This is a genomic window from Nocardia sp. NPDC060255, assembly GCF_042727395.1.
Classification (GTDB): domain Bacteria; phylum Actinomycetota; class Actinomycetes; order Mycobacteriales; family Mycobacteriaceae; genus Nocardia.
In genome coordinates, this window is record NZ_JBHXAU010000039.1 from 1 (window position 1) to 48,048 (window position 48,048).

The 48,048-nt window shown below is 67.4% G+C and carries 47 protein-coding genes; 23 read left to right on the plus strand and 24 right to left on the minus strand.

Going from position 1 to position 48,048, the window contains the following annotated elements; genetic code table 11:
- Positions 1 to 223: 223 nt before the first annotated feature.
- Positions 224 to 964: a VOC family protein gene (locus tag ACFWF1_RS41120; RefSeq protein WP_379283846.1), complete on the minus strand. Its 741-nt coding sequence runs from the start codon at positions 962 to 964 to the stop codon at positions 224 to 226.
- Positions 965 to 1,114: 150 nt separating this feature from the next.
- Here ACFWF1_RS41120 and ACFWF1_RS41125 point away from each other — a divergent pair, with 150 nt between their 5' ends.
- Positions 1,115 to 2,398 (plus strand): MFS transporter, encoded by a 1,284-nt coding sequence (locus tag ACFWF1_RS41125; RefSeq protein ID WP_379283847.1) that lies wholly within the window; start codon positions 1,115 to 1,117, stop codon positions 2,396 to 2,398.
- Here ACFWF1_RS41125 and ACFWF1_RS41130 read toward each other — a convergent pair whose 3' ends face one another.
- Positions 2,399 to 2,818, minus strand: a complete 420-nt coding sequence (locus ACFWF1_RS41130) for a DUF3099 domain-containing protein (RefSeq protein ID WP_379283848.1) — start codon at positions 2,816 to 2,818, stop codon at positions 2,399 to 2,401. It abuts the gene before it with no gap.
- Positions 2,819 to 2,914: 96 nt separating this feature from the next.
- Here ACFWF1_RS41130 and ACFWF1_RS41135 point away from each other — a divergent pair, with 96 nt between their 5' ends.
- Positions 2,915 to 3,160 carry a DUF3039 domain-containing protein gene (locus ACFWF1_RS41135; protein ID WP_379283925.1) on the plus strand — a complete coding sequence of 82 codons (246 nt, stop codon included), beginning with the start codon at positions 2,915 to 2,917 and terminating at the stop codon, positions 3,158 to 3,160.
- Here the strand turns inward: ACFWF1_RS41135 and ACFWF1_RS41140 are convergent.
- On the minus strand, positions 3,133 to 4,302 hold the full coding sequence (locus tag ACFWF1_RS41140; RefSeq protein WP_379283849.1) for a YhjD/YihY/BrkB family envelope integrity protein: 1,170 nt from the start codon (positions 4,300 to 4,302) through the stop codon (positions 3,133 to 3,135). The two genes, ACFWF1_RS41135 and ACFWF1_RS41140, sit on opposite strands and share 28 nt — an antisense overlap.
- 281 nt (positions 4,303 to 4,583) lie before the next feature.
- Between ACFWF1_RS41140 and ACFWF1_RS41145 the strand changes: the two genes are divergently transcribed.
- Positions 4,584 to 6,272, plus strand: coding sequence for a DEAD/DEAH box helicase (locus ACFWF1_RS41145; protein ID WP_379283927.1), 1,689 nt, complete (start codon positions 4,584 to 4,586; stop codon positions 6,270 to 6,272).
- A gap of 313 nt (positions 6,273 to 6,585) precedes the next feature.
- Here ACFWF1_RS41145 and ACFWF1_RS41150 read toward each other — a convergent pair whose 3' ends face one another.
- On the minus strand, positions 6,586 to 7,194 hold the full coding sequence (locus ACFWF1_RS41150) for a TetR/AcrR family transcriptional regulator (RefSeq protein ID WP_379283850.1): 609 nt from the start codon (positions 7,192 to 7,194) through the stop codon (positions 6,586 to 6,588).
- 105 nt (positions 7,195 to 7,299) lie between these two features.
- Here ACFWF1_RS41150 and ACFWF1_RS41155 point away from each other — a divergent pair, with 105 nt between their 5' ends.
- The gene (locus ACFWF1_RS41155; protein WP_379283851.1) at positions 7,300 to 8,040 is read left to right on the plus strand and encodes an SDR family NAD(P)-dependent oxidoreductase; all 741 of its coding nucleotides are present in this window, start codon (positions 7,300 to 7,302) and stop codon (positions 8,038 to 8,040) included.
- 414 nt (positions 8,041 to 8,454) lie between these two features.
- On the opposite strand, the gene ACFWF1_RS41160 is transcribed toward ACFWF1_RS41155, so the two are convergent.
- A complete protein-coding gene (locus ACFWF1_RS41160) occupies positions 8,455 to 9,222 on the minus strand; it encodes an AraC family transcriptional regulator (RefSeq protein ID WP_379283852.1) in 768 nt (255 codons plus the stop codon).
- Between the two features lie 55 nt (positions 9,223 to 9,277).
- Between ACFWF1_RS41160 and ACFWF1_RS41165 the strand changes: the two genes are divergently transcribed.
- Positions 9,278 to 9,847, plus strand: coding sequence for a class I SAM-dependent methyltransferase (locus tag ACFWF1_RS41165; protein WP_379283853.1), 570 nt, complete (start codon positions 9,278 to 9,280; stop codon positions 9,845 to 9,847).
- A gap of 243 nt (positions 9,848 to 10,090) precedes the next feature.
- Here the strand turns inward: ACFWF1_RS41165 and ACFWF1_RS41170 are convergent, their stop codons facing one another.
- Together ACFWF1_RS41170 and ACFWF1_RS41175 are read right to left on the minus strand one after the other, a co-directional pair.
- Entirely contained in the window at positions 10,091 to 10,648 is a 558-nt protein-coding gene (locus ACFWF1_RS41170) for a hypothetical protein (RefSeq protein ID WP_379283855.1), read from the minus strand.
- Positions 10,648 to 12,384, minus strand: a complete 1,737-nt coding sequence (locus ACFWF1_RS41175) for a DEAD/DEAH box helicase (RefSeq protein WP_379283929.1) — start codon at positions 12,382 to 12,384, stop codon at positions 10,648 to 10,650. The genes ACFWF1_RS41170 and ACFWF1_RS41175 overlap by 1 nt, the downstream gene beginning before the upstream one ends.
- A gap of 118 nt (positions 12,385 to 12,502) precedes the next feature.
- On the opposite strand from ACFWF1_RS41175, the gene ACFWF1_RS41180 reads away from it, so the two are divergent.
- On the plus strand, positions 12,503 to 13,300 hold the full coding sequence (locus ACFWF1_RS41180; protein ID WP_379283856.1) for a TetR/AcrR family transcriptional regulator C-terminal domain-containing protein: 798 nt from the start codon (positions 12,503 to 12,505) through the stop codon (positions 13,298 to 13,300).
- Between the two features lie 47 nt (positions 13,301 to 13,347).
- Here the strand turns inward: ACFWF1_RS41180 and ACFWF1_RS41185 are convergent, their stop codons facing one another.
- The gene (locus ACFWF1_RS41185) at positions 13,348 to 13,542 is read right to left on the minus strand and encodes a hypothetical protein (RefSeq protein ID WP_150405918.1); all 195 of its coding nucleotides are present in this window, start codon (positions 13,540 to 13,542) and stop codon (positions 13,348 to 13,350) included.
- A gap of 312 nt (positions 13,543 to 13,854) precedes the next feature.
- Here ACFWF1_RS41185 and ACFWF1_RS41190 point away from each other — a divergent pair, with 312 nt between their 5' ends.
- On the plus strand, positions 13,855 to 14,175 hold the full coding sequence (locus tag ACFWF1_RS41190) for a DUF952 domain-containing protein (RefSeq protein ID WP_379283857.1): 321 nt from the start codon (positions 13,855 to 13,857) through the stop codon (positions 14,173 to 14,175).
- 1 nt (position 14,176) lies between these two features.
- Here ACFWF1_RS41190 and ACFWF1_RS41195 read toward each other — a convergent pair whose 3' ends face one another.
- Both ACFWF1_RS41195 and ACFWF1_RS41200 read right to left on the minus strand, forming a co-directional pair.
- The gene (locus tag ACFWF1_RS41195; protein WP_379283858.1) at positions 14,177 to 14,824 is read right to left on the minus strand and encodes a response regulator; all 648 of its coding nucleotides are present in this window, start codon (positions 14,822 to 14,824) and stop codon (positions 14,177 to 14,179) included.
- Positions 14,821 to 16,014 carry a sensor histidine kinase gene (locus ACFWF1_RS41200; RefSeq protein ID WP_379283859.1) on the minus strand — a complete coding sequence of 398 codons (1,194 nt, stop codon included), beginning with the start codon at positions 16,012 to 16,014 and terminating at the stop codon, positions 14,821 to 14,823. Before ACFWF1_RS41200 ends, ACFWF1_RS41195 begins: the two co-directional genes overlap by 4 nt.
- A 93-nt stretch (positions 16,015 to 16,107) precedes the next feature.
- On the opposite strand from ACFWF1_RS41200, the gene ACFWF1_RS41205 reads away from it, so the two are divergent.
- Positions 16,108 to 16,590 carry a cation:proton antiporter regulatory subunit gene (locus ACFWF1_RS41205; RefSeq protein WP_379283861.1) on the plus strand — a complete coding sequence of 161 codons (483 nt, stop codon included), beginning with the start codon at positions 16,108 to 16,110 and terminating at the stop codon, positions 16,588 to 16,590.
- Between the two features lie 5 nt (positions 16,591 to 16,595).
- A complete protein-coding gene (locus tag ACFWF1_RS41210) occupies positions 16,596 to 17,780 on the plus strand; it encodes a cation:proton antiporter (RefSeq protein ID WP_379283862.1) in 1,185 nt (394 codons plus the stop codon).
- Positions 17,781 to 17,783: 3 nt separating this feature from the next.
- On the opposite strand, the gene ACFWF1_RS41215 is transcribed toward ACFWF1_RS41210, so the two are convergent.
- The gene (locus ACFWF1_RS41215; RefSeq protein ID WP_379283863.1) at positions 17,784 to 18,602 is read right to left on the minus strand and encodes a rhomboid-like protein; all 819 of its coding nucleotides are present in this window, start codon (positions 18,600 to 18,602) and stop codon (positions 17,784 to 17,786) included.
- Between the two features lie 49 nt (positions 18,603 to 18,651).
- Complete coding sequence (locus tag ACFWF1_RS41220; protein ID WP_379283864.1) at positions 18,652 to 18,879, minus strand: hypothetical protein; 228 nt, start codon at positions 18,877 to 18,879, stop codon at positions 18,652 to 18,654.
- A 247-nt stretch (positions 18,880 to 19,126) separates the two neighbouring features.
- Here ACFWF1_RS41220 and eat point away from each other — a divergent pair, with 247 nt between their 5' ends.
- From eat to eutC, 3 genes are read left to right on the plus strand one after another with little or no spacing between them, the layout of a single operon-like run.
- A complete protein-coding gene (gene eat, locus ACFWF1_RS41225) occupies positions 19,127 to 20,548 on the plus strand; it encodes an ethanolamine permease (RefSeq protein ID WP_379283866.1) in 1,422 nt (473 codons plus the stop codon).
- Positions 20,545 to 21,954: an ethanolamine ammonia-lyase subunit EutB gene (locus ACFWF1_RS41230; protein WP_379283867.1), complete on the plus strand. Its 1,410-nt coding sequence runs from the start codon at positions 20,545 to 20,547 to the stop codon at positions 21,952 to 21,954. The genes eat and ACFWF1_RS41230 overlap by 4 nt, the downstream gene beginning before the upstream one ends.
- Positions 21,954 to 22,838: an ethanolamine ammonia-lyase subunit EutC gene (gene eutC / locus ACFWF1_RS41235; protein ID WP_379283869.1), complete on the plus strand. Its 885-nt coding sequence runs from the start codon at positions 21,954 to 21,956 to the stop codon at positions 22,836 to 22,838. Before ACFWF1_RS41230 ends, eutC begins: the two co-directional genes overlap by 1 nt.
- A gap of 9 nt (positions 22,839 to 22,847) precedes the next feature.
- On the opposite strand, the gene ACFWF1_RS41240 is transcribed toward eutC, so the two are convergent.
- From ACFWF1_RS41240 to ppgK, 3 genes are all read right to left on the minus strand, one after another.
- Positions 22,848 to 23,075: a hypothetical protein gene (locus ACFWF1_RS41240; protein WP_379283870.1), complete on the minus strand. Its 228-nt coding sequence runs from the start codon at positions 23,073 to 23,075 to the stop codon at positions 22,848 to 22,850.
- Between the two features lie 193 nt (positions 23,076 to 23,268).
- Positions 23,269 to 24,633: an RNA polymerase sigma factor gene (locus ACFWF1_RS41245; RefSeq protein WP_379283871.1), complete on the minus strand. Its 1,365-nt coding sequence runs from the start codon at positions 24,631 to 24,633 to the stop codon at positions 23,269 to 23,271.
- A gap of 286 nt (positions 24,634 to 24,919) precedes the next feature.
- Complete coding sequence (gene ppgK, locus ACFWF1_RS41250; protein WP_357378994.1) at positions 24,920 to 25,678, minus strand: polyphosphate--glucose phosphotransferase; 759 nt, start codon at positions 25,676 to 25,678, stop codon at positions 24,920 to 24,922.
- Positions 25,679 to 25,848: 170 nt separating this feature from the next.
- Here ppgK and ACFWF1_RS41255 point away from each other — a divergent pair, with 170 nt between their 5' ends.
- Positions 25,849 to 26,772 (plus strand): inositol monophosphatase family protein, encoded by a 924-nt coding sequence (locus ACFWF1_RS41255; RefSeq protein ID WP_379283873.1) that lies wholly within the window; start codon positions 25,849 to 25,851, stop codon positions 26,770 to 26,772.
- Between the two features lie 48 nt (positions 26,773 to 26,820).
- Here ACFWF1_RS41255 and cei read toward each other — a convergent pair whose 3' ends face one another.
- Positions 26,821 to 27,498, minus strand: a complete 678-nt coding sequence (gene cei, locus ACFWF1_RS41260) for an envelope integrity protein Cei (protein WP_379283875.1) — start codon at positions 27,496 to 27,498, stop codon at positions 26,821 to 26,823.
- Positions 27,499 to 27,906: 408 nt separating this feature from the next.
- Between cei and ACFWF1_RS41265 the strand changes: the two genes are divergently transcribed.
- The gene (locus ACFWF1_RS41265) at positions 27,907 to 28,209 is read left to right on the plus strand and encodes a DUF4193 domain-containing protein (RefSeq protein WP_107658115.1); all 303 of its coding nucleotides are present in this window, start codon (positions 27,907 to 27,909) and stop codon (positions 28,207 to 28,209) included.
- Positions 28,210 to 28,224: 15 nt separating this feature from the next.
- Here the strand turns inward: ACFWF1_RS41265 and ACFWF1_RS41270 are convergent, their stop codons facing one another.
- Positions 28,225 to 28,737 (minus strand): DUF3093 domain-containing protein, encoded by a 513-nt coding sequence (locus ACFWF1_RS41270; RefSeq protein ID WP_379283877.1) that lies wholly within the window; start codon positions 28,735 to 28,737, stop codon positions 28,225 to 28,227.
- Between the two features lie 52 nt (positions 28,738 to 28,789).
- On the opposite strand from ACFWF1_RS41270, the gene dut reads away from it, so the two are divergent.
- Positions 28,790 to 29,278: a dUTP diphosphatase gene (gene dut / locus ACFWF1_RS41275; RefSeq protein WP_379283879.1), complete on the plus strand. Its 489-nt coding sequence runs from the start codon at positions 28,790 to 28,792 to the stop codon at positions 29,276 to 29,278.
- A gap of 5 nt (positions 29,279 to 29,283) precedes the next feature.
- Positions 29,284 to 30,108 carry a DUF3710 domain-containing protein gene (locus ACFWF1_RS41280; RefSeq protein ID WP_379283930.1) on the plus strand — a complete coding sequence of 275 codons (825 nt, stop codon included), beginning with the start codon at positions 29,284 to 29,286 and terminating at the stop codon, positions 30,106 to 30,108.
- Between the two features lies 1 nt (position 30,109).
- On the opposite strand, the gene ACFWF1_RS41285 is transcribed toward ACFWF1_RS41280, so the two are convergent.
- Complete coding sequence (locus tag ACFWF1_RS41285) at positions 30,110 to 30,823, minus strand: alpha/beta fold hydrolase (RefSeq protein ID WP_379283880.1); 714 nt, start codon at positions 30,821 to 30,823, stop codon at positions 30,110 to 30,112.
- Positions 30,824 to 30,951: 128 nt separating this feature from the next.
- On the opposite strand from ACFWF1_RS41285, the gene ACFWF1_RS41290 reads away from it, so the two are divergent.
- The 3 genes from ACFWF1_RS41290 to ACFWF1_RS41300 all read left to right on the plus strand — a co-directional run bounded on the left by ACFWF1_RS41290 (position 30,952) and on the right by ACFWF1_RS41300 (position 32,854).
- The gene (locus ACFWF1_RS41290) at positions 30,952 to 31,329 is read left to right on the plus strand and encodes an OB-fold nucleic acid binding domain-containing protein (protein ID WP_040736821.1); all 378 of its coding nucleotides are present in this window, start codon (positions 30,952 to 30,954) and stop codon (positions 31,327 to 31,329) included.
- Positions 31,330 to 31,332: 3 nt separating this feature from the next.
- Positions 31,333 to 32,055: a DUF3159 domain-containing protein gene (locus ACFWF1_RS41295; protein ID WP_379283881.1), complete on the plus strand. Its 723-nt coding sequence runs from the start codon at positions 31,333 to 31,335 to the stop codon at positions 32,053 to 32,055.
- 175 nt (positions 32,056 to 32,230) lie between these two features.
- Positions 32,231 to 32,854 (plus strand): sigma-70 family RNA polymerase sigma factor, encoded by a 624-nt coding sequence (locus ACFWF1_RS41300; RefSeq protein ID WP_379283882.1) that lies wholly within the window; start codon positions 32,231 to 32,233, stop codon positions 32,852 to 32,854.
- Positions 32,855 to 32,911: 57 nt separating this feature from the next.
- On the opposite strand, the gene ACFWF1_RS41305 is transcribed toward ACFWF1_RS41300, so the two are convergent.
- Both ACFWF1_RS41305 and ACFWF1_RS41310 read right to left on the minus strand, forming a co-directional pair.
- On the minus strand, positions 32,912 to 33,583 hold the full coding sequence (locus tag ACFWF1_RS41305; protein ID WP_379283883.1) for a potassium channel family protein: 672 nt from the start codon (positions 33,581 to 33,583) through the stop codon (positions 32,912 to 32,914).
- A 2-nt stretch (positions 33,584 to 33,585) separates the two neighbouring features.
- Positions 33,586 to 34,251 carry a TrkA family potassium uptake protein gene (locus tag ACFWF1_RS41310; RefSeq protein WP_357379009.1) on the minus strand — a complete coding sequence of 222 codons (666 nt, stop codon included), beginning with the start codon at positions 34,249 to 34,251 and terminating at the stop codon, positions 33,586 to 33,588.
- Positions 34,252 to 34,411: 160 nt separating this feature from the next.
- Between ACFWF1_RS41310 and ACFWF1_RS41315 the strand changes: the two genes are divergently transcribed.
- The 3 genes from ACFWF1_RS41315 to ACFWF1_RS41325 all read left to right on the plus strand — a co-directional run bounded on the left by ACFWF1_RS41315 (position 34,412) and on the right by ACFWF1_RS41325 (position 38,852).
- On the plus strand, positions 34,412 to 36,400 hold the full coding sequence (locus ACFWF1_RS41315) for an APC family permease (RefSeq protein ID WP_379283884.1): 1,989 nt from the start codon (positions 34,412 to 34,414) through the stop codon (positions 36,398 to 36,400).
- A gap of 115 nt (positions 36,401 to 36,515) precedes the next feature.
- A complete protein-coding gene (locus tag ACFWF1_RS41320; protein ID WP_379283886.1) occupies positions 36,516 to 38,270 on the plus strand; it encodes a TRAM domain-containing protein in 1,755 nt (584 codons plus the stop codon).
- 144 nt (positions 38,271 to 38,414) lie between these two features.
- Complete coding sequence (locus ACFWF1_RS41325; protein ID WP_379283887.1) at positions 38,415 to 38,852, plus strand: hypothetical protein; 438 nt, start codon at positions 38,415 to 38,417, stop codon at positions 38,850 to 38,852.
- 153 nt (positions 38,853 to 39,005) lie between these two features.
- On the opposite strand, the gene ACFWF1_RS41330 is transcribed toward ACFWF1_RS41325, so the two are convergent.
- The 4 genes from ACFWF1_RS41330 to glsA form a co-directional block, all read right to left on the minus strand.
- A complete protein-coding gene (locus ACFWF1_RS41330; protein WP_379283888.1) occupies positions 39,006 to 39,809 on the minus strand; it encodes an enoyl-CoA hydratase in 804 nt (267 codons plus the stop codon).
- Positions 39,810 to 40,008: 199 nt separating this feature from the next.
- Positions 40,009 to 40,893 carry a CPBP family intramembrane glutamic endopeptidase gene (locus tag ACFWF1_RS41335; protein ID WP_379283889.1) on the minus strand — a complete coding sequence of 295 codons (885 nt, stop codon included), beginning with the start codon at positions 40,891 to 40,893 and terminating at the stop codon, positions 40,009 to 40,011.
- Between the two features lie 137 nt (positions 40,894 to 41,030).
- Positions 41,031 to 41,711, minus strand: coding sequence for an SIMPL domain-containing protein (locus tag ACFWF1_RS41340; protein ID WP_379283890.1), 681 nt, complete (start codon positions 41,709 to 41,711; stop codon positions 41,031 to 41,033).
- A gap of 1,907 nt (positions 41,712 to 43,618) precedes the next feature.
- On the minus strand, positions 43,619 to 45,484 hold the full coding sequence (glsA, locus tag ACFWF1_RS41345) for a glutaminase A (RefSeq protein ID WP_379283891.1): 1,866 nt from the start codon (positions 45,482 to 45,484) through the stop codon (positions 43,619 to 43,621).
- Between the two features lie 167 nt (positions 45,485 to 45,651).
- On the opposite strand from glsA, the gene dxs reads away from it, so the two are divergent.
- Complete coding sequence (dxs, locus tag ACFWF1_RS41350) at positions 45,652 to 47,562, plus strand: 1-deoxy-D-xylulose-5-phosphate synthase (RefSeq protein ID WP_379283892.1); 1,911 nt, start codon at positions 45,652 to 45,654, stop codon at positions 47,560 to 47,562.
- Positions 47,563 to 48,048 lie beyond the last annotated feature (486 nt).

Genomic DNA, 48,048 nt, shown 5'->3' on the forward strand with positions numbered 1-48,048 from the left:
GGGTACCCGACCTGCTCTTCCGCGGCTTGTGATGGGCAACGCTTGTGTTCCAGCGTGAGGACTGGCTGTGGTCCGGTTGAAAGATGCTGGGGAAAGCGCGGCGAGTCGCGTGGGCGCTGGCGTCATCGAGTCGAGCAGAGTCGAATGGTTGTTGGCGTGATTGAGCAGAGTCATATGGTTGCTGGTGAAGATCTTTCAGCGACCATATGACTCGACTCGATGATTAGCCGGTGTTTGGGTTGCGGGCGGTGATGCAGTAGATGGCGTCTGCTGGGTCGGTCATTACGGTCCAGCTTTCGTGGCGGTCTATCACTGTGGCGCCTAGGGTTTCGTGCCACAGCGTGGTGGCTTCGATGTTCGAGGAGGACAAATCGACGTGGGCGCTGGTGGGGCGGTCTTCGTTTAGGCGCTGGAGGAGTAGTTGGATGGGGCGGGGTTCGTTGGGGCGGAGGTGGGCGAATTCGGGGCGCCTGCCTTGGTGGAAGTTCCAGCCGGTCAGTGACTTCCAGAAGTCGGTCTCGGTCTCGTGGTCGGTGCGGCCGATGTCGAGGCAGACTTGGTCGAGGCGGCTGAGGGTGCCGTCGGGGGCGGTCATGGCGGGGGCGGGGGTGCTGGTGGCGCGGCCGCTCGGGGTGAGGCAGAAGGTTTGGCCGCCGGGGGAGCGTAGGACCGCGTAGTTGGGATGGTTTGCGACCAGGTCGGCGCCGAGGTCGAGTGCGGTGCGCACGGCGGTGGGGATGTGGTCGACGTCGAGGTCGAGATGGACGCCGCCGAGGCCGGTGACCGCCTGCATCTTCACCCCGGCCGCGGCGAAGAGCGCGGGATCGGGGAGCAGCGTGAGGAATTCGTCGTGTTCGCCACGGCGTGCGGAGAGTTCGGTGCCGGTGACCGTGGACCAGAACTTCGCGCAGTCGTCGAATCGCTGTGCGGGGCGGTCCAGGAAGGCCCAGATCCACCTGATCATGTTCACTCCTGTCTTGTACCCCGAGACACCCTAGGGAAAGCCACGCGCGGTGTCGAGCGGATTGGCGTGTCGCCCGCGCTGGCACGATCTTGGTGCTTTGTGGCATTCCGGCCACTCGTTGGGTGGGTGGATTTCCGGCACGCTCAGCGGGTGACCGAACTGCAGACGCCGACCGTCCCGCCGCACGACACCGTCAGCAGGCGCGGTCCGCATCCCGCGTGGATCGTCGCGGGCGTCGGATTCATCGCCTTGCTGGGTGCCGCCGCGTTCCGTTCGGTGCCGAGTGTGCTGATGGATCCGCTGCACGAGGAGTTCGGCTGGTCACACGGCACGATCGGATCGGCGGTTTCGCTGAATCTGCTGTTGTACGGGCTGATTTCGCCGTTCGCGGCCGCCTTGATGGACCGGTTCGGTATCCGCAAGGTGGTGTCGGGTGCGCTGCTGCTCGTCGCGGCGGGTGCCGGGCTGACGGTGTTCATGACTCAGCCGTGGCATCTGATGCTCACCTGGGGCCTGCTGGTCGGCGTCGGCGTGGGGTCGATGTCGATGCCGTTCGTGGCGACCATCACCGGTCGCTGGTTCGTGCGGCAGCGCGGACTGGTCACCGGGGTGCTGACCGCGGCGGGTGCGACCGGTCAGTTGGTGTTCCTGCCGCTGATCTCCATGCTGGCGCACGAGCACGGCTGGCGGCTGCCGTCGCTGATCGTCGCCGGGACGGCACTGGCTGTTGTCCCGTTGGTGCTGTTGTTCATTCGCGATTTCCCGAGTGATGTCGGTGTGACCGCGTATGGCGCGGAGCCGGGCAGCGTGGTCGGTGTCCGGACATCCGCGACGGTCGGCGCCTCGCGCGCCATCACGGTGCTGGTCAAGATCGCACGCACGCCCGGATTCTGGCTGCTGGCAGGCGGTTTCGCGGTCTGCGGTGCGTCGACCAACGGTCTGGTCGGCACTCACTTCGTCAGCGCCGCGCACGACCACGGTATGCCGCCGACCGCCGCGGCGAGCCTGCTCGCGACGGTCGGCATCTTCGACGTGGCGGGCACCATCGCGTCCGGCTGGCTGACCGACCGCATCGACCCGCGCTATCTGCTGATCGGCTATTACGTACTGCGCGGCTTGTCGCTGCTGATCCTGCCGTCGCTGCTCGGCCCGCACACCCAGCCGAGTCTGTGGGTGTTCATCATCTTCTACGGCCTCGACTGGGTCGCGACCGTCCCACCGACCGTCGTGCTCTGCCGCGAACTCTTCGGCAACGACGGCCCGGTCGCGTTCGGCTGGGTCTTCGCCTCGCACCAGATCGGTGCCGCCGTCGCCGCCACCGGCGCGGGCGTCATCCGCGACGTGCAGGGCAGCTACAACCTGGCCTGGTACTTGGCCGGCGGCCTGTGCGCGACCGCAGCGGTCATGTCCGCCGTCATCCGCCGCAAGGCCTGATCAGCCGTCGATGGACTTGTGCGACCGCGCCTCGATGGCGGTGCGGCGCTCATCCCAGCGGCTCGGCTCGTCCTTGCGACGCGGCGGCCGGTCGTTGGCGATGAGGACGGCGATCCATGGGAGCGGGATCGAGACCGCGATGATGAGGATCGCCAGCAACGCACTGTTGAAGGTGCTGTAGGCGATCGCGGCCAGCACCAGGCACGGGATGCGGAACGCCATGATGATGGTGTACCGGCGGACCCGGGAGCGATGCTGATCTTCCAGCGAGGGCTGGGCCTCGGTGATCAGGACCGGATGCTTGTCGTCGGTGCCGGGGAAGTATCCGGCCGAGCCAGTGGAAGCTGGCGGCATCGTCACGTCCGGGCGCTCACCACGGCCGATGTCGTCGGCGTTGGGAGAGTCGCCGTGCTGCTGCATATCTCTGAGTCTTCCACTGTCGGCGCACCAGCGCACACAGCGTGGTCAGGCGGACACCGGACCGTGATCAGTCATCCCATCGTGGAATGCGGCATCATGGAATGCGTGAGCACCGACACCATGGTTCGCCCCGATTCGACCACCGACGAGTCGACGAGCGACGACACCCCCAAAGTCTTCCACTACGTCAAGAAGGACCGGATCGCGGAGAGCGCCGTCATGGGCACCCATGTCGTCGCGCTGTGCGGTGAGGTCTTTCCGGTGACGAGGTCGGCCAAGCCCGGTTCGCCGGTCTGCCCGGACTGCAAGAAGGTCTACGACGGGCTGAAAAAGGGCGACTGAGGTTGCTGGGGCGTCTGCGAGGACGCCGCATGCGGCTGATCGGGTGCGTCGACAGGTGACGGCGGAGGCTTCTCCGCCGTCTCGCTGCTTTCTGTCTCCGGATCGTCCTCGTCGGACGAATCCCCGGTCAGCTGGTTGGTGATCCACTCCTTCACCTGTTCCATCCGGGTCGCGCGGGCAGGCCAGAACTCCTGCACGGCGGCGTTGAATTCCGCGCCGAGGATCACCGCGAACCCGAGGAAATACGTGAACAGCAGAAACGCGATCGGCGTGGCCAGCGCGCCATAACTGACGCCGGTCTTGGTCACCCACGCCAGATACCGCCGCAGCACCTCGCTGGCCGCGATGAAGAACACCGCCGCGACCAAGGCCCCGCCGAACAGCCGATGCCAAGGCAGCGACGTGTGCAGCGCCAGCTTGTACAGCGTGGTCAGCACGATGATCAGCAGCAACCCGACGCCGGGGTAGTAGAAGAAGTCCAGCAGCTGCAGTCCGGTGACCCGCCACGGTTCGGGCAGTACCCGGCCGATCAGTGTGGGCCCGAGCGCCACCAGCGGCAGGATGAACACCGAGGCCACCAGGAACGCCACGTACAGCAGCAACGCGAAGATGCGCTGCCACACCGGATGCCGCAGGTCCTGCTGATCGTGTGCCTCGACGATCGAGTCGACGAACGTCGCCATCGCCGACGACCCGGCCCACAGCGACAGCACGAAACCCACCGAAACGACCGCGCCGCGGCCCTTTCCCAGGACGTCCTTGACGGTGGGTTCGATCAGATCCGTCACCACGCTGGCGCTGAACAGATCCCGGCTGAACGAAATGATCTTGGATTCCACGATCTGCACGGTGTCCGGCCCGAACCAGGTGCCGACATACCCGAGGCTGCCGAGCACGCCGAGCAGCAGCGGCGCCAGCGACAGCGTCTGCCAGAACGCGGCGGCCGCGGACTTGGCGAAGATCGAGTCGTCCCACGCCTTCACCACCACTCGCACCACGAGCTTGCTGGTGTTTCGGCGGGCGCGGCGCAACCGGATGGTCACCCGCTGACCGAAGGTGAGCTGACGCGCGGCGATGCCACCGCTGAGCGACGGTATGTCGGTTCGCAGCGGATCGCTCGGCACGGCGTTTTCGTCGGTCATCGTGCCTACAGCATCGCGCACCGGGCGTTCCCGCACCGGACTCCGGGGAAGACGTGTCGTCGGGCAATCGGTGAACTTCGGCGTGTCGGTAGTTGAACATGTGATGCCTGTCGCCGATGCCGCGTCGGTTTAGCAACACGCCGTGCCGGGCCAGTAGGGTCGAGTGCGTGACTGGGTCGGGTGGCGCCGCTGTGGCGGGAAAAGCGGAGACACCGGGCGATTCGGTAAGACCCGACGCGTCGGGGACGCCGAACAGCTCCGGTACATCGGGCAGCGGATCGCTGCGTGCCTGGCAGCGCCGGGCCTTGACCAAGTACCTGGCGTCCAAGCCACGCGACTTCCTCGCGGTGGCGACGCCGGGCGCCGGCAAGACCACGTTCGCGCTGCGGGTGGCCGCCGAACTGCTCGCCGATCGGACTGTTGACCAGATCACGGTCGTCGCGCCGACCGAACACCTCAAGCACCAGTGGGCGCATTCCGCGGCCCGGTCCGGGATCCAGCTGGATTCGCGGTTCTCCAACGCGACCGGCGGCACGTCCGGCGACTATCACGGTGTCGTCGTCACCTATGCCCAGGTCGCGTCGCATCCGTCCCGGCATCGGGTGCGCACCGAAAACCGCAGGACCCTGGTGATTCTCGACGAGATCCACCACGCGGGCGATGCGAAGAGCTGGGGTGAGGCGACGGCCGAGGCATTCGGCGATGCGACCCGCCGGCTCGCGCTCACCGGAACCCCGTTCCGCAGCGACGACAGTCAGATCCCGTTCATCACCTACGAGCCCGACGAGTCGGGCTTCCCGCGCTCGCGCGCCGACCACGCCTACGGGTACTCCGAGGCCCTCGCCGACGGCGTGGTCCGGCCCGTGGTGTTCCTCGCTTACTCCGGCGAGGCGCATTGGCGCGACAGCGCGGGCGACGAGCACACTGCGCGTCTCGGCGAGCCGCTCAATCCCGAACAGACCGCCCGCGCCTGGCGCACCGCGCTGGACCCGGCGGGCGACTGGATCTCGGCCGTGCTGCGCGCCGCGGACATGCGGTTGCGCCAGTTGCGCAGCACGGGCATGCCCGACGCGGGCGGCCTGGTGATCGCCACCGACCAGGACCGGGCCCGCGACTACGCCGAACTGCTGGAACACATTTCGGGCACCAAGCCCGCGCTGGTGTTGTCCGACGAACCGACCTCCTCGGATCGGATCGAGCAGTTCGGCGCGAGCACCGAACCGTGGATGGTCGCGGTGCGCATGGTGTCCGAGGGGGTCGACGTGCCGCGCCTCGCGGTCGGCGTGTACGCGACCAGCGCCTCGACGCCGCTGTACTTCGCGCAGGCCATCGGCCGGTTCGTGCGTGCGCGCAAGCCCGGCGAGACCGCGAGCGTGTTCCTACCCTCGGTGCCGGTGCTGCTGGACCTGGCCGCGCAGCTGGAGTTGCAGCGCGACCACGTGATCGGCAAGCCGCACCGGGAGAAGGACGGGCTCGACGACGAGCTGCTGATCGACGCGAACAAGCAGCAGGACGAGCCGGGTGAGGAGGAGAAGTCCTTCGTCGCGCTGGCCGCCGACGCCGAGCTCGATCAGGTGATCTACGACGGATCCTCCTTCGGCACCGCCACTTTCGCGGGCAGCGACGAGGAGGCGGACTATCTCGGCATCCCAGGTCTGCTCGACGCCGACCAGATGCGCGCGCTGCTGCGCGAACGGCAGACCAAACAGATCGCCGACCGCGGGGAATCCGCCAACGCGCCCGAGCCGGGGCCGCAGGTCGCGAGCGCGGCCGAAAGGGTCGCCACCGCTGACCGATTGGGTGAGTTGCGGCGTGAACTCAACAGCCTGGTCGCCATGCACCACCATCGAACCAACAAGCCGCACGGCGTGATCCACGGTGAGTTGCGCCGCGAATGTGGCGGTCCACCAACAGCATTGGCCTCTGCTGATCAACTGGTTGAGCGGATCGCAGCGCTGCGCCGGATGTAGGTCAGGTCGCTGGCCAGGCCTCCATCGCGCAGTCGATCGATTGCGTCAGGTCGGCCAGTGAAGCACCGTCGCGGGCCTGTATCGACAACCCGTACGGCATCGTCGTGTAGAAGTGGGCCAGTTCAGAGGTGTTCCGTTGCCGCGGGCGCTGCGGGTCGCGAATCATCCGTCGTCTGAACGTGGCGCGCGGCCAATCGGCAGCGGAGCTAACCGGCTGATTGCTCAGATGTCGTGTGTCTGCGATGGCAGCCAATTAGTGTGGCGCACAACGCAACACGCTGCCGACCCCGTGAACTGCTGGCTGACCGGCCGTTCAGGCAGGAGTGGCTGCTGCTGGCCAGGCCCCCATCGCGCAGTCGATCGATTGCGTCAAGTCCGCCAGCGAAGCCCCGTCGCGGGCCTGTATCGACAACCCGTACAGCACCGTGGTGTAGAAGTGGGCCAGTCCATGGGTGTTGGTGGCTGCGGGCAGATCGCCTTCCGTGATACCGCGATCCAGCCGTTGGCGGATGTTTTCGGTTGTCTCCCTGCGTTTTTCGACCAGGAAATCGCGGATGCTCGCGCTGCGCGTGGTGTAGGTCGAGCCTGCCAGCACGACCATGCAGCCGTGTGGTTTGTCCTCGACGGTGTAGGCGATCGCGTTGTCCCGCAACATCGCATCGATCGCGGCGCGCGCCGTCGGCTCCTCCCGTAACGCCCGCGCGGTGTATCCGCCGTCGGTTTGCCCGTACAGCCCGATGGCCTCCCGGAACAGCGCCTCTTTGCCGCCGAACGCCGCGTAGAGGCTGGGGGAGTTGATGCCCATCGCGGTGGTGAGGTCGGTCATCGAGGAGCCTTCGTAGCCGTGCTCCCAGAACACCTCCATGGCGCGGCGCAGCGCGTCGGTGCGATCGAAGGCGCGTGGTCGTCCGCGTTCGGCCATGGTCGATCCTTTCTGTGTCGATCGTTAAATATACCCCTTGACGGCGTGCGCGCCATGCGCTTAGCTATTTATGTATTGATCGACACAGAATTTGGAGGAGGACCGATGTCGGATCTCACGGGCAAGGTGGCACTGGTGACCGGCGGCAGCCGAGGGATCGGCGCGGCGATCGCCAGGAAGCTGGCGGCCGACGGCGCGGAGGTGGCGATCACCTATCAGAGCGCCGATGTGCAGGCGAAATCCGTTGTCGCGGAGATCGAATCGCTCGGTCGCCGGGCGGTGGCGATCCAGGCGGACAGCGCCGACGCCGGTGACGTGGTGCGCTCGGTGAACCAGGCCGCGACTGAGCTCGGTCGGCTGGACATCCTCGTGAACAATGCGGGTATCTTCCCCGCCAAGCCGTTCGAAGACTTCACCCTCGACGAGATCGACCGCGCGCTGAACATCCACGCTCGGGCCGCGTTCGTCGGCGCGCAGGCCGCGGTCGCGCACATGACCGACGGTGGTCGCATCATCAGCGTCGGCACCAACCTGTCCGAGCACGCCCCCTTCGCCGGCCTCTCGCTCTACAACCTGAGCAAGTCGGCCCTGAACGGATTCACCAAGGCCCTCGCCCGCGAACTCGGCCCGCGCGCGATCACCGTGAACCTGCTACAGCCGGGATCCACTGTGACAGACATGAATCCGGTCGATGGCGGCCACTACGACACCCAGGTCGAGCTGACCGCTCTCGGCCACTTCGCGAAGCCCGACGACATGGCCGCGATGGTCGCGTTCCTCGCGGGCGAGACGGGCCGCAGCGTCACCGGCTCGATCTTCACGGTCGACGGCGGCAGCAACGCGTAGGTTCTCGCGCCGCGTATTCGGAGCGGTCACAGAGGGGGCGTTGTCCAATGGAGCGTCGCCGCGACCACCTCTGCCGTGGAAAGTGACGATTCCTCCACGGTGCGACGTAACCGGCCGGGCAGGAGTTGCCTGGCACGATCGGCGATGCGGCGACGTGGGCGTTGGGTGACGCAGCCGACGTGGCCTGCGATGCGGGTGATCGCAGGCTGCGGGCCAGTAGGGACAGGGGGACGGGCAATGGTCTGGAAGGGCGGACTAGGCAGCGATGTATCTGCCCGGCGAGACGGCTACCTCGCGGCGGAGTGCGGCGACGTAGGCGCTGGGGTGGCGTACTCGACTCGCCCTGCGATGCGGGTGATCGCAGGCTGCGGGCCAGTAGCGGCCGGGGGGCAGGCAATGGTCCGAATAGGCGGACTAGCCAGCGAAGTATCTGCCCGGCGAGACGCCGACGGCGCGGCGGAATGCGGCGACGTAGGCGCTGGGGGTGGCGTAGCCGACGCGGCCTGCGATGCGGGCGATCGGGAGGCCGCCCGCTAGCAGTGGTAGTGATGCGGTGAGGCGGATCTGAGTTCGCCACTGGCCGAAGCTGATTCCGGTTTCCGCGATGAAGAGGCGGGCGAGGGTGCGGGGGCTGGTGGCTACGGCGGTGGCGAATTCGGTGAGGGTGCGGTTGTCGGCGGGATCGGCGGTCAGGGCGTCGGCGACCTGCTTGGCGCGCGGGTCGGTGGGGGAGTGGGCGCCGATGGGGATCACGTCGACGGGTTCGATCAGGTCGAAGACGACGGACTCGGCGCGTTCCCGGCGCTCGCGGGTGGTGCCCGGGGCGCCGAGATGGTCGAACAGTTCGTGCAGCAGCCGGGTGACGCGCATCATCGTCGGCGCGGTGAAGGTGACGGGGCAGCGTTCGGGTTCGACGTAGATGCCGCGCATGTCGGCGCCGTCGGCGGTGCCGGTGCGATGTGGGAGGCCGCTGGGAATCCACAGGGCTCGAGTCGGCGGCAGTACCCAGCGGTTGTCGCCGACTTCGACGGCGATGACTCCTCTTGCGGCCCAGGCGATCTGGTGCAGTGGATGCTCGTGGGTGTCGAACCAGTACCTGGCCGGCAGCACCCCGGCGCCGAGCACCATCGCGGTGGATCCGGGTGGGTCGGGCTGGATGGACGGATGGCCGTTTCGCGACACAATATGTCACCGTAGCTCGTCGCGGTCACGGCTGTCCGCTCCTAGCGTCATGAGTATGGCGATGAACCTCTTCCACCGATTCTGCTGTCGCTCGTCGATGTGGGAACGGACCAGCGCGACGAAGATCGTGCCGTGGGCGCTGACCGGCCTCGACCTCGGCCGCTCCGCCCTCGAGATCGGCCCCGGCTATGGCGCGAATGTGCGCGCGTTGCTCGACCGCGCCGGCACCCTCACCGGCGTCGAGATCGACCCGGACCTGGCCGCGCGGCTGCGCACCAGGCACGGGTCGGTGATGATGGTGGTGGAGGGCGACGGTACCGAGATGCCTTTTCCGGTAAAGAAATTCGACTCGGTGGTCTGCTTCACCATGCTGCATCACGTGCCGACACCCGTTCAGCAGGACGCGCTGTTCGCCGAAGCGCTACGCGTCCTACGCCCCGGCGGCGTCTTCGCGGGCAGCGACGGCCTCGACAGCCGCCTCTTCCGCCTGATGCACCTCGGCGACACCTGCGTCCCCGTCCCCCCAGAAACCGCCGCCACCCGCCTGACCCGCATAGGATTCACCGACGTCCACATCGAAACCGGCACAACAAGCTTCCGCTTCCAAGCCCGTCGCCCCGCCTGACGCCACATCCACCCGTACGCCGCACACAGCGTGTTGCCCCTGTGGGATCGAGTCGAGTCAAATGGTCGTTGCCGAAGATCAAGTAGGGGCCATTTGACTCGACTCGATTCTCCGAAAGCCCCTGTCGCGCAACGGCAGCTGTCTGACGGCGCTGGAACGGGACAATGTGCAACGAACTTGGGTTCCGAAGGTATCGATACGTCACCACAGTCGACTGGGGTATGCACGCTCTGTGGGCCTCGGTCAGGCGGGGGTCGCGGCCTCGAAGTAGGTGCCGGGGGCGAAGGTGTTGATGGGTACCCACCGGGGCACTTCCACGGGCGTGGGTGAATCGTCTTGTGCGGCTTGGAAATACCCCTGCACTTCCAAGGCGAGGCGCGGGTTTTCGTCTACCCGGCTCGCCATGTCGTAGAACGCGGCCAGCACATGCAGGCATCGCGCCGTGCGTGCCTTGCACGAGCAATCGGTTCCGGCGAGTACCGGCGCGATGCTGAGCTCGGCGGCAAGAACCGCCCGGTGCATGTCGTCGGTGAGAACCGTAGTGTCCGGGAGGATCTCGCCGATCGCGGTGATCGCAGCCCGGGGCAACGGCGTCACTTCCAGGTGGATCACCGAGGCCTCGCTGCCGCGATGAATGGTGGCGCGCACGATGCGACCGTCGATGGTGGCCTTGACCCCATGGTTGCGTGCGATGGAGCGAGCGCGGGGCAGCAGCGGCTCGGGCCGGGTTTGGCGGAGTGGTTCGGCGAGCCGAACCCAGTCTCTGCCCCACTGGGTGTAGCCGAATTCATTGTCCGCCATCAGTTCTCCCTCTTGCGGCGCAGGATCTCGACGAGTTGGTCGTCGTCGAGGCGGGCGAGTGCGGCGATGCCCGCCGAGTCGCCGAGGTCCGAGAGCGCGGACTTGCGGTCGTGCATGCGCGCGATGTGCTCTTCGACGGAGGTGGTCGAGGTGAGCGTGGTGACGGTGACCGTGCGGGTCTGGCCGATGCGGTGTGCCCGATCGGAGGCCTGCGCCTCGACCGCCGGGTTCCACCAGCGGTCGAAGTGGATGACGTCCGCGGCGCGGGTCAGGGTGAGGCCGGTGCCCGCGGCGCGCAGGCTCAGGACGAGCACGGGCGGCCCGTCCTCGGCCTGGAAGCCGGTCACGATGGCGGCCCGCTCGGCCTGGTTCAGTCCGCCGTGGAAGAACGGCGTCGTGATCCCGAACTGCTCGGCCAGGTGCCGGACCAGCAGCTCACCGGTTTGCCGGTACTGGGTGAAAATCAGGGTGGGCGCGTTCATTTCGAGATTGTTGGCCAGGATGTCGGTGCACAGGTCGAGCTTGCCGGAGCGGCCGGCGAGCTCGGTGAGCTCGCCGGTGATCAGTCCAGGATGGTTGCAGACCTGCTTGAGCGCGGTGAGCGCCGCGAGGACCCGGCTCTGGCGGTCGATGCCGGTGCCGAATCCGTCGTCGATGGCGCGGACGAGCAGCTTGTCGTAGAGCTCTTCCTGCTCGTCGGTGAGGTCGCACAGCAGGTCGGTGTGGATCTTGGCCGGCAGCGACGCGGCGACCTGCGCCTTCTTCCTGGTGAGCACGACGGGTTCGATGGCGTCCTGCAGTCGCGCCGCCGCGGCCGCGGAACCCTCCTGGATCGGCCGGACGAACCGCCGCCGGAACTGCGTTTTGTGCCCGAACAGCTTGGGCGTCACCAGGTTCAGCAGCGCCCACAGCTCCTCGAGATGGTTCTCCACCGGTGTACCGGTGAGTGCCACGCGCACCTCGGCGTCGAGCGCCCGCGCGGCCTTGGACAGCTGCGTGCCCGGATTCTTCAGCGCCTGCGCCTCGTCGAAAACCGCCGTCGCCCAGCGCCGCTCGTCCAGGTGCTGCCTGTGTATCCGCACCGTGGGATATCCGGCGACGACGACAGTCCCTGCGCCCGCGTCGATTTCACCGCCGCGCCACACCACCACGCGCAGTCCCGGCGCGAACCGATCGATCTCGTGCGCCCAGTTGCCCACCAGCGAGGTCGGGCAGACCACGAGCTGCGGTCCAGCGGCAGCCCGCCCGAGCAGAAAACCGATGGTCTGCACGGTCTTTCCGAGGCCCATCTCGTCGGCCAGCACGGCCCCTCCGTGCGCCGCGGTGGTTTCCCGCAGCCAACTGACCCCGCGCACCTGATACGGCCGCAGATCGGCTTTCAGGCCCGATCGCAATTCCGTTGTCACGGCTTGGGTCTCGCGCAGCACCCGGATCGCGCGGGCGGCGGACACGATCGAGGTGCCCGCCGCATTGGGGACCGCATGCGCCGCGATCGGCAGTGGATCCTCGGGGGATTCGTCACGCAGCGTCGTCCGCCACACTTGCACGGACGCCCCCGCGTCGGCGAGCTCGAGCGCGCCGAAGGTCGCGGGATCGATCAACGCGCAATCGACTTCGCCGATCTCGATCGCCCCGTCGAACCCGGTCGGCACGGCAAGGGTGAGCGTCTCCCGATCACCGAGCGCGGCCGGTGCCGACCCGGTGTGCTGCCCGGTCCAGGTCCATAACGCGAACATGTGACGGTCGGGCAGGTAAGTGGCCTGTGTGCTGGGCAGAGCGAACCCCTCCATCGGCGTATGGTGTACGAAGTATCTGAATAACGTACAGAGTACCGAGTTTGTTCCGAGGAGTCCCTTGCCCGACGAATCCGCCGCCGAGCAGGCCAAACAGCTGGTGAGCCTGCTGTGGCGGCACGAGCTTCCGCCGCGGTCGGGCGGGCGCGGGCCGAAGCCGGCGGTCAGTGTGGACGCGGTGGTCGACGCCGCGGTGGCGCTCGCCGATCGGGACGGCTACGCGAAGGTGTCCATTCGGTCGGTGGCCGCCGAACTGGGCCTGCGTCCGATGAGCCTCTACACCTACGTCCCGAGCAAGGACGCGCTGACCGTGCTGATGGTCGACGCGGTGGCCGACGAAGATACGCCGATCCCCTCGACCTTGCCCGCGCGCGAGCGGATGGCCGCCATTGCCCGCCAGACGCGCGCTGAGCTGATCGCCCATCCGTGGCTGCTGGAAGTGTCGCCGTGGCGCCAGGTGATCGGCCCCGGCCGGATGCGCCGCTACGAACGGCAGCTGGCCGCCATCGACGGCATCGGCCTGTCGGAGGTGGAGCTGGATCGGGTGATCGCCGTTTTGTCGGAATTCGCCACTGGCAACGCGCGTGTCGCGGTCGGGGCGCAGCGCGACACGCAGGACATGACCGACGCGCAGTGGTGGGAGGTGTACGGCCCCTTGCTCGCTCAGGCCATGCCGTCCAGTCTGTTTCCGCTGTCGTCCCGGGTCGGCAAGGCGGTCGGCGAGCTGTATCAAGCCCCGGCGGACCCGGACGGCGCCTTCGACTACGGCCTGGCCCGGCTGCTGGACGGAATCCTCCAGGACCGGAAAACCCCTGAACACACCAACAGCGGGCGATCCGAGGATCGCCCGCTGCGGTAAACGGTTTTCTGTTGTCGGATGCTGTTATCTCAGGACGCGAGGAGTGGTCAGATTGCGGGAGCGGATTCCGTGTCGATCACGGCTTCCAGCTCACGCAGTCGATCCATGTGTTCGTTCGCGTGGTGCTGGCAGAAGAGCAACTCTCCACCTGCGGGCAGAACGGCACGCACTCGTGCTGCCGCCCCGCAGCGGTCGCAACGATCGACCGCGGTCAGTGGGGTGCTAGTCAGGGTTCCTGGCATGACTCCTCCGTCCTGGCTCCCGGTTTCACAGACCGTTCGCCTGGTGTGGGGCCCGTGGTCACTCCGCGGGCTCGCAACCGCTACTTCCCAGCAGTGGTATGACTACTCTGTCAGACGTTCGGGACGGGGGCTTTGTTCCCGTGAGTGATTCTGTGTGTTTTCGATAACACGACCAGGGATTTCGCTACTGGCGAACATCCCAGGTCACGCTACGAACTACGTTTGGTCACCACCTCGAACAGGCCGATCCAGTTGTCTACCGGGAGATTACCCGTGACCCATGACACTCACACGCTTGTTCACATATGCACTTTGGGCGAGTGGCTTTCCGCCCGGCAAACGGGCGAGTACCGCGCGCCGTCGCTGGACGAGGTGGGGTTCATCCATCTGTCCGCGCCGCAACAGGCCCACCTGCCCGCGAATCGCCTCTTCGCCGGGCGCCGCGACCTGGTGCTGCTCCGCCTCGATCCGGCCCGGCTCGGCGCGCCGGTGAAGTGGGAGCCCGGCGTGCCGACCGATCCCGAATCGATGCTGTTCCCGCACCTGTACGGGCCGCTGCCGACGGGCGCGGTGATCGCGGTCGAGGAGTTCCAGCCCGGTCCGGATGGCGTGTTCGCGCCACTGGCCAAATGAGCTATCGGTCGCGGACCTCGCGCGCCACGATGGCCGCCTGAACCCGCGACCGCACACCGAGTTTCGTCAACACCCGGGACACGTGCGTCTTCACGGTGGTCTCGCCGATGAACAGGCGACCGGCGATCTGCGCGTTGGACAGCCCGTCGCCGAGGCAGTCGAGCACCTCGCGTTCGCGCTCGGTGAGGTCGCCGAAGCCGCTCGGTTCCGGTTCGGCCGCATCGGTATCCGTCGCGGCGAACGCGGTGATCACGGCCCGGGTCACCTCCGGGGCGAGCACGCCGTCGCCCGCCGCCACCGTGCGCACGGCGTCGATCAGCGACTGGCCCGACGCCGACTTCAGCACGAAGCCCGACGCGCCGGCCCGCAAGGTCCGGAAGACGTACTCGTCCAGATCGAACGTCGTCAGGATCAGCACCTTGGCCAGCCCGTCGGCGGTGACCCGCTCGGTCGCGGTGATCCCGTCGACGCCGGGCATCCGCACGTCCATCAGGACCACGTGCGGCCGCAGCGCCTTGGCCTGCGCGACCGCGACATCGCCGTCGGCCGCCTCGCCGACCACCTCGATGTCGTCCTCGGCGTCCAGGATCATCCGCAGTCCGGCGCGGATCGCGGCATGGTCGTCGGCGATCAGTACCCGGATCGTCATGACGCGCTCGCGGCGGTGAGCGGCAGGTGGGCGAGCACTTCCCAGCGGCCGGAATCCGGTCCGGCGGTGAAGTTTCCGCCGAGCGCGGCGGTGCGTTCGCGCATGTTGATCAGGCCGCGGTGCGGGTCGCCGTTCTCGGTGCGTCGCACGGCGGCCGCCGCCATCGGGTTGCGCACCAGGACCCGTAGCTCTCCGTCCCGCGCGCCGACCTCGATCTCGACCTCTTGTCCCGGTGCGTGTTTCATGGCGTTGGTCAATGCCTCCTGAACGATGCGGTACGCGGCCTGATCGACCGCGCTGGGAAGTTCGGTCCCGTCGAGGGTTTCGCGCACCCGCACGCTGATCCCGGCCGCGCGTGCGGCATCGACCAGGATGGGCAGCTGCGCCAGCCTGCGCGGCGCGGCCACCTCGTCGGTGCCGCCGTCGCTGCGTAGCAGCCCGATCATGGTGCGCATCTCCTGCAGCGCACTGACGCTGTTGGTCCGGATCGACCGCATGATCCCGGTGACCGCGGGGTCGATCTCCTTGCGGCTCATCACGCCCAGCGCGGCCTCGGACTGGATCGCGATGGCCGACAGGTGCCCGGCGATCACGTCGTGCAGATCGCGCGCCATGGTGGTGCGCTCGTCGGCGATGGCCGCGCGCCGGTCCAGCTCGGCGACCAGGGTGAGCGCCTGAGCGCGGGCGCGTTCGGCACCGGCGATCTCCTTGTGTGTGCGTACCGAATTCGCCCACCACAGCGGCGTGGCGATGAACGCGAACACGACGACCAGCGCGATCGAGACCGCCCGCAGATCGCCGGTGCGGACCAGCGTCAGGATCACCACCAGCCCCGAGAACACCGACCAGACCGCCATCGTGATCCGCGAGGCCCGCTGCGCCGAATACAGCACGGCCGCGTAGATCAGGTCGCCGTACAGAATCCACACCGGCACCGACGGACCGAGCCGCATGTCCACCAGCAGCGGCACCAGCCCGACGATCATGGCCAGCACCGGCATTCGACGACGGCACATCGTCAGCAGACACAGCGGCGCGAATACGGCGAGGCGCGTTGTCAGCGGCACGTCCACCCCGCGCTCGACCAGGGCGTACAGGCTCGCGGCGTAGAGCACGGTCCCGGCGGCGAACGAGAGCACCGCGCCCAGCGCGTCGCGCGCGGTACCGGGGACCTCCGACCACTGCCTCACCCCACTATCTCAGCACAGCTCTGACCAGGCGCCGTCCGCCGAAGTGATGACCGCGCGGTCGAGTGAATCGGACATCGGGCTAACCTGGACCCCGTGAATGTCGACGTGACTGCCCTACCCGGGATTGGAGTCCGGAAAGACTTCGAGGTGCGTTCCGGCCGCCGGATCGGCGTGGTCGCGCATCGCGACGGCGATATCGACCTCATCGTCTCCAAGATGGACGATCCCGACGCCTGCGCCGCGCAGATCCCGCTGAGCGTCGACGAGGCGGCGGTGCTCGCCAACCTGCTCGGCGCGCCGCAGCTGGTCGCGAAGCTGAACGACGAACACAGCGACCTGCCCGGCATCACCACCCGGCAGCTGCCCATCGCCGACGAATCGCCCTACAGCGGACGCACACTCGGCGAGACCGCGATGCGCACCCGCACCAAGGTGTCCATCGTCGCGGTCATGCGGGCCGGCCAGCTACACCCGTCACCCGGCCCTGACTTCACCTTCACCTCAGGCGATGTGCTCGTCGTCGTCGGTACCCCGGACGGCTTGGACGCCGCCGCGAAGATCCTCACGCACGGCTGAGATCAGTGACGGAAACCGCGCTCGCCTTGATCGAGCTCGGAGCGATTTTGTTTGCCCTCGGCACGTTCGGGCGGTTGGCCGGTCGCTTCGGGATGTCTCCCATTCCGCTCTACCTGATCGGCGGCCTCGCCTTCGGCAAGGGCGGCTTCATCGAACTCAGCGCCGCCAACGAATTCGGCCACATAGCAGGCGAAATCGGTGTCGTGCTGCTGTTGCTGCTGCTCGGCCTGGAGTACACGGCGCCGGAATTGATGACCGGCCTGCGCCGGTCCTGGGCAGCCGGCCTGGTCGACATCGTGGCGAACGCGACGCCCGGTGTGATCGTGGCGTTGATCCTGGGCTGGGGCGCGGTCGGCGCGGTCACCATGGGCGGTGTCACCTACATCTCGTCCTCGGGCATCGTCGCGAAGGTGCTCAACGACCTCGGGCGGCTCGGTAACCGGGAGACACCGGTGATCCTGTCGATCCTGGTGTTCGAGGATCTGGCGATGGCGGTGTATCTGCCGATCCTCACCACCATCCTGGCCGGGCTGAGCTTCGCCAGCGGCGCGAAGTCCCTGGCGGTCGCGCTCACCGCGATTACGGTGGTGCTGGTGGTCGCGCTACGTTATGGGCGATACGTTTCGGCCATCGTGGACAGCTCGGACAACGAGGTGTTCCTGCTGAAGCTGCTCGGTGCGGCGCTGCTGGTGGCCGGTGTCGCCTCGGCGTTGAACGTGTCCGCTGCGGTCGGGGCGTTCCTGCTCGGCATCGCCATCTCCGGCTCGACCGCGCACGAGGCCGCGAAACTGCTGGAACCGCTGCGTGATCTGTTCGCGGCGATCTTCTTCGTGGCGTTCGGGCTCACCACCGACCCGCAGGCCATTCCGCCGGTGCTCGGCTGGGCGGTGGCGCTGGCGGTGGTCACCACGCTGACCAAGATCGCCACCGGCTGGTGGGCGGCGAGCAGGCAGGGCATCCGGCCGATGGGCCGGGCGCGGGCGGGCGCGGCACTGGTCGCGCGCGGCGAATTCTCCATCGTCATCGCCGGATTGGCGGTGACCATGGGCGGGGTCGACGGACAACTGGCCGCGCTGGCGTCGGCCTATGTGCTGCTGATGGCGATCGTCGGTCCCATCGCCGCGCGCGTCGTCGAGCCTGCGGTCGGACTGGTGCAGCGCCGCATGAAGCCCGCCGTCGTCAGTCCGTGACAGTCACCCGCTGGCAGTAGGGGTCGCCGCGGAATCCGCCACACCCACCGTTGTAGGCGCAGGCTCGTCCAGTTCGCGTGCCGCGCGGCGCGTCGTCGCTCGATCGATCCAGCGCCACACGGTGCTCGCCACGATCGCGATCAGGAAGCCGATCACCATCGCACAGAGATGGCCGTAGTCGGTGAACGACGGCCCGCTGTATGCCGCCGCGACCAGCACCACGATGAGCGTGACGGCCCAGATCAGTCGTGTCGAGCCGCGGAAGCGGAACGCCATCGCGGCGAGCACCGCGGTGAAGCCGTAACTGGTTCCGACGTCGGTGGCATGCGCCACCTTGAACGGGATGATGCCGTGGTCGATGGCGTGCGAGATCCCGGTGACCGTGAGCAGGGTCGCGCCGATATGCCCGGCGGCGAACAACAGGATCCAGCGGCTGGTACCGAGCCAGCGTTCGGCGGCGGCCATCACGATCAGGAAGCTGCCGATGGTGGTCCACGGGAAGCCGCCGTCGGTCCAGAACGCGGACGCGACCAGCACCTGAACCGGATTGTGCCGCATGTTGATCAGATTGGTGGACGCGGACAGGATCAGTCGATGTTCGGTCGAGTCACCGAGGCCACGCAGCGTCCACCAGGTGACGAACAGGGTGAAGGCGTAGGCGGTGCTGGCCGGTGCGGCCGACAGATGCGCTCGAATCGCCGGGAGCACCCGACGCCAGAGCCGCGGGCGGCGTAACCACGCCCATGCCGCCCGCAGTTCCGTGACCAGATCGACCGTCTGGGTCCAGGGTGTCTCGAGCCTGCTCGAGGTAGAGGCAACCACCTACCCAGTCTGCCGTGTCCGGGCCGGGAAGCACCGACCGGCTCGCCTGTCACCCGACGTCGGTGATCCGGCAGCCCGGTCCGTAGGGACCTTCGCCGAGCTTCGTGAGAGCGTCGGTGACGGCTTCCTCGGCAGAGTTGCCGTATCCCACGGCGCTGCCCTTGCCCTTGCATTCCACCGTGGCGTGCCAGGTGTCGGCCTGCGCGGCGGGGACGGCCAGGCCGACGAACGCGGCGGTCAGGATGCCGATTTTCAGTACCTGCGTGAGTGTTTTCATGAAGCCCCTCCTGAGTAGATCTCCAGCGTTCTGCGAAATCCGCACGGGAGCAAGGGGTTTGCTGTCGGTTGGCAGACAGCTTGGCAGTCGCCGTCGACGAGTAACGGAAACCGGGCGCGGCCTGCTGTGTTCCGGGTCACCCGAGCCGGCACCGCGTCCGTAACCTCGCTTCACACCCGGGCAACAAACACTCCCAAGAATTGGTCCACCGACCAATCGGTATGTGGACGAGGAGTGCGTAGCGCCTATGACGATCGAGGACGTGAAGGTGACCGATACCGCCGGTGCGGATTATCTGGCCAAGCGGACGTTGCGCTCGGGCTCGGCCGGGTGGGTGCTGCTCGCCGGGCTCGGCGTCAGCTACGTGATCTCCGGTGACTACGCGGGCTGGAACAGCGGCATCGCCCAGGGCGGCTTCGGTGGCCTGCTCATCGCGACCGTGCTGATCGCGGGAATGTATCTGGCGATGGTCCTCGGCATGGCCGAGTTGTCGGCGGCGTTGCCCGCGGCGGGCGGCGGCTACACCTTCGCCAGGCGGGCACTCGGGCCGTGGGGCGGATTCGCCACGGGCACAGCGGTATTGCTCGAATACGCGATCGCGCCCGCGGCCATCGCCACGTTCATCGGCGGGTATGTCGAATCGTTGCACCTGTTCGGCATCACCGACGGCTGGTGGGTGTATCTCGCGGTGTACGCGTTGTTCATCGGAGTGCATCTGACCGGGGCGGGGGAGGCGCTCAAGGCGATGTTCGTGATCACGGCGATCGCGCTGGTGGGGCTCGCGGTGTTCGCCGTCTCGGCGTGGGGATTGTTCGAGGTGGGCAATCTCACCGACATCCCGGCGGACCCGAATGCTGTTGGTAGCTCGTCGTTCCTGCCGTTCGGCGTGTTCGGGATCTGGGCGGCGGTGCCGTTCGCGATCTGGTTCTTCCTGGCCGTGGAGGGTGTGCCGCTGGCCGCCGAGGAGGCGCGGGAGCCGGAGAAGAACGTGCCGAAGGGGATCATCAGCGCGATGCTCGTGCTGATCGTCACCGGTGCCGCCGTGCTGTTCCTGGCCACCGGAGCGCTTGGTGCGCAAGCCATTTCGACGTCGGGCAATCCGCTGGTCGAGGCGCTCGGTGACAGCGGTGCCGCGAAACTGGTCAACTACATCGGCCTGGCCGGTCTGGTCGCCAGTTTCTTCTCCATCGTTTATGCCTACTCCCGGCAGACTTTCGCGCTCTCGCGGGCGGGTTATCTGCCGACGAGCCTGTCGGTGACCAATGCGCGCAAAGCGCCGGTGCTGGCGCTGATCGTGCCCGGCGTAATCGGTTTCGCGTTGTCGCTGACCGGCAAGGGCGCGATGCTGCTGAACATGGCGGTGTTCGGCGCGGCGCTCAGCTACGTGCTGATGATGGTGAGCCACATCGTGCTTCGGGTTCGCGAACCGAACATGCCGCGCCCGTACCGCACGCCCGGCGGCATCGCGACCACCGCGTTCGCGCTCGTGATCGCCTGTGCCGCGGTGATTGCCACGTTCCTGGTCGATCCGGTGGCGGCGACCTGGGCACTCGTCGCGTTCTGCGCGTTCATGGCCTACTTCGGCCTGTACAGCAGGCATCGGCTGGTGGCCAACTCCCCAGACGAGGAATTCGCGCTGCTGGCCAAGGCCGAGGAGGAGCTGGAATGACCCGCTACACACAGCGACTCGGCGGTACCGCCTACACCTTCGACGGCCTGGTCGAGTTGCTCGCCAAGGCCACCCCGCTGCGCAGCGGCGACGAATTGGCAGGCTGCGCGGCGCATTCGGACGCCGAACGGGCCGCCGCGCAGTGGGCGCTGGCGGAGGTGCCGCTGACCCGGTTCCTGGACGAGCCGGTGGTGCCGTACGAGACCGACGAGGTCACCCGGCTGATCATCGATACTCACGATCGCGCTGCGTTCCAACCGATTTCGCAGCTCACCGTCGGCGGTCTGCGGGACTGGTTACTGGCTGTCGCGGCCGGGGCGGGTGCCGCGGCGATCCTGCGCGCGGTATCACCCGGCCTCACGCCGGAGATGGTGGCCGCGGTCAGCAAGATCATGCGCAATCAGGATCTGATCGCGGTCGCCCGTGCCGCCGTGGTCACCGCCGGCTTCCGCACCACCGTCGGCCTGCCCGGCACGCTGGCCACCCGGTTGCAACCGAACCACCCCACCGACGACCCGCGCGGCATCGCCGCCGCCACGCTGGACGGGCTGCTGCTCGGCTGCGGCGACGCGGTGATCGGGATCAACCCGGCGACCGATTCGCCCCAGGCGACCGCGGACCTGCTGAGCCTGCTGGACGAGGTGCGGGTCCGCTTCGACATCCCCACGCAATCCTGCGTCCTCTCGCACGTGACCACCACCATCGGTTTGATCGAGGCGGGCGCGCCGGTCGACCTGGTGTTCCAGTCGGTCGCGGGCACCGAGGGCGCCAATGCCGGTTTCGGCGTGAACATTTCGCTGTTGCGCGAGGGCAACGAGGCGGGCCGGTCGCTGCGTCGCGGCACCGTCGGCGACAACGTCATGTACCTGGAAACCGGCCAGGGCTCGGCGCTGTCGGCGGGTGCGCACCTGGGCACCGGCGGCAAGCCGGTCGACCAGCAGACCCTGGAGACCCGCGCCTACGCGGTGGCCCGCGACCTGGACCCGCTGCTGGTCAACACCGTCGTCGGCTTCATCGGCCCGGAATACCTCTACGACGGGAAACAGATCATCCGCGCCGGTTTGGAGGACCATTTCTGCGGCAAGCTGCTCGGCCTGCCGATGGGTGTGGACGTCTGCTACACCAACCACGCCGAAGCCGACCAGGACGACATGGACACGCTGCTGACGCTGGTGGGTGCGGCGGGCTGTGCCTTCGTCATCGCCGTGCCCGGCGCGGACGATGTCATGCTCGGCTATCAGAGCCTCAGCTTCCACGACGCCCTGTATGCCCGACGCGTCCTGAATCTGCGTCCGGCACCGGAATTCGAGGCGTGGCTGTCCGGACTCGGCATGATCGATGCGGCAGGCCGGGTGCTCCCGGTGGAGCCTCTCGCCTCGCCGCTACGCGCGTTGGCGGGTGCCTGATGAAACGCAGGCTGAAAGTTGTTGCGCCGCTGGGAGAAACAACCGGCGGGGCGCGGACCGACACCGAGCCGACCACCTCGCGATCGGAAAGCGCTGCGGCGCACCTTTTCTGGCAGGATCTCCGGCGCAGCACCCAGTCCAGGATCGGTCTGGGTCGCACCGGTGACGCACTGCCCACCGCGCGGGTGCTGGAATTCCGCGCGGCGCATTCGGCGGCCCGCGACGCGGTGCACCTGCCGTTGGACGTGGCCGCCTTGGGGGAGCGGGTCGCCGAGCTCGGCGTCGGCGAACCCGTGCACGTACGCAGCCGAGCAAGCGACCGCGCGGAGTACCTTCGCCGACCTGACCTCGGCCGATTGCCCGCCGAATCTCCCGATCCCACAGGCAGGTCCGATTTGTCCGATGTTCCGCGCAGCGCCGCCGACATCGGCTTCGTCCTCGCCGACGGACTGTCCCCGCGCGCACTCACCGACCACGGCCCCGCGACCCTGGCCGCGCTGATCGAAGAACTCACCCCGCACTATTCGATCGCCGCCCCGGTAATCGCCACCCAGGCCCGGGTCGCCCTCGGCGACCACATCGCCGAGGCGATGGGCGTAGCGACAGTAGTGGTGCTGATCGGCGAGCGCCCCGGCCTCTCGGTGGCCGACAGCCTCGGCATCTACCTGACCCATTTACCCCACCCAGGCCGCACGGACGCGGACCGCAACTGCATCTCCAACATTCACCCGCCGGAAGGCCTCGGCTATCGGCAGGCGGCAAAGGTGGTCGCGGGCTTGGTCTCCGGCGCACGCGTCCTCGGCCGCTCCGGTGTCGACCTCAAGGACACCTCACGCGCCGGCGCGCTGGCTTCCGGCGAGATCATCGCCCTCACCAGCGACTGACCTGAGTGGTCACCGCCCGTAACTGCGCGAGGCTTTCATCGCGGCGTCGGCCCGTGCGGCAGCGCTTTTCGCGCGCGCGGCGGCCTGCTTGACGAGCTTCTGTTCGGAATCGGTGACCTCGACCTGGGTCACGCCGGGCGTCGGCGCGGGCGCGGCCTGGGCACGAACGACAAAACCGACCACGGCCAGCACAGCAGTGATCGCGACGGTGACGAACAGGGAACGCAGAACACGCACTTGTCCTCCAAGAATGATCAGGGGTAGAGCCGGACCAAGCGAGAGACGAGACGATGTGGCACAACCACACTACCGGCCGTCGTGCTGCTCGTTTGCTCAGGCCCGCCGGGGATCACCATGGAAACGACAAAGCCCGCATCCGCTGAGCCGCTGAAAACGAAAGCGGCGCAACGAATGCGGGCGTCGAAACGACCTAGTCCAGGTAGTCGCGCAGGACCTGCGAGCGGCTGGGGTGGCGCAGCTTGCTCATGGTCTTGGACTCGATCTGCCGGATGCGCTCACGGGTGACCCCGTACACCTGGCCGATCTCGTCGAGGGTGCGCGGCTGGCCGTCGGTGAGGCCGAAGCGCAGCCGGACCACGCCCGCCTCGCGCTCGGACAGCGTCTCCAGCACCGACTGCAGCTGATCCTGCAGCAGCGTGAAGCTCACCGCGTCCACGGCGACAACGGCTTCGGAGTCTTCGATGAAGTCACCGAGCTGGCTGTCGCCCTCGTCGCCGATGGTCTGGTCCAGCGAGATGGGCTCACGCGCGTACTGCTGGATCTCCAGCACCTTCTCCGGCGTGATGTCCATTTCCTTGGCGAGTTCCTCCGGGGTGGGCTCGCGGCCCAGGTCCTGGAGCAGTTCGCGCTGGATGCGACCGAGCTTGTTGATGACCTCGACCATGTGCACCGGGATGCGGATGGTGCGGGCCTGGTCGGCCATGGCGCGGGTGATGGCCTGCCGGATCCACCAGGTGGCGTACGTGGAGAACTTGTAGCCCTTGGTGTAGTCGAACTTCTCGACGGCGCGGATCAGACCCAGGTTGCCCTCCTGGATCAGATCGAGGAACGCCATGCCGCGGCCGGTGTAGCGCTTGGCCAGCGAGACGACCAGTCGCAGGTTGGCTTCCAGCAGATGGTTCTTGGCGCGGTTGCCGTCGCGGACGATCCAGGTGTAGTCGCGACGCATCGCGACCGGCAGCTTCTCGCCCTGCTCGGTGAACTCGCGCACCTTCTCCGCCGCGTAGAGGCCGGCCTCGATCCGCTTGGCGAGCTCGACCTCCTCTTCGGCGTTGAGGAGCGCGACCTTGCCGATCTGCTTGAGGTAGGCGCGGACCGAGTCGGCCGAAGCGGTGAGCTCGGCGTCCTTGCGGGCCTGCCGTAGCGCCTCGGATTCCTCTTCGTCCCAGACGAAGTCGCCCGAGGCCTTGTCGGCGGCGCTCGGTTCGGCCTCCTCCTCGGCGACTTCGGCGACCTCTTCGACGACCAGGTCCTCGGCGTCCTCGGTGAGGTCGTCCTCGGAGACCTCGAGGTCGCCGAGATCGGCGACGTCGAGCGACTCGTCGTCGCCCGCGTCGTCGGGGCCTGGCTCGCCGTCGGCTCCCACCTTCTTGGTGGCAGCCTTCTTGGCGGGCGCCTTGGCACCGGCCTTCTTCGCAGGCGCCTTCTTGGCAGCGGCCTTCTTGGCCGGGGCCTTCTTCGCGGCAGCCGCCTTACGGACCGGCCGGGCTTCGGTTACATCTGCGGAATCGGCCTCGGCCGAATCGGCGGTCTGACGGGTATTCGTGGCTACCACGTACGCCCTTTCGTGACGGTCTCGTGCGGCGTCACGCCAGAGTGGTCTTCCGGCGGAGCGGTCTGTCGGGTTTCACCGGCGAAAGCCGGTCGGGGTTTCTCCGGCTCAGCACCGGGCACGTTCCATTGTAACGATCTAACCAGGGTACCTATGGCCACCATGCATAAGGCGGCGCTTCGCAAGCTCAGCTTCACTCATTGTCAGCCACGGTAAAGCGTTCGTTCGCTGCGCTACACCCACGGTATACCGTCCGAACTCACGCCGTCGCAGGGTTGCCGCAGCCGGTTTACGGCGCGATGCCCGCGTCGATCGCCATGGCCGCGCCGACGATGCCGGCGGTGTTCTTCAGATGCGCCGGGATCACCTGAGTTCGGTTGGTGAGCAACGGAATCCACTGATCGGAGTCGCGGCTGATGCCGCCGCCCGCGACGAACACCTTCGGCCAGAAGAGGTTCTCCAGACCGATCAGTACCGTACTCACCTCGGCGGCCCACTGCTCGAAGGACAACCCGTCGCGATCCTTGATCGAGGCAGCGGCGCGATGTTCGGTCTCCATGCCGCCGACCTCGAGATGGCCGAGTTCGCTGTTGGCCACCAGGGTCCCCTGGTACAGCAGGGCCGAGCCGATACCGGTGCCGAAGGTCAGCAGCAGCACCAGTCCGTCGAAATCCTTTGCCGCGCCGTAGCGATCCTCGGCCAGGCCCGCCGCGTCCGCGTCGTTGAGCACGGTCACCTCGCGCCCGTCCAGGGTGTTCGAGAACAGCGCCCGCGCGTCGGTGCCGACCCAGGCCTTGTCGATGTTGGCCGCCGTGCGCGCGACCCCGTCGAGCACCACCGACGGCAGGGTGATGCCGACCGGTCCGTCCCAATCGGCTTGCGCCACCAGCTTTGCCACCGCGTCGGCGACGGCCTGCGGGGTGGACGGATGCGGTGTCGCGATCTTGATGCGTTCGTGGACCAGCTCACCGGTCGCCAGATCCACCGCGCCACCCTTGACGCCGCTGCCGCCGATATCGATGCCGAATGCGTGCCCCCGAGCGGACATGACTGAGCCCTCGTTCCTGTGCTGGCCGGTGTGGAGCACAACACCGATGCACAAGGCTTCACCCCGGCCGCGAGCGGCGATGCGGTGGTGTGCCCGACGACGGCGTTGTGTCGTGCACGACAAGAGTAATGCGCGATCGATGCTGCGCGTTCCCGAGGATCTGTGATGCGATGGGGGGCGTGCCGGAAACCTCATCGCCCGTGTCCGACTACACCTCCGAGATCATCGTCGCCCGCGGCGACGAGGCCGAACTGCGCAGAGTCGCCGTCGACCTCGCCGAAACCGCCGCGGCGCACGTCCGAGCCCGCCGCCCCGAGGTCTTCGGCCAGGCCAGTGGACCCGCCGAGGGGGCGGTGCAGGCCAAGGCCCATCCGACCGACCCGGTGACCATCGTGGACACCGAAACCGAAGAACTGATCCGCGGCCTGCTGGCCGAGCAACGCCCCGGCGATCCCATCCTCGGCGAGGAGGGCGGCGGCAGCCTCGCCGACTCGGCGGCCGACGTCGTGCACTGGGTAGTAGACCCAATCGACGGCACGGTGAATTTCCTGTATGGCATCCCCGGCTACGCGGTCTCGGTGGCCGCGATGCGCGGCGGGCGTCCGGTCGCCGGCGCGGTGGTGGACGTCGCCCGGCGGGCCACCTACAGTGCCGGGCTCGGGCTCGGCGCGATCCGGGTGGACGCCGAGGGCGCGGTGGAACATCTGCGCTGCACGCCGGTCGAGACGGTCTCGATGTCGTTGGTGGCCACCGGTTTCGCCTACGGCAAGCACCGCCGGACCAGGCAGGCCCAGTTGATCGGCGAGATCCTGCCGCAGGTGCGTGACATTCGTCGCTTCGGCGCGGCCGCGCTGGACCTGTGTCACGTCGCGGCGGGCCGGGTGGATGCCTACTTCGAGCACGGCCTGAACGCGTGGGACTGGGGCGCGGGCGCGTTGATCGCGGCCGAGGCGGGTGCCCGGCTCACGCTGCCGCCCGCGACCAATCCGGGCGAGGCGGGCGACCTGGTGATCGCCGCGGCCCCCGGCATCGCCGACGAGTTGTTCGACTTGCTCGATCGAGTCGGTGCCACAGAGCCGATTCCCGACCGCTGAACGCGAAAAAGCCCGATCGGCGACCACCGATCGGGCTTTCGCTTTTCGCTAGCAGCGAGCCTGTCTGGCGGCTTCCAGCAGCTTGATGTCGATCGAGGTGCTGTTGCCCGGCGCCGGGTTCTTCAACGACCGCAGCACCTCCTCGGCGTCGTTGCTCGGCCGGATGTCGCGGAACAGCGACCCGAGCACCATGTCGACCGTCTCGTCGGCCCGCTGATCCTCGATCAGCTCGGCGCACGGCACGACCAGCTGGACCGACGCGGCGGCCGGTCGGCCGTTCACGCCGAACCGGATCTGGCCGGTGCACTCCAGGTCGCCGTTGACGTATACCGAATCGTTGCCATATTGCGTTCCCGGCGCGCTGGCGAACCCTAGGTCGCCGAACTGCGCCGCGACGTGCGCGGCCTGGCCGCGCTGGTTGTTCGCGTTGAGCACGCGCACCTTGCTGGCCGCGAGCGGCGCGGGTTCCACGTCCTGCAGCCGGCTCGCGCCGACCCGCTGACCGAGCGGTACCGCTGGTTGAGCGCCCGGCTCGGTGGCCGGGCTCGGCGAGTTGCACGCCATCGCGCTGGTGTCGTGCTCGGTCGTCGTCAACGCCTTGACCCACACAATCGTGCAGATCAGCGTGACGATGCCGAGCATGATGAGCCAGGGCTGCGGGCGCCGTCGGAGGAAGGGCCTGCCCTGGGAATCCACGGGGCGGCCTTCGGTGATCAGTGAAACCACCAGCACACTCTACGAAAAGGTCACGGTACGGGGCGACGGCAGGCCGTCGAGCGGCGAAATACGTTGCGGAAGGTCTCGGGGAGTTCGACGGATGGTGTCGATTACCCGTCGGTTTCGAATCGTCTGTGTTTTGATTGCGACTTTTGTGCTGGGGTCCGCTATTGTCTGGCGGCCCAGATCGAATCGCCGGTGGCGAAATTGGTGGTCGGTCGCGGGAACAAGTAGGGCATGTCCTGCGTTTACCGAGCGCTATCCGGAGTGGATCAGCCCGATCCGACCTGATGGGTGACCGGTGTACGTGTGACGTGCACCACCGGCGGGACGGTGCGAGTCACGGCGGTTCCAGCAGGAATCGGTGTGAGCGAAACCGGTCCGGGATATACGAAGTAAGGACGAGGGGAAGACGACATGGCAACCGACTATGACGCACCGAGGCGTACCGAAACCGACGATGTGTCGGAAGATTCGCTGGAGGAGCTGAAGGCTCGTCGTAACGAGGCACAGTCCGCCGTCGTGGATATCGACGAATCCGATACCGCGGAGTCGTTCGAGCTTCCCGGCGCGGACCTGTCCGAGGAAGTGCTGAGCGTTCGGGTGATCCCGAAGCAGGCCGACGAGTTCACCTGTTCCAGCTGCTTCCTCGTGCACCACCGGAGCAGGCTGGCCAGCGAGAAGGGTGGTCAGCTGATCTGCATGGACTGCGCGGCGTGAGCTAGCTCGCGGTGATCAGCCCGCGCTGGGCAGCCCCAGCGCGGCTAGGACCCGCTCGGGGTGACGCGTACTGACCAGCCAGTACGGCGTCGGATCGTCCGGGTCGTCGAGCACGAGTAGCACCATCGGTCCGATCCATGGCCGATGCTGCACATAGGCGGCGGGGTCGAGCTGGCGACCCAGCGCCGCACTCTTCGCCGTGCGGGCCACGACGGCCGCACGGGCGACGAAATTCACCGGGAGGTGGGCGCGGTCGGCACGGAGCTCCAGCGTGCCCGACGCGTCCCGCGCGACCTCGACGCGGTGCCTGCTCAGCCACACCAGCACCCACACCGGAATCGGGAACAGCAGCACATAGGGCAGCCAGGCCCGCAATCCTGGTGCGCCCATGTGGATTTCGGCGGCCAGCAGCCCGGTGATCGCGAACGCCACCGGCCACCACCACAGCGGCACCCAGAGGCGCTCGCGGTACGGCTGCGGGGTTTGCTGTTTCTGGTCCACCGTCACGGGGTTGGGCTGGTCCGACACGACTCAACACTAATTCACGACTGCGGCTGGTCAACGCGTAGGCTCGACCAACGTGAGCGCACTTTCACCTATCCCGTTGCTGCGGCTGGATCCCGGCATCCCCATGCCCGCGCGTGCCCATCAGGGCGACGCCGGCGTGGACCTGTGCACCACGGAAGACGTCATCCTGGAACCGGGGGAGCGCGTGCTGGTCGGCACCGGCGTCGCGGTCGCGCTACCCGTCGGCACGGTCGGCCTGATCCATCCGCGATCGGGGCTGGCGGCCAAGACCGGACTGTCGGTGGTGAACACGCCCGGCACGGTCGATGCGGGCTACCGAGGCGAGATCAAGGTGTGCCTGATCAACCACGACCTGCGCACGCCCATCGAGCTGCGCCGGGGTGACCGGATCGCGCAGCTGCTGGTGCAGCGGGTGGAGCTGGTCGACTTCGTGGAGGTCGACACGCTCGACGAGACCGCGCGCGGTGCGGGCGGTTACGGCTCGAGCGGCGGTCACGCGAGCCTGACCGGTGCGGGCCAGGTCACCGTCAAGGAGGCGTGATGGGCATGTTCGGCAAGAAGAAGCGATCCGACGACGACCAGTACCTGGCCGACGATTTCGACGAGGTCGACGAGTACGACGACGAAGACGAGTACGACACCGACCAGCACCCGGTGGTCGCCGGCAATTACCGCGCGGCCGGTGCGGAAGGTTCGGGCCCGTACGACTTCACCGAGGTTTCCGACCTGCTCGAGAAGGTCACCGATCAGCGGCTCGACCTCGGCTCGGTGATCCTGCCGGTGCCGCAGGGCGGCCAGCTGCAGGTCGAGATGACTCCCGACGGCACGCCGCAGGCGGTGCACCTGGCCACCGAGCACGGCAGGCTCACCGTCTCCGCGTACGCCGCGCCGAAGTCGGCGGGCCAATGGCGCACGGTGGCCGCCGATCTCGCCGATTCGCTGCGCAACGACGGCGCGCGGGTCGCGGTGGAGACCGGCCCGTGGGGTCGCGAGCTGCTCGCCATCACCGAGGGTGCGGACCTGCGGTTCATCGGTGTCGATGGGCCGCGCTGGATGGTTCGGCTGGTCGCGGCGGGCCCGTCGGGTGCGTCGAACGACGGCAGTCCGCTGGTCGCGGCGGCCCGGGCGATCCTGCGCGAGACCGTGATTCGCCGCGGCGACGATCCGCTGCCGGTGCGTGAGCCACTACCCGTGGTGCTGCCGCAGGAACTGGCCGAACAGCTGGCCGCGGCGCACCAGGCACAGGCCGATGCCCAGCAGCAGCAGGCGGCGGCGCAAGCCGCAGCGCCGCAGGCCGCCCCGCCGCGGATGCCGGAGGGACCGCGTCGCGGCGCGGACGGTTCGGCGATGCAGCAGTTGGGTCTGAACTAACTCAGCCGCGCGTCAGGGCGGCAAATCCCGTGTGCCCGAGGATCGCCGGATCCGCGCCGAGTTCGGCGAGCGTGATCCGGTGAATCGTCGACCGCGGGATCAGCGCCGCCCATTCCTCGGCGATCGCGAACGGATGCACCGGATCGTCGACGGCCGTCACCACCGCGACCGGCACCTCGATGGTGCCGAGCCGCTCGGTCCCGGGCCATTTGTAGTCGGCCGCTTCCTCCAGTGCCGCAGGCAGATTCGGCCACTGTGACCGCCACGACTGCGTGAGCGCGTCGGCGAGCCAGCGCGGGCTGCTCGCCCGCATCCGCTCGACCACCGCGTCCAATCCGTCGGTCCGCAACTGCGCCGCGGTCGCCGACGCGCTCAACGCGGCGGGGCAGGCGGTCGTGTCCGGCCCGGTCCACCCGGGCAGCGCCGCGACCACCCCGGCCGTCCGGTCCGGATGTTCGGCGGCCCAGTCGATCGCGACCGCGGCACCCAACGAGATTCCCGCCACAACAATCGGTCCCGCCGCGGCCGCCGTGTCGAGCGCGGCTCGGTAACTCGCGACCACCGCCGTCGGGTCGGGCTCCACCGCGATCACGTCGAGACGGCGCGCGCGGCAGGCGGGTTCGAACGCGCGACGCGCGAAATCCGCGTCGGATCCGGTTCCCGGCAGCGCCACGACGACGTGGGCGGCCGACACGGAGTGTGGGGAGTCGAACACCGGTCCGAGCGTAGCGGGGGTGTGCTGGTGCATCTACAGTGGCGGGTGTACGTCCACCGCCGGTCGTGCTGAGAATCCACGATGGTGTGCGATCCACACTGTCTGCTCTATGCAGGAGAGCGTGCGAAATGTCATCCGCTGCCTCAGGGTATTTTCGACGTCTGGGCCGCAGACTGACCGAGGATCTCGACCAGTTGGACGCCGAGGAGCTTGCCGAGAAATCGGAGGCTTCGGGAGCGTGCCGTGCGTCGGAGTGTCGCCGCGGCGACGAGGCCACGATGCTCGGTAAGCTGCGCAGTGTCGAAGCGTGTTCGAAGTCCGCCGGCGCTACGGTGCAAGCGGAATTCTTCGACGGCACCGACGCCATCACCCTGGTGTGGATCGGCCGTCGGCGCATTCCCGGTATCGAACCCGGGCGGCGTATCTTGGTTCGCGGCCGCGTCGGTGATCGAGACGGCCGCAAGGTGATCTACAACCCCTACTACGAACTGCGCGGGAACAGCTGACGTATGCCATCGAGCAACGACAACGCCCCCTCGGGCGAACAGACCCCCTCGACCGAACAGCTCGAGCCGGCCGTGCCTCTCGACCATGGCGAGGCTCTCGACCCTGACGAGGAAGCGGCCGAACAGACGTTGCTCGAGCAGTTGGGCGGCTTCAGCGGCCTGATCTATTCGACGGTTCCCGTCGTCGTGTTCGTTCCCGTCAACAGCTTCGCCGGGCTCACCTGGGCGATCTGGGCGGCCCTCGGCGTGGCCGCACTCATCCTGGTCTGGCGCCTGATCCGGCGCAGCCCCATCCAGCCCGCCATCTCCGGCTTCCTCGGCGTCGGCATCTGCGCGTTCATCGCCTACCGCATGGGGGAGGCCAAGGGCTTCTTCCTGTTCGGCATCTACACGAGCCTGGTGTACGCGGGTGTCTTCCTGATCTCGATGCTGGTGCGCTGGCCGCTGGTCGGCGTGATCTGGGGCGTGCTGAACGGCCACGGCACCGACTGGCGCAGCGATCAGCGGGTGCAGCGCCTCTACTACCTCGCGACCACCACCTGGGTGCTGGTCTTCGGCGCCCGCTACCTGGTGCAGTCGCAGCTCTACGACACCGACCGCACCGGCTGGCTGGCCTTCACCCGCATCGCCATGGGCTGGCCGCTCACCGCGGTCGCGCTGGCGGTCACCGTGTGGGCGGTGCGTCGTGCGGGGCACATGCCCACCAAGTCCGCGGTAGCGGCTTAGCCCGCGTAAGACGTTAACCCTGCGGGTCTTTCCCGCGAAAGCCATCAGGGGTGGGGTAACTGCCACCGCCGAGGTGGGTGGTTACCCACCCTGGGGTGCCTGGCTGGTGGGTCCGGTTCGTCAGACGATCGTTGCGTACAGAAAACAACGCACGATCGTAGGAAAGGACTCGGACGTGGCTACCGAGCACAACACCGCAGCATTGTCGAAGAACCACAATCCGGCCCTGTCGGAGAGCCGCCGGGTGGCGGCCGAACTGGACAAGTTGATCGGCCCGGCGGCAGCGGGCGACCGCAACGCCGTCACCGAGATCATCCGCGTCGTGCATCCGCTGGTCCGCCGGTATTGCGGTGCGCGCCTTGGCAATACGGCGCACCTGCAGGTGACCGCGGACGACGTGGTGCAGGAGATCCTGATCGCCACCGTCAAGGCGATTCCGCGCTACCGCGATCAGGGCAAGTCGTTCCTCGCCTTCGTCTACGGCATCGCCTCGAACAAGGTCGCCGACGCGTTCCGCCGCTCGCAGCAGCACCCCACCTACCCGATGGCCGAAATGCCGGACACCGCGTCCACCGAGGCGGGCCCCGAAGAGTGGGCGCTCGCGCTCGAACGGCGCGCGGCCACCAAGGAACTCATGAAGATCCTGGCGCCCGCGCACCGCGAGGTGCTGGTGATGCGCATCGTGCTCGGCTGGTCGGCGGCGCAGACCGCAGAGGCGATCGGCACCAGTCCCGGCGTGGTCCGGGTGATGCAGCACCGCGCGCTGAACAAGCTGCGCGCGGAACTGAAAGTGGCCTAGCCGAAGTCGCTACCGTCCGTGAAGTCGCTACCGCCGAGCATCAGCCCTGTCGGGGAGTCAAGGCTTGATGCCATGGTTGGCGAGTTCGACCCGGAGGTCCTCTTCGGCCTCCACCGAGGTCACGAACAGTAGTTCGTCGTCGCCCTCGAACGGATCATCCGGTTGCGGCACGATCACCCGGCCGCCGCGCAGAATCGTCACCAGGGCGGCGTCGCGCGGCAGGGTGAGCGTGCGCACCGGCTTACCGGCCAGCCCGGTGTCGCCGGGCAGCGTGATCTCGACCAGGTTGGCCTGACCCTGCCGCAGCGTCATCAGGCGCACCAGATCGCCGACCGTGACCGCCTCCTCGACGAGCGAGGCGAGCAGCCGCGGGGTGGACACCGCGACGTCCACACCCCATGACGCGTCGAAGAGCCATTCGTTGCGCGGATCGTTCACCCGCGCCACCACCCGGCGCACACCGAACTCGGTCTTGGCGAGCAGGCTGTGCACCAGATTGGCTTTGTCGTCACCGGTGGCCGCGATGACCACCTCGTAGGTTTCCAGTCCCGCATCCTCCAGCAGCGCGAGTTCGCAGGCGTCGGCGTGCACCCAGACCGCGTCCGGGATCGCCTCCGGCTCGATGTGGTCGAGTTGCCGCTCGAGCAGCATGACGTTGTGTCCACCGCGCAGCAATTCCCTGGCGATGGATCGGCCGACGGCGCCTGCCCCGGCGATGGCCACTTTCATGTTCAGTCCTCGCTCACGGGGGGCTTGCCTGCCAACGCGATGGCCTCACCCACGGAACCCGAGGTGGCGGCGACATAGACGACGTCATCGGCCTGCACGATGGTCTTGCTGTCGGGCAGCAGCCCCTGGCCGAATCGGATGATGAACGCGACTCGCACGCTCACCTCGCGCTCCAGGTCGCGCACGGTCCGGCCATACCAGTCCTCGTGCAACGTCAGCTGCGTCACAGCTACCGTGCCGGTCGGGTCGCGCCAGGTGGTGGTGCTGTTGTCGCCGATGAGGGCGCGCAGGAACCGGTCGGTGGTCCACGGCACGGTGGCGATGGTCGGGATGCCGAGCCGCTCGTAGACGGCGGCGCGTTTCGCGTCGTAGATGCGCGCGACCACCCGCTCGACGCCGAACATCTCGCGGGCCACCCGCGCGGAGATGATGTTGGAATTGTCACCGGAGGAGACGGCGGCGAACGCGTCGGCGCGCTCGATTCCGGCCCGCACCAGCACATCTCGGTCGAAGCCGACGCCGGTCACCCGCTCACCGGTGAAGTCCTGGCCCAGGCGCAAGAAGGCGGCCGGGTCCCGGTCGATCACGGTGACCTCGTGGCCGACCCGGACCAGGGCACGGGCCAGCGCCGAGCCGACGCGCCCACAACCCATGATCACTACGTACACCCGTGCAACCTCGTTCCTGGAACCAAGCGTTCGGTCTGCTAATTATGTGGTCGAACGGTACCTGTCGAATCATTCCATCGGCCACGTTCCCCCTCCACCGCGTGGCCAAACCTGCGAGCCACGCGCGCGACCACCCTCGCGTGCGCCTATGCTCGCTCCAGTGTCCAAGTTGACGACGGCAGCGAAACGAATGCTGCTGGGCAGGCCTTTCCGTAGTGATTCGCTTGGCCATACCCTGCTGCCGAAGCGCATCGCCCTTCCGGTCTTCGCCTCCGATGCGATGTCCTCTGTCGCGTACGCGCCCGAAGAAATTTTCCTGGTGTTATCCGCGGCCGGGATCTCGGCCTACGTTTATGCCCCCTGGGTCGGCCTGGCCGTCGCCTTGGTGATGGCCGTGGTCGTAGCAAGCTATCGGCAAAACGTGCACGCCTATCCGTCCGGTGGCGGTGACTATGAGGTCGCGACGACGAACCTCGGACCCAACGCGGGTCTGACCGTCGGCAGCGCGCTGCTCGTCGACTATGTGCTCACGGTGGCCGTGTCGATTTCCTCCGCCGCGTCCAACATCGGCTCGGCGATTCCGTTCGTCGCCACGCACAAGGTGCTGTTCGCCGTGGTGGCGATCGCCATCCTGACCGCGATCAACCTGCGCGGCATCCGCGAGTCGGGCACCACCTTCGCCGTTCCGACGTATGCGTTCATCGTCGGCATGTTCATCATGCTCGGCTGGGGGCTGTTCCGGATCTTCATCCTCGGCGACAACCTACAGGCGGAATCGGCGGGTTTCACCTTGAAGGCGGAGGACGAGCACCTGTACGGACTCGCCTTCGCCTTCTTGATCGCCCGCTCGTTCTCCTCCGGCTGTGCCGCGCTGACCGGTGTCGAGGCGATCAGCAACGGCGTGCCCGCGTTCCGGAAGCCGAAGTCGCGCAACGCCGCCACCACGCTGCTGATGCTCGGCACCATCGCGATCGTGCTGCTGATGGGCATCATCATCCTGGCCCAGAAGATCGGGATCGTGTACGCGCACAACGATGCGGACCTGATCGGTGCGCCGCCCGGCTACCACCAGAAGACGTTGATCGCGCAGCTCGCCGAGACGGTGTTCCACGGGTTCCCGGTCGGGTTCTTCTTCATCACGACGGTGACCGCGCTGATCCTGGTGCTCGCCGCGAACACCGCGTTCAACGGGTTTCCGGTGCTCGGTTCGATTCTGGCGCAGGACCGTTACCTGCCGAGGCAGCTGCACACGCGCGGCGACCGGCTGGCGTTCAGCAACGGCATCCTGTTCCTGTCCGGTGCGGCCATCGCGTTCGTCGTGCTGTTCGGCGCCGAGGTCACCAAGCTGATCCAGCTGTACATCGTCGGCGTGTTCGTCTCGTTCGTGCTCAGCCAGACCGGCATGCTGCGGCACTGGACCCGGCTGCTGCGCACCGAAACCGATCCGGCGCAGCGGTCGCGGATGAAGCGGTCCAGGGTGATCAACGCCGTCGGCCTCAGCGCGACCGGCGCGGTGCTGATCATCGTGCTCATCACCAAGTTCTTCGCCGGCGCCTACATCGCCATCTGCACCATGGTGGCGATCTTCATCGTGATGAAAATGATTCGCCGGCACTACGATTCGGTGTCGCGCGAGCTGGACGAGCAGGAGTGGGACGGCGTGCTGCCCAGCCGCTCACACTCGATCGTGCTGGTGTCCAAGCTGCATCTGCCCACCCGGCGCGCGCTCGCCTACGCCCGAGCTACCCGGCCGGACACGTTGGAGGCGATCACGGTCAACGTCGACGAGGCCGACACCAGGGCGCTGGTGCGCGAGTGGGAGCAGAGCGATGTGACGGTGCCGCTCAAGGTGATCGAGTCGCCGTATCGGGAAATCACCAAGCCTGTCCTCGATTACGTGAAGCGGGTGCGCAAGGATTCGCCGCGGGATGTGGTGACCGTGTTCATTCCCGAATACGTGGTGGGGCATTGGTGGGAACAGGTGCTGCACAACCAGAGTGCGCTGCGGCTCAAGGGGCGGCTGTTGTTCGAACCGGGTGTGATGGTGACGAGTGTGCCGTGGCAGTTGAGTTCGTCGACGCGGGCGCGGACGCCCGGCATGGTGAACGCGCCCGGGGCGGTGCGTCGCGGTTACGACGATCGATCATGAGTGGGCGGGACGGTTCCGTGGGTGACGGCTCGGATCGTGTCGCAGCGGGCACTGCGCGCGCAGCGGTGCGTGTGACGATGCTGCGTGCGTTGTCCGAGCCTGGCGAGGCGCGGGCATGACCGATTGGCGTGGCACGACTTTCGAGGTGCGCCTCGGGCCGCCCGGACACGGTGGGTTCTGTGTTGGTCGGCACGAGGGGCGAGTGGTGTTCGTCCGGCACGGACTGCCGGGGGAACTGGTACGCGTGCGGGTCACCGAGGATCGTGGCGGCTCGTTCTGCCGCGCCGACGCGGTGGAGATCCTCGAACCGTCCCCGGACCGCGTCCCCGCCACCTGCCCCGTCTCCGGCCCCGGCGGTGCGGGTTGCTGTGATTTCTCCTACGCCACCCCGAAAGCCCAACGGGCGCTGAAAGCTTCGGTGGTCGCCGAACAACTGCGTCGGCTCGCCGGCATCGACCGCGAGATCGTCGTCGAACCGATCACCGGCGCCGGCGACACCACCGGCGGCTGGCGCACCCGCATCCGACTGGCCGTCGACGCCGAAGGGCGAGCGGGCGTCCACGGCTACCGCAGCACCGAGGTGATCACGGATCTCCGCTGCCCCCAACCGGTTTCGGGCGCGCTCGACGGGGTGGCGGATCGATTGTGGACGCCGGGAGCGGATTTGGTGATCGCCGTCGACGGCGACGGGGTGCGTCACATCATCGAACTGGCCCCGGCCGCTGATGGGGATCGACGGAAGTCCCGCGGCGGTGAGTGGCAGCGAGCAGAGCCGAGCGCGGCCGGTGAACGTCGCGACCAACGCGGCCGTGATCGTCGCGGTCGCGCCGAGCGAACTGACCGCCGCCGTACCAGTGACGACCAAGGCGTGCGCGGGCGTGACGATCGTGCCGGACGCAGCAGCGCAGCCGAGCGCGACAACCGTCGCCGCCCGACCGGCAAGCCGGGCAGCGAACTGCGTGGCGACGATGCGCAGGGTGCCTCCGACCGCGGCCATCGTCGCCGCCCGGGTGAAATCGGCGGCGTCTGGCGCGGGGGCACCGCGCAGCGCGATATAGAGAACGACGACCGCCGCCCCGACGAGACTGATAGCGGCGGGCACCAAGACGCCGGTCGCCGTGGCTCCGCCAAACACAACCGCAACCGACACGGTGGGCTCGATCGGCCTGCTAGCGACGACCGAACTGTCGACGATCGGCTGGAGGCACCGCAGGCCGGTGAGCGGCGCAATGCGTCTGCTCGGCGCGCGGCTACTCATGCGGCGCGCGATGAGTGGGTCATCGCGGGAACCGGGCGTGCGGTCGAGTATGTTGCGGGCCGCCGCTGGGAAGTCTCCGCGACCGGCTTCTGGCAAGCCCATCATGGTGCCGCACAATGCTATTCGGACTTGGTCGGCGAGTGGTCCGGGCTACATCCTGGGGGTCTGGCCTGGGATTTGTACAGCGGTGCAGGCGTTTTCGCGTCCCGCCTGGCGGACCAGGTCGGCCAGACCGGCGCGGTACTCGCGGTGGAGTCGGCCCGCTCGGCAGTCGCCGACGGCACCGCCGCCCTGCACGACCTGCCCTGGCTCGACCTGCATGCCCAGCGAGTAGAGCGCTGGGTCACCGAACGCGTAGGCGGCGCAGCACCGGACACCATCGTCCTCGACCCACCCCGCGCGGGCGCAGGCAAAGAGGTGGTCGCCGCGATCACCACCACCGGCCCCCTCCGCATCATCCACATCGGCTGCGACCCAGCCGCTTTCGCCCGTGACCTAGGCCTCTACCAGTCCGCCGGTTACGAACTGGTCGACCTCCGCGCCTTCGACGCCTTCCCCGGCACCCACCACGTCGAATGCATTGCGTTACTGGAGCGCTCGGCCCCGGAGTAACGCGGCAGTATTCACCGAGGTGACATCCAGTCGAGGGCGCAGTACCCCAGGTGAGCATGGTTGATTCTGGAACGAAAACGGTTGTCCTACGTGATGATTAGCTTGCCCAGGCTGGGCGACCGGAGCTTACGAAGGAGAACTGCCATGGCCGCTCCGACGCAATTCACGATTGAGCCTGGAGGGCCGGTCTCGTTGGTCGTGGGCGGCGACAAAGGGAATCCGGGCGTACAGGTGCGGAATACCGGCGGCGGAGTTGCACCGCAAACCGTGCGCGTGACCCTGCCGTCAGGGGGCATCCTCCGGTTCGTGCCCGAAGGTGTGCCCTCCAGGTTCGTGCTGTCCGTGTGGAACCAAGGGCGCGGACTCACCCTGTTCTATGCCGATGAAAATCCTGCCGTAAACCCCGCGCCTACATCACTGACCGTCCGCAGCGTCGATTTGGGCGTGGATGAAGCGGGTGCGGTATCTGCTGTGTGGGTTTCCGTGCAGGCCTTGCAGGTTCCGCCGGACACCATCACCGTGGCATTCAACGTCGGCGGACTGACTTCGAACTCCGGCGAGATAGACGTCAGCCGCTCTTGAGTGACCAGTAGTCTGCGAAATCGCTGACCCTAGCAGGCTTCGTCCGGCGAGGGCTGCCAGCTCGAGTGCTCGATTTGATGCCAGACATCCTGCTTCGTCACAGCTGGGCTTGCTCAACCTCCGGTCCGAGCGCGGTCGTTGGATTTGCGCGCGTCAGTCGTCGTAGACCGGGGGTCTGCGGTCGCGGCGGGCGCGGATGGCTTCGTCGAAGTTGTCGGTGGTGAGGCGGACGTAGAGTTGGGCCATTCCCTCGTGTTGCATGTGGGATTCGAAGCCGCCTGCTTCCATGCCGCTCCACAGCATGCGTTTGGTGAGTTCGGTGCCGACGCGGCTGAAGCTGATGATGCGGTCGGCCAGGTCGTAGCAGGTTTCGAGGAGTTTGGCGGCGGGCACGGTGCGCGAGACGAGGCCGATGCGTTCGGCCTCGGCGGCGTCCACGTCGCGGCCGGAGAGCATGATTTCGAAGGCGCGGGAGGCGCCGATGGCGCGGGGCAGCAGGTAGCTGATGCCGAGTTCGGTGGAGGTGAGGCCGTTGTTGATGCCCGCCGCGCGAAAGTAGGCTTCTTCGGCCGCGATTCGGATGTCGGTGGCGACGCTGAGACAGAATCCGCCGCCGATGGCGGCACCGTTGATCGCGCCGATCACCGGCTGGTTCATTCGCCGCAGCGTGATCATCACATCATTGAGCAGGTCCATCGATCGGCGCGCGACGCTGGTGACGGTGAGGCCCTCGACATTGGGCACCTTGCCTGCGCTCTGCAGATCAGCGCCGGAGCAGAAACCCTGTCCCGCGCCGGTGAGCACCACGACCCGAATGTCGTTGTCGGCGCTGACGTCTTCCAGTGCCTCGCGTAGCGGGATCATCACGTCGAATGCCATGGCGTTCATCCGATCGGGGCGATTCAACGTGACCAGGGCGATGTGCGGTCGCGGTGTGTCGATGAGCACGAACGACATACGAACCCCTAACCAGTGACGGCGTGTCACCAGCTTCTCAATATAAGTCGTCGGCAGTCCGCGCTCGTCCGAACGTGACTTAGACGTACGCGCACCGGTTGCGGTGATGGTGACCGGCGCTCACCATGTCCGGTCGCGGTTCCTCGGGACGTGCACCGGGTTGTGCCGGATATGCGCTTGCCGTGCCGGATACGAAGCGTCAGCCGAATGAAGGCCAGGAGTGTGCCGGTGCCGCAAAGGTTTCCGATTTGGCCGCCACCGGGCGGACCGGGAACCAGGTGAACAGCAACGCCGCGATGACCGTGAGCACGCCCCAGCCGACTATTCCGCAACCCGCGAGCAGCGGATTCGCCTCGTGTGCAGGGGAATCGAACCAGCCGAACAGTACTGCGCTGCCGTTGATCGCGGCGTGCGCGACGACGCACGGCCAGATGCTGCCGGTGTACATCCGCAGCCAGCCGAGGATAGCGCCGAGCGGCACGCAGAATCCGATGAACGCGACGGCGGCCCAGGCGCCGAGGTTCGGATAGTTGTAGCCGAGCAGCGTCAGCGGTGCGTGCCACAGCGCCCAGATCACGCCGGTGGCAACGATTCCGCCGGTGAGCCCGAAGCGGCCGGTGAGCTGCGGCATCAGCCAGCCACGCCAGCCGAGTTCCTCGCCGAGCGCGAACGGCAGGGTGCCGAGGGTGGATACGGTGACCGCGTCGACGACGAGGGCCGCCACCATTGCGGGGCTGGGGAACTCGAAGATGTACACGCCGAAGAGCACGCTCAACCCGAACGCCAGCCACAGGAACAGCGGCGCGCCGAGCCACGCGGCCACGATGAGCCACCCGGTCCGCCGTGGTCGCGCGCCGAGCCGTAACCCGTTCTGCGAGAACAGCGCAGACCACGATAGTCGCCGGTACCGCCACACCGCCAGCACGCCGAACGCGGGGGACAGCATCATCAACGCGGCCGCCGTATGCAGCCACAGTCCGGACCGCAGCCCCTGACCATCGAGCCACGGCCCCGACGCGAGCACCCACGCCGCACCGAACGCGACGAGCAGGAACAGAACGAAATCGTTGCGACGAGCGATCATCCGACATCCTTAGGACGGCGTGCTGCCTTACCTACTCGGACGCCGTAGACGTCCATCCGGTTCCATCGATGTCGAAAATTCTTCTACAGTTTGCGAATAACGATTGCCGAAATCCGCAGCAGCGTGGCCCTGTTGGCTTAATCCATCTGCCAGGTAACCCGGATGTCTGCCGAGATCTCGCTCTCGCCGAGTTCGACCGGAACCGGGGCGGCACCGTAGGCGTCCATCGCGACCGACATCGCCTTCACCCGCGGAAAGGAAGGCGATGCGGCGGAAGTATTCTCGGTGATCTCGAGCACCGCGCCGAGCGCCCGGCCTGCCCTTGCTGCGAACTGCTCAGCCTTGGCGACCGCGTTCTCCCACGCCGCATCCCGCGCTTGGACGAGCAGCGACTCCTGATCGGCGAAGGTGAGGCTCAACCCGCCCAGCCGAACATCGTCGCCGCCCGCGTCGACGGCGTTGGCGATGATCGTCGCGGGACCCGGATCGGCGTCGTCACCGAGGTTGCGCAACGCGACGGTCAGCGACGTACTCGCGACATACCCGGTGATCCGATTGCCCTTGCCCTCGGTCCACACAGTCTCGGTGTGCACCGACAATCCGCTGGTCGCGATGTCCTTACCCTCGACACCGTCGGAGCGCAGCGAACGAGTCACCCCGGCAACCCGCTCACCCGCCTTGCTGTAGGCAAGCGCGACCTTGCCCGCCCGACATTCGACAGAAATCGTGACACGCATCAAATCCGGCGTGGCGCGGGCAGTGCCGCTGCCGAAAATCGTGATGACGCCCGCACCAGCGGACTCGGACTTCTCGTTCACGGCATGCTCCTCAATTGGTCGGCGGTGAGTCTCGCTTCATGTGGTCAACGGCGGAAATCACGCAATCGTCCCCGCCGGTCAAAGTTTGTCAGCCCTTCATCGAGATGCCGGTTCCGCCGCACCCTCGACCCAAGCGTCGCAACCCGGCGCCTCGTGGTGGGGTGACTTTGGTTGTTGGTTGCGTGCCGGGGTGTGGGGTGCGGTGCTGCCGATGCAATAACGGTTCAGGAAGGTCTGCTGGTCCGGGAATGATTGGGTAATGCTGGGCGCGTCGTGTGCCGTCCCCGGCCTTACCCTGCTGTTTGGTCACGGCAGTGACGGTTCCAGCCTGGCTGGGTGGCTGTGGTGCTGTTCTCGAGATTCTCGGGTAGGTGAGTGTGTCGGGTGCGGTGTGGCTGGTGGTGTCGAGAGAGCTAGTGGATTGTCACCTGACGTAGGTTGTGTCCTCTTGATGCCTGCTGCAGCCTGCGTCAAGTGGATGTCCCGTACGTCAAGTCGTCGTGGCCGCGTCGAGTCGAGTCAAATGGTCGTTCGCGGAGTTCGAGTCGAGTCGAATGGTCGTTGCTGAAGATCAACTAGCGACCTTTCGACTCGACTCGATTCGCTGCCGGGTGACGGCAGCTGCCGGGCGACGCTGGACCGGGCTATTGCACACCGAACTTGGGTTCCGAAGGTCTCGATAGGCCACCAAAGCAGGCCAGCCCGGCTCCCTGGCCAGCCTGGCTGTGGTGCTGTCCCGGAGAGCCTTGGTCAGGGAGGTGTCGCAGGCCGGTGCAGTTGGGCAGTGCCGAGTCGAGCAAGCCAGTGCCACTTGACGTACGTTGCATCGTCTTGATGCATGCTGCAGCCCGCGTCAAGAGGATGCTTCGTACGTCAAGTCGTCGTGGCTGCGTTGAGTCGCGTCACATGGTGGTTCGCGGTGATCGAGTCGAGTCAAATGGTCGTTGTTGAAGATCAAGTAGCGACCTTTCGACTCTGCTCGATTCTTGGTTGCCCACCGGCAGCTACTCGACGACGCCGGGAGTGGCCGTTGCGCACTGAACTTGGGTTCTGAAGGTCTCGATACGCCGCCCCGGCTGGCGAGCGTGGCTAGGGGGCTGTGGTGCTGTTCTCGAGAGGTCTCGGGGAGATGAGTGTGTCGGGCGCGGTGCCGTTGGTGGTGCCGAGCGAGCCGCGGATTGCCACCTGACGCAGGTTGCATCGTCTTGATGCATGCTGCAGCCCGCGTCAAGAGGATGCTTCGTACGTCAAGTCGTCGTGGCTGCGTTGGGTCGCGTCACATGGTGGTTCGCGGTGATCGAGTCGAGTCAAATGGTCGTTGTTGAAGATCAAGTAGCCGCCTTTTGACTCGGCTCGATTCTCTTGTTCGGCAACGGCAACGGCAGCTGTCAGCCCGGCTGTAGTGATGTACTCGAGAGCCTTGGCAGGGGTGGGTGGTGGTCGGCGGGCCCGAGGCGAGTCGCTGGTTGTTCGCCGCGGCGAGGCAAGTTCTGCGCGAAATCGAGTCGAGTCAAATGGTTGTTGCTGAAGATCAAGTAGCGACCATTTGACTCGACTCGATTCTCCGAAAGGCCCTGTTGCGCAACGACAGCTACCTGGCGAGGCTGGAACGGGCCAATACGCACCGAACTCGCCTTCCGAAGGTCTCGATACGCCACCACAGCCGGGCAGCCAGGCTGGAAGATCGCGCCGCGCGCCTGACCGTACGGGGAAGGCCGGGTACGGCGCACGACGCGCTCAGCACTGTTGGGTAAATAGTGCTGTTCGCGAGAGTCTTGGGTAGGGGACTGGCGTGGGTGCGGTGTAGTTGCTGGGGTCGAGTCGGGCGAGCCGGTGCAGTGCGACTTGACGTAGGTTGTGGCCGCTTGACGCGTGCTGCAACCCCCATGCACCGGCCGACGAATCGCTCAGTAGTCACCGCCGCGCACCGCTATTGCGCGCACCGCCGCGTCCATCTGTGCATACGCCCCTGCTGCCAATCGCTCGAGCAACGCCAGCTTCAACTGGGGGGCTCGGGATGCGAGTTGATCGAATCGTGCTGGGCTCAGCACTGCGACGCGCACGCCGGTTTCGGCTCGGGCCTCGTTCACGAACGGGGTCCCGACCAGCATCGGAATTTCTCCGAACGACATTCCGGATGACAAACTCACCAGCCGGTGCGTTCGATCGTCGCTGCCCTCGAAGGTGATTCGCACCCGCCCCTCGAGGATCAGATATAACCCGGACCGCGCGCTCCCGCGCTGCGCGATCACCTCACCGCGCGCGAAAGTGTGTACCTCGAACTCCTTCGCCAACTGCACCCGATCATCGGAGTCGAGCGCCGCGAGCGCCGGATGATCCTCGATCGCGATCGATGTGCAGACCGGCTCGTCGCCGGGCCGATGCTGGTCGAGGACGATGTCCTCGCACCATTCGGTCGCCGTGTCGCGGTCGATGAACACTCGCCCGCGTGGATCGTTCGGATCAAGGCTCGACACCACGTGCCCGAGCTTGGCGTCGGGATCGACCAGTGCCACCCGCACGCCGACCGCCGCGAGCTCGGTTTGCAGATCATCGATCATCCGCACTGCGATCTCGCTCACCTCACCGACTCGGCGCAGATCCACCACCAGCGCCTCCAGCTCACCCGCCTGGGTCTCGATGGTCCGCACCGCACTCTCCGCGCCCGCGAACAACAGATCGCCGTGCAGTTCGTAGACCCGCGCTCGATGCCCGTGTTCGGCGAGCACCGCGATCTCCTCGGTCGTCCGGCGCAGCCGCGACGGCACCTCGGCCACCGAGTATCCGGCCCGGATCGCCGTCCGCGCCGCCCGTGTGACGTGCAGAAAGTGCAGTTCCAGCCGCTGCGACAGTTCCCGGCAGGCCGCGACGCCGCGCACGCTGTTGCCGTGCTTGTCCAGCCGCGGCGAGTAGACCGCGATGCCGATCTGACCGGGCAGCACCGCGACGATGCCACCGCCTACCCCGCTCTTCGCGGGCAGTCCGACGCTGGTCACCCAGTCGCCGGCCGCGTTGTACATGCCGCAGGTGGTCATCACGCTGAGCACTCGCTCGGTGAGCGCCGTGGACAGTGCGCGTTCACCGGTCACCGGGTTGCGCCCGTTGTTGGCCAGGGTGGCCGCCATCTGTGCGAGGTCGCGGCAGGTCACGTCGATCGAGCACTGCCGGAAGTAGCGGTCGACCGCCTCGTCCGGGTCGGAGTCGATGATGCCGAACGAGCGCAGCATGTAACCGATCGCGCGATTGCGGAAACCAGTGCGTGCTTCGGACGCGTACACGGCCTCATTCATGCTCAGTTCGCGCCCGGCGAAGCGCGAATAGCAGCGCCGGATGCGCTCGAATCGCTCACTCGGATCGCGGCCGGTGATCAGCGACGCGGCGGTGATCGCGCCCGCATTGATCATCGGATTGCGCGGGCGCTCGGTCACCGGATCCAAACTGATCTCGTTGAACGCCTCCCCGGAGGGCTCCACATCGATGCGTTCGTCCACGAACTCGGTGCCGCGATCGGCGAGCGCGAGCGCGTAGGTGAACGGCTTGGAGATGGATTGGATGGTGAACGAGATGTCCAGGTCGCCGGTGCCGTAGACCCGCCCGTCGGCGGTGGCCAGGCACAGTGCGAACGAATCCGGCTGCGCCGCAGCGAGTTCCGGAATGTAGTCGGCAAGTGTACCGGAATCGTCGGGCCGGCACAGCTGGAATACGTCGTTGACGATCCTGGACACGACGCCCGGTTCAATTGTCCGCTCGATCGCCTCTTCGGGCTGGGCCACATGATCACTGTAGGCCGAGTACGGTATGCCGAGGCTCACATTTCGGCCTGATGTCGGCAGGTGGCGGTCGTTGCCAGGTGTGGCAGTTGGGTTCTCGTTCGAAGGCACGGCCCGCCGCTCCGTAGACTGATCGGATCAGAAGCGCTATCCGGAGGGAGCGAGTTCAGGTGGGAGTGCTTTCCCAGGTCGACACGCCCGAAGATCTTCGTCCGCTCACCGCACCGCAATTGCGTGAGCTGGCGGACGAGATCCGCGATTTCCTCGTGCAAAAGGTTGCCGCGACCGGCGGGCACCTCGGCCCGAACCTAGGCGTGGTCGAGCTGACCATCGCGCTACACCGGATCTTCGATTCGCCCGCCGACCCGTTGATCTTCGACACCGGCCACCAGGCTTACGTGCACAAGATCCTGACCGGCCGCAAGGGCGAGTTCGACACGCTACGCAAGCAGGGCGGCCTGTCCGGCTACCCGAGCCGCGCCGAGAGCGCGCACGACTGGGTGGAGTCCTCGCACGCCTCCGCGTCACTGTCCTACGCCGACGGACTCGCCAAGGCGTTCGCGCTGACCGGGCAGGACCGGCACGTGGTCGCCGTGGTCGGCGACGGCGCGCTCACCGGCGGCATGTGCTGGGAGGCGCTCAACAACATCGCGGGCGCGCCGGACCGGCCGGTGGTGATCGTCGTCAACGACAACGGCCGCTCCTACGCGCCGACCATCGGCGGCCTGGCCGACCGCCTGACCGCGCTGCGCACCCAGCCCGCCTACGAGCACGCGCTCGACGCCGGGAAACGGATCCTGAAGAGCATCCCGCGGGTCGGCGAGTCCGCGTACTCGATGATGCACGCGGTGAAGGCCGGGATAAAGGATGCGGTGAGCCCGCAGGAGTTGTTCAGCGACCTCGGGATGAAGTATGTCGGCCCGGTCGACGGGCACGACATCGTCGCGCTGGAATCCGCGCTGCGCCGGGCCAAGGACTTCGGTGGGCCGGTCGTGGTGCACGCGGTGACGCAGAAGGGGCACGGGTACGCGCCGGCCGAGAATCACATCGCCGATCAAATGCACGCTTGCGATCCGATCGATCCGCTCACCGGCGTGCCGGTAGGTGGGCCGAAGGCGCTCGGGTGGACGTCGGTGTTCTCGCAGGAACTCGTCGCACACGCCGAACGGCGCGACGACATCGTCGCCATCACCGCGGCCATGCCGGGGCCGACCGGGCTCGCGGCGTTCGGGGAGCGGTTTCCGGAGCGGATGTTCGATGTCGGCATCGCCGAACAGCACGCGATGGCGTCGGCGGCCGGGCTCGCGCTCGGCGGCATGCATCCGGTGGTCGCGATCTATTCGACGTTCCTCAACCGTGCGTTCGATCAGCTGCTGATGGACGTCGCATTGTTGAAGCAGCCGGTGACCGTGGTGCTCGATCGCTCCGGCATCACCGGGCCGGACGGTGCCAGCCACAACGGGATGTGGGACCTGTCCGTGCTCGGCATCATCCCGGGGATCCGGGTGGCGGCACCGCGTGACGCGGCGACGTTGCGCGAGGAACTGGCGGAGGCGCTCGCCGTCAACGACGGGCCCACCGCGATCAGGTTCCCCAAAGGTAGTGTCGCCGACGACATTTCGGCGGTCGAGCGACTCGACGGGGTCGATGTGCTCCGGCTTGCCGCTGGCGATCGCGCCGGCGACGGCGGATCTGTCCAGGCCGTGCGCGGTGATGTGCTGCTGGTGGCCGTCGGTTCCTTCGCCGAGACTGCGCTGCAGGCCGCGGATCTGCTGGAGAACGAAGGTGTTTCGGTCACCGTCATCGATCCGCGCTGGGTCCTGCCGGTCTCCGACACCCTGGTCAAGCTTGCCGAAAACTACCGGCTCGTAGTGACATTGGAAGACGGTGGACTGCACGGTGGCATCGGATCGACCGTGTCGGCTCGGTTGCGCAACTCCGGACTGGACATCCCGACCCGGGATCTCGGTGTGCCACAACAGTTCCTGGATCACGCGTCGCGCGGTGCCGTACACGCGGAGCTCGGCTTGACCGCGCCGGACATCGCCCGACGGATCGGCGGCTGGCTCGCCGCACGGTGAGTCAAGGCTCGGCCGCCGCGCACGGATGCGCCCGCCGCGCGCAGAATTGCTAGCAATCCCGTGCGCGGCTGCACAATTCATGCGCGGCGAGGTCGGGCTGATGTCCGAATAGCAGTGGATCGAGGGTTCCTGGTCCGTCGAGCGGGAGTGCGATCCGCGCGCATGGATGCGGCCGCCCCGATGAAAGGGGGAGCATGTCCAGCGGTCAGCACGTTTGCTCGGGTCCGATCCCCATGAGCCGCAACGCCCAGCCGCAACGCCCAGCTCGGGTCTGATCCTTGTGAGCCCTCGCGGCTGTCGCCAAGCGGATCCGCTTGGCGACAGCCAACGTCCCGCGCCAACGTCCCGCGCCAACGTCCCGCGCCAACGTCCCGGGCCAACGTCGCGGGCCAACGTCGCGGGCCAACGTCGCGGGCCAACGTCGCGGGCCAACGTCGCGGGCCAACGTCGCGGGCCAACGTCGCGGGCCAACGTCGCGGGCCACGT

What these genes read in the sequence shown, in the direction of transcription:
- ACFWF1_RS41220 (WP_379283864.1), bottom strand. Translation starts at nt 18,879, where the DNA reads ATGAAAACACTCACGCAGGTACTGAAAATCGGCATCCTGACCGCCGCG.
- ACFWF1_RS41130 (WP_379283848.1), bottom strand. Translation starts at nt 2,818, where the DNA reads ATGCAGCAGCACGGCGACTCTCCCAACGCCGACGACATCGGCCGTGGT.
- ACFWF1_RS41135 (WP_379283925.1), top strand. Translation starts at nt 2,915, where the DNA reads ATGGAATGCGTGAGCACCGACACCATGGTTCGCCCCGATTCGACCACC.
- ACFWF1_RS41195 (WP_379283858.1), bottom strand. Translation starts at nt 14,824, where the DNA reads ATGACGATCCGGGTACTGATCGCCGACGACCATGCCGCGATCCGCGCC.
- ACFWF1_RS41255 (WP_379283873.1), top strand. Translation starts at nt 25,849, where the DNA reads ATGGGGGGCGTGCCGGAAACCTCATCGCCCGTGTCCGACTACACCTCC.
- ACFWF1_RS41335 (WP_379283889.1), bottom strand. Translation starts at nt 40,893, where the DNA reads ATGATCGCTCGTCGCAACGATTTCGTTCTGTTCCTGCTCGTCGCGTTC.
- ACFWF1_RS41280 (WP_379283930.1), top strand. Translation starts at nt 29,284, where the DNA reads ATGTTCGGCAAGAAGAAGCGATCCGACGACGACCAGTACCTGGCCGAC.
- ACFWF1_RS41295 (WP_379283881.1), top strand. Translation starts at nt 31,333, where the DNA reads ATGCCATCGAGCAACGACAACGCCCCCTCGGGCGAACAGACCCCCTCG.
- ACFWF1_RS41330 (WP_379283888.1), bottom strand. Translation starts at nt 39,809, where the DNA reads ATGTCGTTCGTGCTCATCGACACACCGCGACCGCACATCGCCCTGGTC.
- ACFWF1_RS41175 (WP_379283929.1), bottom strand. Translation starts at nt 12,384, where the DNA reads ATGTTCGCGTTATGGACCTGGACCGGGCAGCACACCGGGTCGGCACCG.
- eutC (WP_379283869.1), top strand. Translation starts at nt 21,954, where the DNA reads ATGAAACGCAGGCTGAAAGTTGTTGCGCCGCTGGGAGAAACAACCGGC.
- ACFWF1_RS41290 (WP_040736821.1), top strand. Translation starts at nt 30,952, where the DNA reads ATGTCATCCGCTGCCTCAGGGTATTTTCGACGTCTGGGCCGCAGACTG.
- ACFWF1_RS41325 (WP_379283887.1), top strand. Translation starts at nt 38,415, where the DNA reads ATGGCCGCTCCGACGCAATTCACGATTGAGCCTGGAGGGCCGGTCTCG.
- ACFWF1_RS41170 (WP_379283855.1), bottom strand. Translation starts at nt 10,648, where the DNA reads ATGGCGGACAATGAATTCGGCTACACCCAGTGGGGCAGAGACTGGGTT.
- ACFWF1_RS41165 (WP_379283853.1), top strand. Translation starts at nt 9,278, where the DNA reads ATGGCGATGAACCTCTTCCACCGATTCTGCTGTCGCTCGTCGATGTGG.
- eat (WP_379283866.1), top strand. Translation starts at nt 19,127, where the DNA reads ATGACGATCGAGGACGTGAAGGTGACCGATACCGCCGGTGCGGATTAT.
- ACFWF1_RS41320 (WP_379283886.1), top strand. Translation starts at nt 36,516, where the DNA reads ATGACCGATTGGCGTGGCACGACTTTCGAGGTGCGCCTCGGGCCGCCC.
- ppgK (WP_357378994.1), bottom strand. Translation starts at nt 25,678, where the DNA reads ATGTCCGCTCGGGGGCACGCATTCGGCATCGATATCGGCGGCAGCGGC.
- ACFWF1_RS41150 (WP_379283850.1), bottom strand. Translation starts at nt 7,194, where the DNA reads ATGGCCGAACGCGGACGACCACGCGCCTTCGATCGCACCGACGCGCTG.
- ACFWF1_RS41185 (WP_150405918.1), bottom strand. Translation starts at nt 13,542, where the DNA reads ATGCCAGGAACCCTGACTAGCACCCCACTGACCGCGGTCGATCGTTGC.
- ACFWF1_RS41140 (WP_379283849.1), bottom strand. Translation starts at nt 4,302, where the DNA reads ATGACCGACGAAAACGCCGTGCCGAGCGATCCGCTGCGAACCGACATA.
- ACFWF1_RS41155 (WP_379283851.1), top strand. Translation starts at nt 7,300, where the DNA reads ATGTCGGATCTCACGGGCAAGGTGGCACTGGTGACCGGCGGCAGCCGA.
- ACFWF1_RS41265 (WP_107658115.1), top strand. Translation starts at nt 27,907, where the DNA reads ATGGCAACCGACTATGACGCACCGAGGCGTACCGAAACCGACGATGTG.
- ACFWF1_RS41120 (WP_379283846.1), bottom strand. Translation starts at nt 964, where the DNA reads ATGATCAGGTGGATCTGGGCCTTCCTGGACCGCCCCGCACAGCGATTC.
- ACFWF1_RS41305 (WP_379283883.1), bottom strand. Translation starts at nt 33,583, where the DNA reads ATGAAAGTGGCCATCGCCGGGGCAGGCGCCGTCGGCCGATCCATCGCC.
- ACFWF1_RS41230 (WP_379283867.1), top strand. Translation starts at nt 20,545, where the DNA reads ATGACCCGCTACACACAGCGACTCGGCGGTACCGCCTACACCTTCGAC.